The 57,671-nt window shown below is 31.7% G+C and carries 48 protein-coding genes (2 of these 48 cut by a window edge); 25 read left to right on the plus strand and 23 right to left on the minus strand.

Annotated features, from left to right (window positions below; all coding sequences use genetic code 11):
* Positions 1–395 carry the end of a 1,4-alpha-glucan branching protein GlgB gene (gene glgB, locus ACY2IJ_RS07815; protein WP_476723801.1) on the plus strand. It extends 1,516 nt beyond the left edge of the window, so 395 of the gene's 1,911 nt are visible here — the last part of the coding sequence; its start codon lies beyond the left edge, outside the window; it ends in the stop codon at positions 393–395.
* A 203-nt stretch (positions 396–598) separates the two neighbouring features.
* Positions 599–2,995 (plus strand): glycoside hydrolase family 31 protein, encoded by a 2,397-nt coding sequence (locus ACY2IJ_RS07820; protein WP_476723802.1) that lies wholly within the window; start codon positions 599–601, stop codon positions 2,993–2,995.
* Positions 2,996–3,062: 67 nt separating this feature from the next.
* Here the strand turns inward: ACY2IJ_RS07820 and ACY2IJ_RS07825 are convergent, their stop codons facing one another.
* Genes ACY2IJ_RS07825 through ACY2IJ_RS07835 form a run of 3 tightly spaced genes read right to left on the minus strand, consistent with a single transcriptional unit; the run spans position 3,063 to position 8,108 of the window.
* The gene (locus ACY2IJ_RS07825; protein ID WP_476723803.1) at positions 3,063–3,617 is read right to left on the minus strand and encodes a thioredoxin family protein; all 555 of its coding nucleotides are present in this window, start codon (positions 3,615–3,617) and stop codon (positions 3,063–3,065) included.
* 36 nt (positions 3,618–3,653) lie between these two features.
* Positions 3,654–5,549, minus strand: coding sequence for a DUF5689 domain-containing protein (locus ACY2IJ_RS07830; protein ID WP_476723804.1), 1,896 nt, complete (start codon positions 5,547–5,549; stop codon positions 3,654–3,656).
* A 9-nt stretch (positions 5,550–5,558) separates the two neighbouring features.
* Positions 5,559–8,108, minus strand: coding sequence for a TonB-dependent receptor (locus ACY2IJ_RS07835; RefSeq protein WP_476723805.1), 2,550 nt, complete (start codon positions 8,106–8,108; stop codon positions 5,559–5,561).
* A gap of 57 nt (positions 8,109–8,165) precedes the next feature.
* On the opposite strand from ACY2IJ_RS07835, the gene ACY2IJ_RS07840 reads away from it, so the two are divergent.
* The 3 genes from ACY2IJ_RS07840 (at position 8,166) to ACY2IJ_RS07850 (ending at position 12,301) form a co-directional block, all read left to right on the plus strand.
* On the plus strand, positions 8,166–9,212 hold the full coding sequence (locus ACY2IJ_RS07840) for an endonuclease/exonuclease/phosphatase family protein (protein WP_476723806.1): 1,047 nt from the start codon (positions 8,166–8,168) through the stop codon (positions 9,210–9,212).
* A 47-nt stretch (positions 9,213–9,259) separates the two neighbouring features.
* On the plus strand, positions 9,260–9,934 hold the full coding sequence (gene tsaB / locus ACY2IJ_RS07845; protein WP_476723807.1) for a tRNA (adenosine(37)-N6)-threonylcarbamoyltransferase complex dimerization subunit type 1 TsaB: 675 nt from the start codon (positions 9,260–9,262) through the stop codon (positions 9,932–9,934).
* A 117-nt stretch (positions 9,935–10,051) separates the two neighbouring features.
* Positions 10,052–12,301: an inorganic phosphate transporter gene (locus ACY2IJ_RS07850; RefSeq protein WP_476723808.1), complete on the plus strand. Its 2,250-nt coding sequence runs from the start codon at positions 10,052–10,054 to the stop codon at positions 12,299–12,301.
* A 77-nt stretch (positions 12,302–12,378) separates the two neighbouring features.
* Here the strand turns inward: ACY2IJ_RS07850 and ACY2IJ_RS07855 are convergent, their stop codons facing one another.
* Together ACY2IJ_RS07855 and ACY2IJ_RS07860 are read right to left on the minus strand one after the other, a co-directional pair.
* Positions 12,379–13,566 carry a pyridoxal phosphate-dependent aminotransferase gene (locus tag ACY2IJ_RS07855; protein ID WP_476723809.1) on the minus strand — a complete coding sequence of 396 codons (1,188 nt, stop codon included), beginning with the start codon at positions 13,564–13,566 and terminating at the stop codon, positions 12,379–12,381.
* Between the two features lie 23 nt (positions 13,567–13,589).
* A complete protein-coding gene (locus ACY2IJ_RS07860; protein WP_476723810.1) occupies positions 13,590–14,681 on the minus strand; it encodes a fatty acid desaturase family protein in 1,092 nt (363 codons plus the stop codon).
* A gap of 171 nt (positions 14,682–14,852) precedes the next feature.
* Between ACY2IJ_RS07860 and rsmG the strand changes: the two genes are divergently transcribed.
* Entirely contained in the window at positions 14,853–15,497 is a 645-nt protein-coding gene (gene rsmG / locus ACY2IJ_RS07865; protein WP_476723811.1) for a 16S rRNA (guanine(527)-N(7))-methyltransferase RsmG, read from the plus strand.
* Positions 15,498–15,499: 2 nt separating this feature from the next.
* Positions 15,500–16,174 (plus strand): porin family protein, encoded by a 675-nt coding sequence (locus ACY2IJ_RS07870; protein WP_476723812.1) that lies wholly within the window; start codon positions 15,500–15,502, stop codon positions 16,172–16,174.
* On the opposite strand, the gene ACY2IJ_RS07875 is transcribed toward ACY2IJ_RS07870, so the two are convergent.
* Positions 16,169–16,765: a hypothetical protein gene (locus tag ACY2IJ_RS07875; protein ID WP_476723813.1), complete on the minus strand. Its 597-nt coding sequence runs from the start codon at positions 16,763–16,765 to the stop codon at positions 16,169–16,171. The genes ACY2IJ_RS07870 and ACY2IJ_RS07875 overlap by 6 nt on opposite strands.
* Before the next feature lie 4 nt (positions 16,766–16,769).
* Positions 16,770–18,224 carry an RNA polymerase factor sigma-54 gene (gene rpoN / locus ACY2IJ_RS07880; protein ID WP_476723814.1) on the minus strand — a complete coding sequence of 485 codons (1,455 nt, stop codon included), beginning with the start codon at positions 18,222–18,224 and terminating at the stop codon, positions 16,770–16,772.
* Positions 18,225–18,443: 219 nt separating this feature from the next.
* Here rpoN and ACY2IJ_RS07885 point away from each other — a divergent pair, with 219 nt between their 5' ends.
* On the plus strand, positions 18,444–19,970 hold the full coding sequence (locus ACY2IJ_RS07885; RefSeq protein ID WP_476723815.1) for a carbon-nitrogen hydrolase family protein: 1,527 nt from the start codon (positions 18,444–18,446) through the stop codon (positions 19,968–19,970).
* Positions 19,971–20,035: 65 nt separating this feature from the next.
* Here ACY2IJ_RS07885 and ACY2IJ_RS07890 read toward each other — a convergent pair whose 3' ends face one another.
* From ACY2IJ_RS07890 to ACY2IJ_RS07900, 3 genes are all read right to left on the minus strand, one after another.
* Positions 20,036–20,404, minus strand: a complete 369-nt coding sequence (locus tag ACY2IJ_RS07890; protein WP_476723816.1) for a hypothetical protein — start codon at positions 20,402–20,404, stop codon at positions 20,036–20,038.
* A gap of 108 nt (positions 20,405–20,512) precedes the next feature.
* Entirely contained in the window at positions 20,513–21,061 is a 549-nt protein-coding gene (locus ACY2IJ_RS07895) for a carboxymuconolactone decarboxylase family protein (protein WP_476723817.1), read from the minus strand.
* 238 nt (positions 21,062–21,299) lie between these two features.
* A complete protein-coding gene (locus ACY2IJ_RS07900) occupies positions 21,300–22,139 on the minus strand; it encodes a helix-turn-helix domain-containing protein (protein ID WP_476723818.1) in 840 nt (279 codons plus the stop codon).
* Between the two features lie 207 nt (positions 22,140–22,346).
* Between ACY2IJ_RS07900 and ACY2IJ_RS07905 the strand changes: the two genes are divergently transcribed.
* The gene (locus ACY2IJ_RS07905; protein ID WP_476723819.1) at positions 22,347–23,225 is read left to right on the plus strand and encodes a bile acid:sodium symporter family protein; all 879 of its coding nucleotides are present in this window, start codon (positions 22,347–22,349) and stop codon (positions 23,223–23,225) included.
* On the opposite strand, the gene ACY2IJ_RS07910 is transcribed toward ACY2IJ_RS07905, so the two are convergent.
* A complete protein-coding gene (locus ACY2IJ_RS07910; RefSeq protein ID WP_476723820.1) occupies positions 23,222–24,736 on the minus strand; it encodes a tetratricopeptide repeat protein in 1,515 nt (504 codons plus the stop codon). The two genes, ACY2IJ_RS07905 and ACY2IJ_RS07910, sit on opposite strands and share 4 nt — an antisense overlap.
* Positions 24,737–25,017: 281 nt before the next feature.
* On the opposite strand from ACY2IJ_RS07910, the gene ACY2IJ_RS07915 reads away from it, so the two are divergent.
* The 3 genes from ACY2IJ_RS07915 (at position 25,018) to ACY2IJ_RS07925 (ending at position 29,344) form a co-directional block, all read left to right on the plus strand.
* Positions 25,018–25,752, plus strand: coding sequence for a hypothetical protein (locus ACY2IJ_RS07915; protein ID WP_476723821.1), 735 nt, complete (start codon positions 25,018–25,020; stop codon positions 25,750–25,752).
* A 23-nt stretch (positions 25,753–25,775) separates the two neighbouring features.
* A complete protein-coding gene (locus ACY2IJ_RS07920; RefSeq protein WP_476723822.1) occupies positions 25,776–26,636 on the plus strand; it encodes a hypothetical protein in 861 nt (286 codons plus the stop codon).
* Between the two features lie 122 nt (positions 26,637–26,758).
* Positions 26,759–29,344: a right-handed parallel beta-helix repeat-containing protein gene (locus ACY2IJ_RS07925; RefSeq protein ID WP_476723823.1), complete on the plus strand. Its 2,586-nt coding sequence runs from the start codon at positions 26,759–26,761 to the stop codon at positions 29,342–29,344.
* Between the two features lie 50 nt (positions 29,345–29,394).
* Here the strand turns inward: ACY2IJ_RS07925 and ACY2IJ_RS07930 are convergent, their stop codons facing one another.
* A complete protein-coding gene (locus tag ACY2IJ_RS07930; RefSeq protein ID WP_476723824.1) occupies positions 29,395–30,342 on the minus strand; it encodes a phosphoribosylaminoimidazolesuccinocarboxamide synthase in 948 nt (315 codons plus the stop codon).
* 120 nt (positions 30,343–30,462) lie between these two features.
* Entirely contained in the window at positions 30,463–31,410 is a 948-nt protein-coding gene (locus ACY2IJ_RS07935) for a PhoH family protein (protein WP_476723825.1), read from the minus strand.
* Between the two features lie 105 nt (positions 31,411–31,515).
* Here ACY2IJ_RS07935 and ACY2IJ_RS07940 point away from each other — a divergent pair, with 105 nt between their 5' ends.
* The 7 genes from ACY2IJ_RS07940 to ACY2IJ_RS07970 all read left to right on the plus strand — a co-directional run bounded on the left by ACY2IJ_RS07940 (position 31,516) and on the right by ACY2IJ_RS07970 (position 38,854).
* A complete protein-coding gene (locus ACY2IJ_RS07940; protein ID WP_476723826.1) occupies positions 31,516–32,340 on the plus strand; it encodes an SAM hydrolase/SAM-dependent halogenase family protein in 825 nt (274 codons plus the stop codon).
* A 19-nt stretch (positions 32,341–32,359) separates the two neighbouring features.
* The gene (locus tag ACY2IJ_RS07945) at positions 32,360–33,079 is read left to right on the plus strand and encodes an ABC transporter permease subunit (protein ID WP_476723827.1); all 720 of its coding nucleotides are present in this window, start codon (positions 32,360–32,362) and stop codon (positions 33,077–33,079) included.
* Positions 33,072–34,700 carry a gliding motility-associated ABC transporter substrate-binding protein GldG gene (gene gldG, locus ACY2IJ_RS07950; protein ID WP_476723828.1) on the plus strand — a complete coding sequence of 543 codons (1,629 nt, stop codon included), beginning with the start codon at positions 33,072–33,074 and terminating at the stop codon, positions 34,698–34,700. Before ACY2IJ_RS07945 ends, gldG begins: the two co-directional genes overlap by 8 nt.
* Positions 34,701–34,813: 113 nt before the next feature.
* Positions 34,814–35,932: a DNA polymerase III subunit beta gene (dnaN, locus tag ACY2IJ_RS07955; protein WP_476723829.1), complete on the plus strand. Its 1,119-nt coding sequence runs from the start codon at positions 34,814–34,816 to the stop codon at positions 35,930–35,932.
* 85 nt (positions 35,933–36,017) lie between these two features.
* Positions 36,018–36,620, plus strand: a complete 603-nt coding sequence (locus tag ACY2IJ_RS07960) for an acyl carrier protein phosphodiesterase (RefSeq protein WP_476723830.1) — start codon at positions 36,018–36,020, stop codon at positions 36,618–36,620.
* Entirely contained in the window at positions 36,598–37,680 is a 1,083-nt protein-coding gene (locus ACY2IJ_RS07965) for an AI-2E family transporter (RefSeq protein WP_476723831.1), read from the plus strand. The genes ACY2IJ_RS07960 and ACY2IJ_RS07965 overlap by 23 nt, the downstream gene beginning before the upstream one ends.
* Position 37,681: 1 nt before the next feature.
* Positions 37,682–38,854, plus strand: coding sequence for a class I SAM-dependent methyltransferase (locus ACY2IJ_RS07970; protein WP_476723832.1), 1,173 nt, complete (start codon positions 37,682–37,684; stop codon positions 38,852–38,854).
* Positions 38,855–38,861: 7 nt separating this feature from the next.
* Here ACY2IJ_RS07970 and ACY2IJ_RS07975 read toward each other — a convergent pair whose 3' ends face one another.
* The 8 genes from ACY2IJ_RS07975 to ACY2IJ_RS08010 form a co-directional block, all read right to left on the minus strand.
* Complete coding sequence (locus tag ACY2IJ_RS07975; RefSeq protein WP_476723833.1) at positions 38,862–39,059, minus strand: hypothetical protein; 198 nt, start codon at positions 39,057–39,059, stop codon at positions 38,862–38,864.
* A 93-nt stretch (positions 39,060–39,152) separates the two neighbouring features.
* The gene (gene bioA / locus ACY2IJ_RS07980) at positions 39,153–40,418 is read right to left on the minus strand and encodes an adenosylmethionine--8-amino-7-oxononanoate transaminase (RefSeq protein ID WP_476723834.1); all 1,266 of its coding nucleotides are present in this window, start codon (positions 40,416–40,418) and stop codon (positions 39,153–39,155) included.
* A 97-nt stretch (positions 40,419–40,515) separates the two neighbouring features.
* Positions 40,516–42,117, minus strand: coding sequence for an OmpA family protein (locus ACY2IJ_RS07985; protein ID WP_476723835.1), 1,602 nt, complete (start codon positions 42,115–42,117; stop codon positions 40,516–40,518).
* An 83-nt stretch (positions 42,118–42,200) separates the two neighbouring features.
* The gene (gene bioD / locus ACY2IJ_RS07990) at positions 42,201–42,830 is read right to left on the minus strand and encodes a dethiobiotin synthase (protein WP_476723836.1); all 630 of its coding nucleotides are present in this window, start codon (positions 42,828–42,830) and stop codon (positions 42,201–42,203) included.
* Between the two features lie 5 nt (positions 42,831–42,835).
* Positions 42,836–43,978: an aminotransferase class I/II-fold pyridoxal phosphate-dependent enzyme gene (locus ACY2IJ_RS07995; RefSeq protein WP_476723837.1), complete on the minus strand. Its 1,143-nt coding sequence runs from the start codon at positions 43,976–43,978 to the stop codon at positions 42,836–42,838.
* Between the two features lie 68 nt (positions 43,979–44,046).
* Entirely contained in the window at positions 44,047–44,340 is a 294-nt protein-coding gene (locus ACY2IJ_RS08000) for a FoF1 ATP synthase subunit delta/epsilon (RefSeq protein WP_476723838.1), read from the minus strand.
* A 96-nt stretch (positions 44,341–44,436) separates the two neighbouring features.
* Positions 44,437–45,945, minus strand: coding sequence for a F0F1 ATP synthase subunit beta (gene atpD, locus ACY2IJ_RS08005; RefSeq protein WP_476723839.1), 1,509 nt, complete (start codon positions 45,943–45,945; stop codon positions 44,437–44,439).
* Between the two features lie 175 nt (positions 45,946–46,120).
* Positions 46,121–49,066, minus strand: a complete 2,946-nt coding sequence (locus ACY2IJ_RS08010) for a TonB-dependent receptor plug domain-containing protein (RefSeq protein WP_476723840.1) — start codon at positions 49,064–49,066, stop codon at positions 46,121–46,123.
* A gap of 157 nt (positions 49,067–49,223) precedes the next feature.
* Here ACY2IJ_RS08010 and ACY2IJ_RS08015 point away from each other — a divergent pair, with 157 nt between their 5' ends.
* From ACY2IJ_RS08015 to ACY2IJ_RS08040, 6 genes are all read left to right on the plus strand, one after another.
* A complete protein-coding gene (locus ACY2IJ_RS08015; RefSeq protein WP_476723841.1) occupies positions 49,224–50,171 on the plus strand; it encodes a bifunctional riboflavin kinase/FAD synthetase in 948 nt (315 codons plus the stop codon).
* Between the two features lie 63 nt (positions 50,172–50,234).
* A complete protein-coding gene (gene serS / locus ACY2IJ_RS08020) occupies positions 50,235–51,509 on the plus strand; it encodes a serine--tRNA ligase (protein ID WP_476723842.1) in 1,275 nt (424 codons plus the stop codon).
* Positions 51,510–51,535: 26 nt separating this feature from the next.
* On the plus strand, positions 51,536–51,859 hold the full coding sequence (locus ACY2IJ_RS08025; protein WP_476723843.1) for a hypothetical protein: 324 nt from the start codon (positions 51,536–51,538) through the stop codon (positions 51,857–51,859).
* Positions 51,860–51,949: 90 nt separating this feature from the next.
* Positions 51,950–53,461 carry a SulP family inorganic anion transporter gene (locus ACY2IJ_RS08030; RefSeq protein ID WP_476723844.1) on the plus strand — a complete coding sequence of 504 codons (1,512 nt, stop codon included), beginning with the start codon at positions 51,950–51,952 and terminating at the stop codon, positions 53,459–53,461.
* A 49-nt stretch (positions 53,462–53,510) separates the two neighbouring features.
* Positions 53,511–54,140, plus strand: a complete 630-nt coding sequence (locus tag ACY2IJ_RS08035; protein WP_476723845.1) for a carbonic anhydrase family protein — start codon at positions 53,511–53,513, stop codon at positions 54,138–54,140.
* A 133-nt stretch (positions 54,141–54,273) separates the two neighbouring features.
* The gene (locus tag ACY2IJ_RS08040) at positions 54,274–54,900 is read left to right on the plus strand and encodes a carbonic anhydrase (protein ID WP_476723846.1); all 627 of its coding nucleotides are present in this window, start codon (positions 54,274–54,276) and stop codon (positions 54,898–54,900) included.
* A gap of 239 nt (positions 54,901–55,139) precedes the next feature.
* Here ACY2IJ_RS08040 and ACY2IJ_RS08045 read toward each other — a convergent pair whose 3' ends face one another.
* Both ACY2IJ_RS08045 and ACY2IJ_RS08050 read right to left on the minus strand, forming a co-directional pair.
* The gene (locus ACY2IJ_RS08045) at positions 55,140–56,570 is read right to left on the minus strand and encodes a glycoside hydrolase family protein (RefSeq protein WP_476723847.1); all 1,431 of its coding nucleotides are present in this window, start codon (positions 56,568–56,570) and stop codon (positions 55,140–55,142) included.
* A gap of 161 nt (positions 56,571–56,731) precedes the next feature.
* Positions 56,732–57,671, minus strand: partial view of a glycoside hydrolase family protein gene (locus ACY2IJ_RS08050; protein WP_476723848.1) — the 3' portion only. 497 nt of this gene lie beyond the right edge of the window; 940 of the gene's 1,437 nt are visible here — the last part of the coding sequence; its start codon lies off the right edge, out of view — the gene reads right to left on this strand; it ends in the stop codon at positions 56,732–56,734.

Consider the following 57,671-nt stretch of genomic DNA (forward strand, 5'->3'; position numbering starts at 1 on the left):
AAGCAGTACAAACTTATATGAAGGATTTGAACACCTTTTTAAAAGACACTCCTGCTCTGTATGAAAAAAGCTTTTCTCAAGAAGGTTTCGAATGGATCAATCATGAAGATGGAGAAAAATCGATACTTAGTTACATTAGAAAAGGACACGAACCTAAAAATGACCTTATCGTAATATGCAACAACACACCTACTCCACAAGAAAATTATTTAATCGGTGTACATAGATCAGGAAAACTAAAAGAAGTTTTTAATTCTGACTTAAAAAAATACGGAGGTAGTGGTATTAAAAATAGCAAAAAAATAGCTATATCAGACAAACCATGGAATTGGAAAGATTATTCTGCAACTATTACAGTGCCACCATTATCTATTCTAATTTTTAAAATTGAATAAGCTACAATACAAAGCCCTTAATATCAAAAATTAAGGGCTCGTTTATTTTATAAAAAACTCATCAATCACCTATGTTTACTGAGATATAAATAAAAAAAAAGAAATCCAAAAGGAGAATCCACAAAAAAAATAGAAGACAAAGGTTATCCAAAGTATTTTTTATATTTTCGGTTAATCAAACGACCAATAAACTACTGATATTTATGATTTTAAACGAACAAATAGAATATAAAGGAAATGCTTTTCCTGCTAAAATAATAGATTTCAAAAAAGATGTAGATACACTATATTTTAGTTGTGAAAACGGAGTCATTTTACAAATGACCATTCTAAGAGACAGTATGTTTCGTTTTAGATATGCAACAGGTGCTAAATTTGAAAACGATTTTTCATACGCAATCTCTAAAGATGCGGTAAGAGGATATAACAAATTAGAAATTACAGAAGATTTAGAAAAATACATAATTACCACTTCTAAACTTATCTGTTATATTTCTAAAGAAAACCTAAAAACACGTATTTACGATGCCCTTGACCAAACCTTAATAAGTGAAGATGAATTAGGTTTTCATTGGGAAGAAAGTTATGAACTAGGAGGTAACATTGTAAAAATGACCAAAAGCTCCCCAAACGGAGAAAGCTTTTACGGTTTAGGAGACAAACCCGAACACACCAACTTAAAAGGACGTAGATTCCAAAACTGGGCTACAGATTCGTATGCCTTTGGACGTTACACTGACCCTATTTACAAAGCCATTCCTTTTTACACAGCTATTCAAAACAAAAAAGCGTATGGTATCTTTTTTGACAATTCTTTTAGATCTCATTTTGATTTTTGTTCTGAAAGAAGAAACGTAACTAGTTTTTGGGCAGAAGGTGGTGAAATGAATTACTATTTTATCTATGGTCCTAAAATGCAAGATGTAGTAGCATCTTATACGAACCTAACAGGAACACCCGAATTACCTCCTTTATGGGCTTTAGGATATCATCAGTGTAAATGGAGTTACTATCCAGAATCTAACGTAAAAGAAATTACTCAAAAATTTAGGGATTTAAAAATACCTTGTGATGCTATCTACCTAGATATAGATTACATGGAAGGGTTTAGATGTTTTACTTGGAGCAAAGAATATTTTCCAGAACCTAAAAGGATGGTGAAAGAACTTGCAGATGATGGTTTTAAAACCGTTGTTATTATTGATCCAGGAATTAAGATTGATCTAGAATACGATGTATTTAAAGAAGGTTTGGAAAACGATTACTTTTGTAGAAGAGCCGATGGACCTTATATGAAAGGTAAAGTTTGGCCAGGAGAATGTTATTTTCCAGACTTTACAAGAGAAGAAGTAAGAGAATGGTGGGCTGGTTTGTTCCAAGGTCTAATTGAAGATATTGGAGTTAAAGGTGTTTGGAACGACATGAACGAACCTGCTGTAATGGATGTGCCTGGAAAATCTTTCCCAAATGATGTACGTCACGATTACGATGGAAATCCATGTTCTCATAGAAAAGCACATAACATTTATGGAATGCAAATGGCTAAAGCCACTTACATGGGATTAAAAAAATACAACTATCCTTTAAGACCATTTGTTATTACTCGTTCTGCTTATTCTGGAACACAACGCTATACCTCAACATGGCTAGGAGACAATGTTGCTACCTGGGAACACTTATGGATAGCCAACGTACAAGCACAAAGAATGGCCATGTCTGGATTCTCTTTTGTAGGATCTGATATTGGAGGATTTGCAGAACAACCTAACGGAGAGCTATATGCTCGTTGGATTCAGTTAGGTATTTTTCACCCATTCTGTAGAACACACTCTTCTGGAGATCATGGAGACCAAGAACCATGGACTTTTGGTAAAGAAATTACAGATGTTGTTCGTAAATTTATAGAATTACGTTACCAATTGTTACCCTATCTATATACTACTTTTTACAAGTACATAGAAGAAGGAATACCAATGTTAAAATCATTAGTGTTATATGATCAAGAAGACTCGCAAACACACCATAGAACTGATGAATTTATATGTGGTGAACATATTTTAGCCTGCCCAATTGGAGAACCAAACTCTAAAGGTCGTAGAATGTACGTACCTAAAGGAAATTGGTTTAACTATTGGACAAACGAATTGGTACAAGGGGGAGATGAAAGATGGGTAGATGCCGACTTAGACAGTATGCCTATTTTTGTTAAAGAAGGAGCTATTATTCCTATTTACCCTGTACAACAATATGTAGGAGAAAAAGAAATTGATCAGTTAACTTTAGACGTATATTACAAAAACGGAAAAGAAATTTCTGACGTTTTTGAGGATGCCAATGATGGTTACGATTACACAAAAGGTAGATATTGTTTAAGACACTTTACGCTTACAGGAAAAGAAGATAGACTAACTATTAAACAACATAAATCTGGAACTTTTATTACAGGTTATGAAACTTTTAAAATGAATTTGATTGGTTTACCTTTTGAAATAAAAACCATTAAAATTGATAGCGAAGAGGTTAGTTTAGAAGAATTAAAATTAAACCACAGAACTTTTGAAGTTACTAAAGAGTTTAACCAAATTCAGATTATAGGTTAATCGCACACTTTTTATAAAAACAAAAAAATCCGAGCAATATGCTTGGATTTTTTTGTTTCAAATTGTTTTACTTCCATTTAATACCGCAACCTACACTAGGTTTTTCTATTTCTTTATAAGCTTTTCCTTCCAACATTAAATCCAACGCTTTTATAATATCTTTCCCTGTAGGCAAAACTCCATTCCCTGGCCTAGAATCGTCTAACTGTCCATGATAAAACGATGTCAAATATTTATCAAACACATAAATATCTGGAGTACAAGCCGCATTGTATGCTTTGGCTACTTGTTGGGTTTCATCATATAAATATGGAAAAGGATATTCATTTTTCAAGGCATTTTCCTTCATCAACTCAGGTGCATCTTGTGGATAATTATTTACATCGTTACTACTAATAGCTATAAAATTAACTCCTTTTGCTTGGTACTTATTTGCCAAACGAACCAACAATGAATTTACATGAATTACATACGGACAATGGTTACAAATAAACATAATTACCGTTCCATTTACTCCTTTTAAATTTTTTAAGCTTAATTTTTTACCTGTTACAGTATCTAGTAATGTAAATTCTGGAGCTTTTGCTCCTTTTTTCATTTCATTAGAAGGTGTTAAAGCCATATTCTTATCGTTTTTATTCATTCAAAAATAAAAAACTTATCGCACTCTTGGACTATAATTTACAGCTGCTTGTTGATCTTCTTTTATGTTCCAATCTACAGTTTCAAAAGTTGTTTTAGGGATGTTTATGTTATTAGATCTTTTTGCAAAACCATCCGTATATTCCCAGTTTGTACCAGTACCATCTACTATAGGGTTTCCATACACATCAACAACTACATTAAAAGGATCTATAAGTTCATAAGCATCATCTCCATTTCCATCTATGTTAGATGCTGCCAAATCTGCTGTTACACCAAAATAATCACCAAATACGGTTTTGTCTCTAGCTACAATTACAAAACCTTTAGCGGGTATTGTTAAATCATCTAAAGCAACAGGCAATGCAGCCAACTCTTTTGTGTTTTTGGTGTTTGTGTAATTGTATCTAACCAATGTCCAATCTTTTAAACTCACCTCATTATTTGTTGGATTGTATATTTCTACAAATCTAGCTTTTGTTGCTTCTTTAGGATCTGCTACTTCCGTTATCAACAAAGGTGCTGTTTCTACAATTACCTCATCGGGAACATAGACTGTTTCAGTATCTTTTCTTTGTTTAGGACTAAAACTATTGGGTGCCTTTTGGTCTCCTTTAAATACAGACCATTCCTCAATGTTAAATATAGCATTTGGTGTGTTGATATCTATATTTCTATACGCTCTACCATCTTCGTAATTCCAGTTTGTATCTGTTCCATCTTGTGTGGGAATTCCAAAAACATCTATTACTACTCCTGTTTCATTAGTTAATGTGTATGCATCATCTCCATTTCCATCTAATTTATTATTCATCAAATCGGCTTTGAACCCAAATGAATCTTCAAAATTTAAATTGGTGGTTGTACTTTCTTTATCATTTGCTATAACTACAAATCCTTTAGAAGGAATTGACAACCCGTTTAAAAGTATGCTAGATGCCGTACCTCCGTTTACAAATCTATTTAAAGCACAACCTTCTAAAACCACAGCCACATTTTCTGCATTGTACAATTCTACGTATCTGGAAAAAGAAGCATTTTGAGGGTCTGCAATTTCGGTTATTAATATATTTGGGGTAGTTGTATTACAGTTTACACGATTTCCTATTTGTTCTATATCTTGATGCTTGTTTAAAATCAAAACAGGTTCTTTATCAAAATTAACCGTGTAGACTCCTGTAGCCGATACTTGATTGTTCGGGATTAATTCTGATGCAAAATTTGCAAAATTGCTTGTTTCTAATATTATTTCATCACTTCTAAATGGTTCGCAATACTGTAGGGTTCTTTTACCGTCATAATCATCGGTAGCGAGACCGGCATAGGGTAGTCCAACATCCGATTGTTTAAAATGTACATCTTTAATGCTAATTAGGGTGTTTAAATCTTGGGGGGTTAAATTTTTTATCAAAACTGTTTTAGGTTCAACTGTTACCAACTCATTTGTTTTGTATATATATGTATCTAATTCAAATTCAATAATATCTTTTATGTAAGTATTACTAGGTTTTCCAAGTGTAAGTACACCTCCACTTGTTGTTTTTTTTAACCCTTGTAAATTGATAATGATTTTTCTTCCTTTTGCATATTTAACACTTGTATTCGTTAATCCTACACGAACTCTCATTCCCATTCTCGGGTTATCCGCTCCTAAGCCTGATACACCTGGAGTATTTTGCACATAAATTTCTTTGTAAAAATTCCCTTCTGTATCTGATGAAATTACATATGCTGTAACAAGAGTGTCTTTACCTATTGTATTGTTATGTAAATTAAACAACTGTTGAAATGTAATTTCTGTTTTATTGCTTATATCTGGAACCTGAATAGAAATGTCTATTTTATCATGATCCATATCATCAATACAAGAAACTAAAGTTATTCCTATTAAAAAGTATATATATTTTATCATAACATTGATTTAAAAAGAATAATAAATTCCGGTAAAGAAAGTTCTCCCATTCCCTGCAAAATATCTATTCCCAAAAAGGGGTTCCTCTCTGTTATATTCCTTTAACTGTTCACTATAATTAGCTGCTCTGCTACTAGCAAAACCACCTGTTTGATATTTGATGTCTAATGCATTTTGTACCGTCCAAAAAACACTTAAATACCCTGTTTGTAATCGCCAAGATTTCCCTCCCGATAAATTAACTAGCGTAAAGTTTTTAAGTTGTTCTTGTTCTCTAAACAAAGTCACTAAATTCTGATCTAAATTTTCTATAGGAGTTCCATTTATTTCATTTACAAAATTACTAGTGTACCTAATAGGAGCAATATCTACATAATTGTTCCTAAAATGATTAACACTTACTTTTATTCTCCAATAATTAGGATCTGTATAAGCTAATTTTAAAGAAAATGCTTGTTGTGGCCCCGATGATAATTTTTTTCCTTTGATATTTGCAGCTCCTAGGTTTTTTTCTCCATTTACAAACCCCAAATTTTGTGCTGTTGAATTGTCTTCTGTAAAAAACAAAACATTCGGATTGTTAGCATAAGTATAATTTCCTACCCCAACTACTCCTGTTAATTTTATAGAAGAATTTACATCGTAAGAAGTTCCTAATTCCAACCCCATATACTTCTTTTTAGCTCCGTTTAATACTTCTTGCACAAACAGGCTGTTTTCATCTAACAACTCTCCTGAATTGCTTTCTACATCGTTAGCATCTGTACCAAAACCCTCGGCAAAATAAAAGCCTGTTTCGGTTACATTATTTTGCAAATTGTAATACCCTGTAAGTTTGATATTGTAATTTAAACCTCTGCGGATATAACTTAGGGAGTTGGTCAATAAATTTTCGGTTTCTAAATTATTTAATGTAGCATTGCTAACTCTTGCATTGGGAAATACTTGTTTTACATTGGGCGATTTTTGAATATATGCAGATTTAACATCTATCAAATTTCTACCAGACATTTTATACAATGCATTTACTTTTCCTTGGAATGCTAACAAATCAACCTTTTTACTAGCCCCTTCTGCATTTGCATAGTTTTCATATTTGTACAATCCTTCTCTTTGGTGTGTTGAATAAGAAAGTCCCAAAGCTTGTAACAGCTCTAACTTTTTTCCTTTCCATTTAGCCTGTACAAAACCGTTTATATTACTACTGTTTACTTTGTAATTGTATTTAAAACGATCTCCTTCTATAACCACCCTATTAGGATTATTTAAATCACTTTGTGCCAACGTAAAACTAGCCACATCTAAATAACCATTTCCTCCTAACAAATCTACCACCTGAGCATAGTTTTCTGAAAGGGTGTTTCTATAATCCACACTTGCATTTAATTGCCAAGCTTTATTTATTTTATGTGTTATATTAGAATTGAACTGAATTCTACTCTCGTCTCTTTTGTCATTGTACAATACATAAGCTGCATTCTCTCCTATTGCTTTTTTTTCGGCATTGGCTTGGTACAAAAAATCCCAATTTAACTGACCTTTATTTACAAAATCTTGTTGATACCTATAAACATTCTCATAATCTACCGTATTTCTAGACAACCAATAACTAGGCAATTTTTGATAATAGACAGGATCTGGATTAGAACCTCCATTATAATCTATTCTAGAATAACCAGTAGTTCCTTTTTGGAGCAACAAAGAGTTTTCCCACCTAAAACGATCTGATTTTTTATAAGTATGTGTAAGCAATACCATGGGTTCTTCTACAGTTCTTACCCTAGCATTTCTTTTTTTTCCGTTCTGATATCCCCAATTTCCGTTGTAACTATTTCCTTTTAAATCATACACCTCTTTTGTATAAGTCCCAGCAACTCCTCTTTTATTTGGAGTATACAACACACTTATATTTAGACTATGCCGTGTGTTTAAATATTTTTCTACACTAAACATTAATGAATTGGCATTGTAAAAGGTTCCTTTTCTATAACCTTCATTTCCCCAACGTCTGCTTGCAGAAACCACATAGTACCAATTGTTTGTAAAAGTTCCTGCATGATTTACAGAGGCTTTGTTTTGATAAGATCTATCGGAGCGAGCATAGGAAATTCTTGTCCCAGACCTATACAAAGATGCTCTTGTAGATAAAGATGTAACCCCTAAAGCTCTACCAAAACTTTTTTCAGAAGCTCCCAAAGGCTCCGTTAATTCCTGGGTTCTATAAATTCCATCTACTCCACCCCAATTATTCCACGCAGGCCTATCATCAAACAATCTATTTTGATGAACTCCATTTAATAAAAAAGTAACCTGATCGGCCCCTAAACCTCTTGCGTTGTAAAACACACCTTGAAATTCAAACCCAATAGTATTTAAATATATATCATCCGAAGCTGAAAAAATTCCAGAGATATTGGTTACTTCACCACTTTCATCATTCAAATCATCATCGGACAAATTCACAATACTAAACACATCTTTTCCCGTTTTAATAGTATCTTGAGCAAAAACCGTTGAGGTTAAAAAACAGCTTAATAAAATTTTGTGAATTGATAACATTTCTTTTTGACTTGTAAAATAAATATTAGTTTTGAATCACTCCTTTAAACAAAAGATATGACTCTAAAAACCAAACTATTGCTTACAATTAGCATTCTATTTGTAATAAATATTTGCTTTGGACAAAAATCATACATTGTTCAAACGGTTGCTTTTTACAACCTAGAAAACTTATTCGATTCTATAAATGATCCTACTAAAATGGACGAACTAAGTCCGATGATGGAAATAAAATCTAACAGAACCTATGTTTATAAAGATAAATTATCTAAACTATCAAAAGTACTGTGTGAAATCGGAAAAGAACAAAACAACTTACCTGCTTCTTTAATAGGTGTGGTAGAAGTAGAAAACAGAACTGTGTTAGAAGATTTAATTGGCACACCTCCGTTAAGCACTTATAATTATGGCATAATTCACTACGATTCTCCTGACAAAAGAGGAATTGACACAGCCCTGTTATATAATAAAGATGTATACAAACCCTTGTATAGCGAAGCTGTACCTGCCAATTTATACAAAGATGGCCAAAAAGTTTATACCCGAGATATTTTATGGGCAACCGGCTATTTATTAGATGATAAAGTACATATTTTAGTAAACCATTGGCCCTCTAGAAGAGGAGGTGCTAAAAAAAGTAGCATTCTAAGAGAACGTGTAGCCAAAAGGGTTAAAGACCTGGTAAGCCAAATATACAGCACCGAACCCGATGCTAAAATTATGATTATGGGAGACTTTAATGACAGCCCTACTGATAAGAGTTTTAAAAAAGTTTTAGATACTAAAATTTCCAAAGAAACGCTAAAAAAACAAGAACTCTACAATCCTTTTGAAAAAATGTTTAGAAATGGTTTTAACACATTAGTATATGGAGGAGATTTGTTTTTGTTTGATCAAATTATTTTTAGCGAAAACTTTATAACTCACCACAAAGATTACAGTAGTTTTAAATTTTACAAAGCCGGTATTTACAACCCCACTTACTTAACACTGCAAACCGGAAAATACAAAGGAAGCCCTAAGCGAAGTTTTGCAGGTGGTACCTATTTAGGAGGTTACAGTGACCACTACCCTGTGTATAGTTATCTTTTAAAAGAAAACTAATCAAACTATTAAGTTTCTAAAGTATATTTGCCCTAAAATTTACTTACATGGCATTGATTCTAAATATAGAAACATCAACTAAAAACTGTTCTGTAGCACTTTCTAAAGATGGCATTTGTATAGCCTTAAAAGAAGAAAACAACGGCGATTATTCCCACGCAGAAAAACTACATATTTTTATTGAACATGTTTTAAAAGAACAAAACTTAACCACATTTGACCTAGATGCCATTGCTGTAGGAAAAGGTCCAGGTTCTTACACTGGATTAAGAATAGGTGTTTCTGCAGCCAAAGGATTAGCCTATGCTGCAAATATTCCGCTAATTGCTACAGACACTTTAAAATGTTTAGCACAAACTATTCAAATAGAACAAGGAGTTATTGTCCCAATGATAGATGCTAGAAGACTAGAAGTATACAGTGCTATTTACAACAATTTGTACACTCAAATTAGAACCACCGAAGCACAAATAATAGACCAAGACTCTTTTGCAGACCTATTAAACAAACAACCTATTTACTTTTTAGGTGATGGGGCTGAGAAATGCAAAAACATTATTAGGCACAAAAATGCAAATTTTATAGATCACAAATTTCCTTCGGCCCAACAAATGGCCATCCTTTCCGAAGAACAATTCCAAAAAAAACAATTTGAAGACACTGCTTATTTTGAACCTTTTTATTTAAAAGATTTTATAGTAACTCCTCAAAAAAAGAAATAATCAAATCTCTTAAAACAAGTAAGCTAGACTTAGTTTAAAGTTATTTAGTAACATTTTATTAACGTTTGTTCGGTGGTTTTTTCACTAATTTCGAGCAAAATTTTTTTTAGTCTCAAAATGGAAAATATTTATTTTTTAATGATTATTGCTTTGGCTGTTCTTGCGGCCATAGATTTGGTAGTTGGAGTAAGTAACGATGCCGTTAACTTTTTAAACTCTGCTATTGGTTCTAAAGCAATTAGCCCTAAAAACATTATGATTATTGCTAGTGTAGGGGTGTTACTAGGTGCAGTTACATCTAGTGGAATGATGGAGGTTGCAAGAAAAGGAATTTTTGTCCCTAGTCAATTTTACTTTAATGAAATTATGTACATTTTTATGGCTGTAATGATTACAGACATATTGCTGTTAGATATTTTTAATACATTAGGACTTCCAACATCTACCACAGTATCTATTGTTTTTGAACTACTTGGGGCTGCTGTAACCATGTCTTTGGTTAAAATATCGGCAAATGATACGCAAACTATTTCAGATATTTGGAACTACATCAACCACGAAAAAGCTGTGCTAATTATTTTTGGAATTTTGCTCTCCGTAGTTATTGCCTTTACCGTAGGTGCTATTGTTCAGTTTTTCTCTAGAATTGTTTACACTTTTAGATTAGAACAAAAAAAACCGCACGTAAATGCTATTTTTGGAGGTTTAGCAATTACTGCTATTACTTATTTTATTTTTGTAAAAGGACTAAAAGGAACTCCATATTACGGAGATGTTGAGCATTTAATTGAGGGAAATACACTTAAAATTGTTGTTTTAGGTAGTATTGCTTGGTCTTTAATTTCTCTATTCCTTATTCGTGTTTTTAAAACAAATATTTTAAAACTTATTATTGGAATTGGTACTTTTTCTTTAGCAATGGCCTTTTCTGGAAATGATTTGGTAAACTTTGTTGGAGTACCTATTGCTGCGTGGAACTCTTTTGAAGCATGGTCTATTTCTGGAATTCCAGACACTGAATTTTCTATGGGAATATTAGCTAAAAAAGTTCCATCTAACCCTATGTTGTTAATTTTTGCTGGGGCCATTATGGTGGTTACTTTGTGGTTTTCTAAAAAAGCTAAAAAAGTAATAGAAACAGGTGTAAATTTATCTAGACAAGGAGAAGGACATGAAAAATTTCAACCCAACCCAGTTTCTAGAAGTGTTGTTAGAGCTGGAATTTTAGTTAACAATGCTTTTAACTTTTTAATTCCTCAAACAACTCAACAATACATTAACTCTAGATTTGAAAGACCCGTTTTGAATATATCTAAAGACAAGAGTATTGAAATGCCAGCTTTTGATATGATTCGTGCTTCTATAAACTTAGTAGTTGCGGGTATTCTTATTTCTGTAGGTACATCTTTAAAACTTCCACTATCTACCACCTATGTTACTTTTATGGTGGCCATGGGTACTTCTTTGGCAGATAGAGCTTGGGGTAGAGAAAGTGCTGTTTATAGAATAGCTGGAGTTTTAAGTGTAATTGGTGGATGGTTTTTAACAGCCTTGGTTGCATTTACGTTTGCTGCCATTGTTGCTTTTTTAATTAATTTAGGAGGTCCTTTAATGGTAGCCGTATTACTTTTATTGGTTTTATTATTAATGACCAGAAACTACATAAACCACTCTAAAAAAGAAAAAGAAATAGAGGCTAAAAAAATAATTAGAAAAGAAAACATAAACTCTATTAATGGTGTTATTAACGAAAGTACAGGACACATTATTCAAGTATTAAAAAGAGTAGATAAACTATATAACAATGTAGTAGTTAATTTAGCTGATCAGAATTTAGATAAGTTAAAAAAGAACGACAAGCACGTAACCAAACTCAACGAAGAAATAGAACACTTACGAAATGATGTATTCTATTTTATAAAATCTTTAGAAAAAAGCTCTGTAGAAGCAAGTCAATTCTACATTATGGTTTTAGGTTATTTAGAAGATATTTCTCAGTCTATTTCTTACATTTCTAAAGTAAGTTACAAACACGTAAACAACAACCACAAATCTTTAAACAAAGAACAGGTAAAAGATTTAAAATCTATTATGAAAGGGTTGGAAGATGTTTTACTAGAAATTATTGAAATCTTAGAAAACCATCAGTTTGAGAACATTTCTGCTACTATAGAAAAGAAGCAAATATTGTTAGATAGTGTGTCTGACTCTATAGAAAAACAAATCAATAGAATTAGAACCGTAGAAACAAGTGCTAAAAACACGACACTACATTTAAGTATTATTATGGAATCTAAAGATTTAGTAAATGCTTTAATTAATCTTTCTGAATTGTATAATGATATTACAGTGAATATTGAAAAATAAAGATTAATGTTTACTCATAAAAAAAGCGATTTTGTATTTACAAAATCGCTTTTTTTATATCGTTAAAACTGTTGTTATTATGACAATACAGCTTTTATTCTAGCCACAGCTTCTCTTAATTGAGCTTCTGATGCTGCATAAGAAATACGAATGCATGATGGAGCTCCAAAAGCCTCTCCTGTAACTGTTGCTACATTGGCTTCTTCTAACAACAACAAAGAAAAATCAGATGCGTTTTCTATCAACTTTCCTTTAATTGTTTTTCCAAAGAATGCAGAAACATCTGGAAAAATATAAAAAGCACCTTTAGGTACATTTAATTTTACACCTTCAATTTCTCCTAACAATTCCAACATCATATCTCTACGCTTCTTAAACTCATCTACCATGTATTGAATTTTAGAAACAGGCTCTGTTAAAGCAGTAATAGCAGCTCTTTGTGCAATACAGTTGGTTCCCGATGTAATTTGCCCTTGCATTTTAGTACACGCTTTTGCAATCCACTCTGGAGCACCAATAAATCCAATTCTCCAACCTGTCATTGCAAAACCTTTAGCCAATCCGTTTACGGTAATAGTTCTATCGTACATAGATGGAATTGCAGCAATACTAAAGTTTGGAGTTCCATAGTTAATGTGTTCGTAAATTTCATCAGAAACAATAAAAATATTTGGATACTTTTCTAACACTGCAGCCAAACCTCTGTAATCTTCTTCTGTATAAACAGTTCCACTTGGATTGTTTGGAGAGTTAAAGAAAATTAATTTTGTTTTAGGTGTTATAGCAGCCTCTAATTGTTCTGGAGTTATTTTAAAATCCGTTTCAATGGTAGAAGGAATTTCTTTATAAGTAGCTCCTCCTAAAATAGCTTGTGCTGAGTATGAAACCCAGTATGGTGCAGGCAAAATAACCTCATCTCCTGGATTTAACAACACTTGTGTAATGTTTGCTAAAGATTGTTTAGCTCCAGTAGAAACAACTATTTGACTTGGTTTGTAATCTATATTGTTATCTCTTTTAAATTTTAAAGAAATAGCTTCTTTTAAATCTGCATAACCATCTACAGGGCTGTATGAGTTGTAATTGTCATTAATAGCTTGTATAGCTGCATCTTTAATGTATTCAGGAGTATTAAAATCTGGTTCTCCTAAACTTAAACTAATAATATCTTTTCCAGCTGCTTTTAACTCTCTTGCTTTTGCAGCCATTACCAATGTTGCAGATGCTGGTAAACCGGTAATTCTTTCTGATAAATGTTGTTCCATTTTTAATTGTAAGTATATAGTTGTTATCCCATTTGGGGTTGTTTTCCTAAAATAATTAATTGATTGATATGTGCCGACAAAGCTTCTTTGACCGTATCATATTCGTAATAAGGCAACTGAAATTCTTTAGCGGTTTTCTTTACTATTTTTGCCAAATCTTTATAATGAACATGAGATATTGTTGGAAAAATATGATGTTCTATTTGAAAATTTAATCCACCTAAAAAAAACGACACCAACTTGTTTTTAGTTGCAAAATTTGCTGTTTCTAACAATTGATGCACTGCCCAACTTCTATCTTCTTTTTCTAGCTCTTCTGGTGAAATTACCTCTACAGAATCTGTAATGTGTGCCAACTGAAACACAACACTTAAAATAAACCCAGCAACATAGTGCATAATAAAAAAGCCTATTAACCAAGCATAGCAACTTATAGGTAAAACCAGTAAAGGCAAAACTAACCAAAACAAGTAATACACTATTTTGGTCATTATTAACAAAGCCCATTCTTTTTTAGGGTTTAATTCTCCTTCTGCACTAAGGCCATACTTAAGGTATCTTGGTGTTTGCTTAAAATCTACCACCAATGCCCATTGAATGGTTAACAAACCATATAAAAAAAAGGCATATATTTTTTGATATTTATGAAATGGTTTCCATTTGGAATGTTTAGACAATCTAATCACTCCTTGTATATCAATATCTTCATCTACCCCTTCTATATTTGTATACGTATGGTGTAATAAATTATGTTGTACTTTCCAATTGTATACGTTTCCTGCCAAAATATAAATACTGTTCCCTAACAACTGATTCACCCACCATTTGCTAGAAAAAGAACCGTGATTGCTATCATGCATCACATTCATTCCAACACCTGCCATTCCCAATCCCATAATTACACACATAAATATTTGTAAGCTAGTAGCCATAGGAATAAGTAGCAACAAAAAATAAGGTACAAACAACAATACAAACATAAAAATGGCTTTGCTATACAGCAACCAATTTCCTGTTCGTTTTAAATTATTGTCCCTAAAGTATTTATTAACTCTTTGATTTAGAGTTTTAAAAAACAATTTGTTTTGTTCTTTAGAAAAACTTACTTGTCGCATTTACTCATTTGTATTCAGTCTACAAAAATAACCATTTTTTATTCACATTAATTTAATATTACATCAAGAAATTTAAGTTTTAAACGCTTTTCTAATATATGTAAAGAACATTTAATCAAATCACTAAGATATGTATTCCGTTTTCATTGAAATAAATTACTTTTGCGTTGTATGATTACAGTAGACATTATTTTAAAATATTTTCCTGATTTATCGGAAAAACAGATTGAACAATTCACAAAACTAGAAAGCTTATACAAAGAGTGGAACGCTCAAATAAATGTAATTTCTAGAAAAGACATTGATGAGTTGTATATTAGACACATATTACATTCTTTAGGAATTGCTAAAGTACAACCATTTAAGCCCGGTTCAAGAATTTTAGACGTGGGTACAGGTGGTGGTTTTCCGGGTATTCCATTGGCCATTTTATTTCCTGAAACAGAATTTTTATTGGTAGATTCTATTGGTAAAAAAATTAAAGTGGTAAATGGTGTTGCAGAAGGAATTGGTTTAACCAACCTAACTGCAGAACATATGCGTGCCGAAAAAGTAAAAGGTGAATTTGATTTTGTGGTTAGTAGAGCTGTTACAGCTATGCCCGATTTTGTAAAATGGGTAAAAAAGAAATGTGCTAAAAAACAAAATCATGCACTTAAAAATGGTATCCTATATTTAAAAGGTGGAGATTTGACAGAAGAGTTAAAAGATTTTCCAAGTGTAACTTTATTTGATTTGCCTACTTTTTTTGAGGAAACTTTTTTTGAAACCAAAAAAGTTGTACACCTTCCTTTAAAGTACAAACCCAACAATTAACCATGAAATTTTTTCTTTATTTTATATTCATCACTTTTCCGTTTGCTTTGGTTGCTCAAGACAAACTCTATACCGATGAAAAATATTATGAAGATCAATTTTACATAGGTGTGCAATACAATACCTTTATTTCGTATCAAAAGGGAATTAACAACAATGGTGTTCCTTATAGTTTTGAAGCTGGTTTTATAAAAGACATGCCCTTAAACAAACGACGAAATATAGGCTTAGGATTAGGAATAGGTTATAGTTACGACATTCTTAGACCTAACATAACGATTACTCAAAATGGAGATGTTTTGGAATATGCTATTAGCAACAACTTTAGTAGTTACAAGTATCAATCTCACCATATAGAAATACCTTTTGAATTTAGATGGAGAACATCAACCCCAACAAATAGTAGTTTTTGGAGAATTTATACCGGAGGCTCTTTTGTTTATAACCTGAGTAATAAAGCAGAATTTAATACCGGATCTGAATTAACAAGTTATAGCAATCTTAGTAGTTTGACTAAAATAAATTATAGTATATATACTTCTATTGGTTTTGGAACCTGGAACTTCTACATTAAATACTATTTAAAATCTCCTTTTAAAGACTCTATAAGAACTATAGATGATAAAAAACTTAGTTTTAACCAACTAAAAATGGGAGTACTTTTTTATATTTTATAAAAAATAACTCAACACCATTGGGGTAAACAACCCCAAAGAAAGCCCCCAAATTATTTCTTTGTAGTTATGAGCCTTTAATTGAAGTCTGGCTGTAGCTAAACAACCTAACAGAGCTACTATTAAGGCTATTGTTTTATTGGCATACTCATAATTTTCTCCATAAATTAAAGCAAAACCTAGCAAACCAGCCATACCCAACATATGCAAACTAATTTTTACTTGGTTGTAAAACATAAAACTTGTTATAACTAAACCTATAGCAGTAGAGTAAGCTAAAATGGTTAATTCTCTTAATTGTAAATACTGTAACACTCCTGCTAAAAATAAGTAATTTACAATCATTATAATTACTGGAATTTTTCTTTCTTGTATAGTTTCTGCCTGATTTGTTTTTACAATCCCTACCAATCTAAACAAAAACAAAGTAACTACGGGTACCACAAAAGTACTTCCTAAAACAATAAAAAAGATAAGGTATTTTTGAGCAGAAGACAAAGGCAATGGCAACACCATTAAATATATTACTGTAGTTATTGACGGTAAAAACACTGGGTGAAGAATGAGTGATAATGCTTTGTAAAACTTATCCATCTGTTTATATTTCTTTTCTTAATCTAGCAACCGGAATATCCAATTGCTCTCTATATTTAGCTACTGTTCTACGTGCTATTAAATATCCTTTTTCTTTTAAGTGAGCCGATAATTTATCGTCCGTTAATGGTTTTTTCTTATCTTCTTCTGCCACCACTGTTTTTAAAATACTCTTTATTTCTCTTGTAGAAACATCTTCTCCCTGATCGTTTTTCATAGATTCAGAGAAAAATTCTTTCACCAATTTAGTTCCATAAGGTGTGGCTGCATATTTGCTATTGGCAACTCTAGAAACTGTAGAAATATCCATATTTATTTTCTCGGCAACATCCTTTAAAATCATTGGTTTTAACTTGCTTTCATCACCTGTAAGCAAATATTCTCTTTGTATATCTATAATACAACTCATAGTTACCATTAAAGTTTGTTGTCTTTGCTTGATCGCATCAATAAACCATTTGGCAGAATCTAGCTTTTGTTTGATAAACAAAACAGCATCTTTCTGAGATTTTGTTTTGGTTTTAGCCTCTTGATATCCCTTTAGCATGTTATGATACTCTCTTGAAACGTGCAATTCGGGTGCATTTCTAGAGTTTAACAACAACTCAACTTCTCCATCGGCAACTCTAATGGTAAAATCAGGAACAATTTGCTCTACAATTTTAGAGTTTCCTACAATAGAACTTCCCGGTTTAGGATTTAATTTTTCTATTTCTTTTACGGCATCTTTAAGTTCTTCTTGCGTAATTTCAAACTTAGTTAATAACTTTGCGTAATGCTTTTTTACAAACGCATCAAAAGCCTGATCTAATATTTGAATGGCCAATTCTACAGCTCTTGTAGGTCTTTTTCCTTCTAACTGAATAATTAAACATTCTTTTAAATCTCTTGCTCCTACTCCTAAAGGTTCTAATTTTTGAACTACATCATACAATATATCTTCTACCTTACTTTCTTCTGTAAAAATGTTTTGAGTAAATGCCAAATCATCAACAATATCAATAGTTTCTCTTCTTAAATAACCATTGTCATTAATACTTCCTACTAAAAATTCGGCAATAGCATATTCTTCATCAGAAAGTGTAAATGTATTTAATTGATTGATTAATGATTGATGAAAACTAAGTCCCCCTGCATAAGGAATTTCTTTATCTTCATCGTCCGAAGAATAGTTATTGGCTTGTAATTTATAACTCGGAATATCATCATCGCTTAAATACTCATCTATATTAATATCATCTGCAGCAATAGATTCATTTCCTTCATCAGCATATTCGTCATAAGAATCTTCAAAAGAATCTTCTTGCTCTTTTCCAGATTCTAATGCTGGATTTTCTTCAATCTCTTGTTTTAATCTTTGTTCAAAAGCCTGTGTAGGCAACTGAATCATTTTCATCAACTGAATTTGTTGAGGAGATAATTTTTGAGATAATTTTAAATTTAAGCTTTGTTTTAGCATTTAGTTTGGAGTTCTTATAAACCTATATAACTAAGGTAAGTAAAGTATTTGTTAGAAACAAGCATTCCACCAATCAAATTTTATGCCGAATTATTTTTTATTTTTTAAACCAAGCAACATATTTGTTTTTTTATTGATTTAATCATCAAAAAATTAATTACATTTAATTAAGAAATTCTGATTAGCACCTTAAAAACTACAGAATTATAATTTACACAAATGGACATTAAAGAAATAGATACAATTGAATTAAAATATCTTGATATTAATGATTATCAAGAATTAAAACAAGCCATGATAGAAGTGTATCATGATTTGGAAAACTCTTATTGGGATGAGCATCATATAAAAACGTTGATTCACAAATTTAAAGAAGGGCAAGTTGTTATTAAAGTTAATGGACATATAGCAGGTTGTGCTTTGTCTATTATTGTTGACTACGAAACTTTTTCTGACGACCACACTTATAGCGAAATAACCGAAGACTACACATTTAACTCGCACACAAACAGTGGAGATATGCTGTATGGTATTGAGGTGTTTATTAGACCTGAATTTAGAGGTTTGCGCTTAGGAAGAAGACTCTATGATTATAGAAAAGAACTGTGTGAAAACTTAAACTTAAAAGGAATTGCCTTTGGAGGTAGAATTCCAAACTACCACAAATATGCCGATAAATTAAGCCCAAAAGCTTATATAGAAAAAGTAAAACTGAAAGAAATTCACGACCCTGTGTTAAATTTTCAGATGTCTAATGATTTTCATCCATCTAAAATCATCAAAGGATATTTAGAGGGAGATACAGGTTCTAATGATTTTGCTGTGCTATTGGAATGGGATAATATTTATTATCAAAAACCTAAAAAAATTGCCACACAAAATAAAGAGGTTGTAAGAATAGGACTGATTCAATGGCAAATGAGACCGTACAACAGTCTAGATGACATGATGAAACAAGCCGAGTATTTTGTTGATGCCGTTTCTGGTTATCGTTCTGATTTTGCTTTGTTTCCAGAATTTTTTAACGCTCCTTTAATGGCAGGCAATAACCATTTACCAGTTGCCCAAGCTATTAGAGAACTGGCCAAACACACTAAAGAAATTGTTCAGAAATTTTCTGAGTTATCTATATCCTATAATATTAACATCATTACGGGAAGTATGCCCGAAATTAGAGATGAAAAATTGTACAATGTGGGGTACTTATGCAAACGTGATGGTTCTATAGAACGTTATGAAAAAATACACGTTACTCCAGATGAAGAAAAAGTATGGGGAATGCAAGGAGGAAACAAACTGCAAACCTTTGACACCGATTGTGGTAAAATTGGAATTTTAATTTGTTACGATTCTGAGTTTCCAGAACTAAGTAGAATTTTAGCAGATGATGGCATGGATATTTTATTTGTCCCTTTCTTAACCGATACCCAAAACGGCTATTCTAGAGTAAGACATTGTGCCCAAGCTAGAGCTATAGAAAACGAATGTTATGTGGCTATTGCAGGAAGTGTAGGAAACTTACCTAATGTAGAGAACATGGACATTCAATACGCGCAATCTATGGTATTTACACCTTGTGATTTTGCTTTTCCTAGCAATGGTATTAAAGCAGAAGCCACTCCAAACACCGAAATGATTTTAATTGCCGATGTAGATTTAAGCTTGCTAAAAGAACTAAACCAACACGGTAGCGTTCGAAACCTAAAAGACAGACGTACTGATGTGTACGAATTAAAAAGAAAATAATTACACACACCTAAAAAAAGGGTCACAAAACTAATTGTGACCCTTTTACTTTTTTACTTACTAAATTATTTAACTACCAATGTATATTGCGGAGTTGGATTTAAAGGACAGAAATACACATATTCTCCTTTTTCTAATTTTACTTCTTTAGAATGTCCTGTGGTATTGTTTTTTACTAAAGAGGTTACATACGCATTTTTAATGTGATGAGCTTCATCTGTTTTTCCTTTAGGAGCCAATACAAAACCAACATCTTTTCCTACTTCGTGATTTGCAATTTGAAACACATAAGTTCCTTCTGATAAAGTAATAGCTTTTTGAGTAAACTCTCCTTTGGTTTGCTCTAAAGCTACTGTTTTTATGGCTTTAGTTTGTGCGTTTACTGTAAACAAAGACCCCACTGCAATTATCAACCCTAATACTAAATTTTTCATGTTTTATTTATTTAAATTATTTATTGTTTTAATTCTCTGACAAAGATGCAACCAATACTTTCGTTTAAAAATGGACAAAAGTTCCTAGTAGTTGGACTCTTTGTTTTATTAAACGAAATCTCCTGCTTTTACTACTGGAAAATCAATTTCTGTTTCTGCAATATGATTGACATAGTTTGTTAACGTGTTTGATACTACGTTTAACACCAGTTCTAAAATATCTTCATCTGTATAACCTGCATCTTTTACTGCTTGCAAAGATTCTGCAGAAACCAATCCTCTTTTGGCAGTTATTTCTTGTGCAAATTTTAATCCTGCTTGTTGTTTTGCATCTGCTGCCTCTCCTTTTCGGCTTGCTATAATTTGATTTTCATTCAAACCATTTAATTTTCCAATTGCAGTATGTGCAGACAAACAATAATTACAGGTATTTTCTTCTGCAATTGCCAATGCCAATTGTTCTCTAAATTTATTGGTAAAGTTTCCACTAGCAGTTAGTTCTCCCAAAGACAAATAACTTTTTAAAGTTGCAGGAGAGTTCCCAAACACTTTAATTAAATTAGGTACAAATCCTAATTTGTTTTGTACTGCTGTAAATAATTCTTTTGCTTCTCCTGTTGCTGTTGCCGGATTTAATGTTTTAATTTTTGTACTCATAATTTCTGTATTTTATAATTGTTCTTTTGTTATGTCTTATTGACACTACAAAGATGCAACCCATACAAGCCTTTAAAAATGGACAAAAGTTCCTAGTAGTTGGATGTTAGCTATTTTTGGTTTTTAATGCTTGAGCACTACACATACATTGCATGTACAAATACTAGCCTTTCTACAAACTAGAAATACATACGTTTTTATAATGCTTTTAAAAAATGAGTGGTAATGGAATTAGAAATTAGTATTCTTTTCTAAACTGTAAAGGTGATTTGTTTTCTGCCTTGGTAAAGAATCTTGTAAAATAAGCTGCATCATGAAATCCTAAATCGTATGCAATTTCTTTAACCGGTACACTAGTATATATTAATTGACGTTTGGCTTCTAATAAAATTCTGTTTTTAATAAAATCACTAGGAGATTCTGCTCCAACTCTCTGAAAGTTTTTAGTTAATGACTTTGGAGACAAAGCCAATCTTTTTGCATATTCAGACACTGCGTGTATACTTTTAAAATTCTGCTCTACAAGCAAACTAAAATCTTTAAATAATTTTGTCTCTACATCCGTTTTAACAGGAGCTAACTCTTTTTGTATTCTTACCGACAAAATGATAAACTGCTTTAAATACGCTTGTAGCATATCGTACTGAGCCACCTCATTCTTTTGAAATTCTTCTTCTAAATTTTCTAAAATAAAACTTAGTTTTTTAGTATCGTTTTCACAGGGTTTTACATAAGGAGTTTCGTATACATTGTTAAACAGCACTCCGTTACAAGCTACAGCTTGATCATGAGTTTGTATGCAATAAAAATCTTTGGTAAATGTAATTTTATAAGCCTCTTTAATACTTTCTGTTTCTACACTAAACACCTGACTTGGCGACAGGAAAAACAACACATTGTTCTTAAATAGATACTTTTTAAAATCTATATAATAAGTTCCTGTTCCCTGTTTTATCCAATAAATACTATAGTTTTTTACCTGTTCTGGCTCATTAAAAACACAAGCTTTTTCAAAATTTACTGTTTCTAAAAAAAATTGATCTTTATAATGGTAAGTCTCTATATGTTGGATGGCCATAAATATGTTTTTTTCGTGCATTTGGTCGGTAACAATTAAAAAAGCTAACAACAAATGCTATTTTACAAATCCCATACATATTCTTTTCTATAGCACCAACACTCTAAAAAAACTTAATATTAATAGTTTTATCTTATTTATACCATTCCCTTTATTAAGCTTATAAAAAAGCTATTTTTGTAAATAGCTAAATATTTTCTTTTAAACATGGCAGACCTTTTACTAAAACTATTTTTACCCTTATCTCTTTCTATCATCATGTTAGGAATGGGAATGTCTTTAACTTTAAATGATTTCACAAGAATTTTTAGACAACCTAAAGCTGTATTTATTGGGTTGTTCAATCAAATTATAATACTACCTCTACTAGCTTTTGGCTTAGCAATATCTTTTAATTTAAACGATGAATTGGCCATAGGTCTTATCATTCTATCTGCATGCCCTGGAGGTGCTACAAGTAATATTATTACTCAAGTATGCAATGGAAACTTAGCTTTATCTGTAACCTTAACTGCTGTTACTAGTTTTACAGGTATCTTGTCCATTCATTTTATAACCTCTTTTGCTTTAAATTATTTTAATACACAAACAGACACTCCTATACAATTACCTATTGCAGATACCATTTCACAAATTATGATGATTACCGTATTTCCTATTTCTTTAGGAATGATGATTTTAAAATACAAAAGAAAATTTGCCTTAAAAATGATAAAACCTATGAAAATAGCTTCTACCATTATATTTGCTTTAATTCTTATAGGACTTATTACTTCTAACTTTTCTCAAGTTAAAGTTGCCCTAAAAGAAGTAGGTATTGTAACCCTAATTTTAAACCTAAGCATAATAGGATTTGGTTTTTTAATTCCCAAACTGTTTCATTTAAATGATGAGGATTCTATTTCTGTAGGTGTAGATGGTGGCATACAAAACGCTACTTTAGGAATTGTGGTAGCAACTACAGTTTTAAACAACATTCAAATGGCAGTACCCACAGCTGCTTATTCCATTTGGATGTATATTACAGGAGGGCTTTTAATGTGGCTTATTAATTATAGAAACAAAAAAAAGCTCTTAAACAACTAAATACCACCTATATAATTACTCAAATCTTCATCTCTTTGAAGACCTATTTTTTTGCGTATTCTATGCCTAGAAATATGTACACTATTCACAGAAATATTTAACAATCTAGCCATTTCTTTACTATCAAACTTTAACTTTATAAGCGCACAATGTTTTTGTTCTGTTGGAGATAAGTTGCTATGCTTTTCTTTTAATCTTTTGTAAAAACCTGTATTTACCTCTGTAAAACGCAAATTAAAACTTTCCCATAAATCTTTATTTCCTCTTACAACTTCTTTTTGAATTTTTCTGTAAGATTCAGGATTACTATCCTTTAACAAACTCAATAATTTGTCAATATTTTTATCCTTCTCTATCAGTTGCAGAGCAGACACTGTAAGTTCTTTACTCTTTGTTTCTAGAACAACATTTAATTTTTCTTGATCGTGTTTAATTTTAATTTCATTTTTTTCTTGCTCTACCTCTAGCTTTCTAACCTTAGATTTGTAATACACCAAAAACACAAACCCAATTACCAAAAACAAAATAAAAGCAATTGCAAAAATCAATTGTGTTTGTACTCTTTTCTTTTTTTCTATCAAATGATTTTGATGAATAATTTGCTGATCTTTTTTCAACAAATGTTCTTCATATTCATTTTTTATTTCAAATAACTGACTGTTGTTTTGATTTCGCATACTAAACAAACTATCTGCTATTTTAGTAGATTTTTGAAGATAATAATACGCAGTATCTAATTTTTGCTTTTGTTGATATATAAGTGCTATTTTTTTTAGAACATCAGATTTTATATCGGTGTGAGCATTAAAAACTTCTAATTTATCCAAACTCTTTTCATAAAACTCAAGCGCTTTGTTATAATCTGATTTTTGAGCATATAAATCACCCAAAAAGGAATAAACAATTACTAAATAATGTCTGTCTTTCTCTTCTAAAAGATTTTCAGCCCTAAGCAACAAAGGCTCTGCTACTTCAATTTTTTGTTGTAAAAGAAACACCTTTCCTCTTTCTGCCAAAACATACGGATTCTCTTTAGTTTTAAATCTTTCTTTAAACAAAAAAACGCAAGAATCTAAATATTGTAAACTCTTCTCGTAGTCTCCAAATCTTCTATGTTGCACAGCCAAGTTGTAATAAGCCTTTCTTAAAAGAATTTTGTTTTTGTTGTTATTCTTAAACTGTTTCTTTACATGTTGCAAAGCTAATAGCTTATGTTCAATTGCCTTTTGATGTTTTCCATAAATTCCATACAATCCTCCTAACTCACTATGAATCGTTATCAATTGTTCCATTTCTCCATATGAATCTGCTAACGATAAAGCTTTCCACAAATCTCCATATGCCAACGTATACAATCCTTTATTTTTATTTACATCAGCTTGTTTGATATATTTCTCTATCAAAACAATAGTATCAAAACTATATGTTGGTAATTTTTCTTGATGTTTTTTTAGCAAAAAACCACTTTCTATATTAGAAACTTTAAGCAGTTTGTTTTTATTATTTCCCAAAACTTTAAAGACAAACAATATTAAAATCGTAAAAAAAAACAGATATCTTTTCATAATAGGCAATTTAGGTAATTTTATCGATTGATAAGGTGATTGACAAGTAAATACAGTACATAAGGAGGTATTTGTAAAGTTATTGTAAAGTTAAAAACAACTTGTTTTTTTATTTCATTATCTATTTTTGAAAAGATCAAACCCTTGCTATAAAAGCTTTTGAATACTACAGGCTTAGAAAAAGAGTCAAGGGTACAAAATTCTAACCTAATTTTTACTGAACAATTATGAAAAAACTTCTTTTAGTACCAATTTTATTCTTTGCATTATTAACCTCTTGTAACAAAGACGAAGAAGATACTTTTATACCTCCTACCGAAAAAGAAACACCAGAAGAAGAAACTCCAGAAGAAGAAACTCCAAACGAAGAAGAAACTCCAACAGCCTGCAACATTACCACCAAAGATGGATTGTTAATTATAGAAGGAGAAAGTTTTAATTTAAAAGGACAATGGAGAGTTGTAGCAGACGAAAGAGCATCTGGAGGAAAATACATAGAATACACAGGTGCTAATAGTTACAACAGCCCTAATCTGACACATGAAATTAGTGTAAAATTTTATGTACCTGCCAAAGCAGGTTATAGAGTAAAATGGTTTATGAGACAACCCGAAGAAGAAGCTTCTGGAGATTTAGCGAATGATGTATGGATTTATTTTCCAGGAGACCTAGGTCGTGCATATGTAAACAAACAATCTGTTACGTTAGAACATTACGAAAAATTTGTAAGTAGAAGTGCTAAGGATGGTGAATTTGCTTTTGGAGGTGCCTTAGATTTACACAACCCAAAATCTAGCTCATGGATGACTGTTGATTTTCCAGAAGCAGGAGAATATACTTTAAAAATTTGTGCTAGATCTAAACATTTTCAATTAGACAAAATCATCTTATCTACAGGTTTAGACAACGATACCGTAGCTGAAATATCTAAAGATTTAACCGAAGCCAATACTTGCGATTAATTTACTCTTAAATAAAATACATAATGAAATCATTATTTTTACTCACTACCCTTTTGTGTTTCTCTTTTGGCTCATCTGCACAATTTTTAACTTACAATCAAAATAGAATTGCTTGTAGTGCAGATGGTAACGCTCAACCAGATTTAGAGTATACAGGAAAGTATAACTATGCAGACCCCGATGATTGGGGAGCTACTCCTGCTGCCTTGGCCATGTTGGCTAAAAAGAAACTACAAAACAAACTGGTTCATTTTTCTTATAACAACTTTATACCATCACCTCCGCATACCACAGTAAGAAATTACATGAAAGAAGGAGTTGATGGGGCTATTGAACGTTGGAATTTTAATTCTTCTGTTTTTTTTGATGTGGGTACTCACAAAGAAAAAGCCATTAAGCATTTACAACAAGAACTAGAAAAATCTACCAAAAACAATCCTCTGTTTTTTATCAACATGGGACCTTCTGAATTTTTATATCAAGCAGTGCAAAAAACAGTTAGCAACGGAAACATAGACTGTTTATCTCATGTATATATTTTATCACATAGTAACTATAACGACCATCATTTAAGAAGACCCAATCATCACACTATAAAACAAGTAATAGAGTTGAGCAAAAATAGATTACATTTTAAAAGAATTAAAGATCAAAACAACAAAAACAACCCTAACGAAGGTTGGAGCTCTTACCACGATTGGTCTGTTTGGGATTGGTTAAAAAATCATCCAAATCCAGACATTGCTTGGCTGTGGAAATGCATGAAGAAACACAAAGAAAAAAGGGCAGATATTTCTGATGCTGGTTTGATATGGTATTTATTAACAGGTGATGAAGACGGAAATCCATCTAAATTTCAAAAATTCTTAGGAAACAAAATTTAGACATCAAAAAAAATCAAATCATTTGTAAAATAGCATATATGTTCTACTGAATTACGAATAAGCAACATCAAAAACAAATAGTAATCTATAAATTAGTCCAATACACATTACTCTGTTTTTAAATGAAAATACAATTACATTTTATTCTAATTGCCTTTATTTTTAGCGCTACTGTTTTTGGAAAAACTATTTATATTTCTACCAATGGTAACGACAGTAATAACGGTTCTATCACCAATCCCTATAAAACTTTTAGCAAAGCCATTTCTGTAATGTCTGCTGGAGATGTATGTATTATTAGAGCTGGTGTTTACGAAGATGAATTTAACATCACTAAAAACGGAACTGCCAATAACTACCTAACGTTTAAAGCTGCTGATGGTGAAAAAGTAGAGGTTAACGTTACCAAAAGTTTAAACAATTGGCAACCACACAACGGCTCTATTTACAAAACCTCTGTAAACATGAATATAGAGAAAAGATTTAGAGCTGTTTATCACCATAATGAATTTATGGATTTGGCCAGATGGCCAAACAACATAGACAATAACCGTTGGACAGTAAATTGTACTCCTGTTACCGGAGGTGATGGCACCCACTTTACAGCCAATAACATTCCTAATATAAATTGGACAGGCGGATTGGTTTATTATTTAGGTGCCCATTCTGGTGCCAGCTGGACCAGAACCATTACAGCCAGCACTACTTCTAGAATTGATTTTACCGAAGTAGACATTAACAAATGGCCCTTTAGCCCCCACAATCCTACCACCTGGAGAAATTACCCAGGCAACCAAAGAGGACAAATGTATTTGTTTGATAAGTTAGAGGCCTTAGATTATGCTAGAGAATGGTATTACGATTCTACCAATCAAACCTTGTACTTTCAGCCTGCTGACGGAAACACCCCTACGAATGGTACCGTAAAATACGCTACTCGAAAATATGCTGCTGAATTAAACGGTGATTATATAAAATTAGAAGGCATTCATTTTTTTGGAGGAGCTATTAAAATTCACAACCGAGCTGATTACAACCAAATTATCAACTGTACCGTAACCCATGGTAGCGAAGGTCACGATTCACTTACCAATACTGGAGCTCAAGTTGGAGAAGCATCTATAGAAGTCTTGGGAGACTTTACCTTAATAAAAGGATGTACCATTAACCACAGTTCTGTAAGTGGTATTGTAATTTCTGGATGGGCAGCTGATGATTGTACCATAGAAGGAAATACTATTAGCAATACAGATTATGTTGGTATACACGCATCTCCTATAAGAACGAGTGGAGACAGAATGAAAATACTTAAAAACACCATTTATAACACTGGTAGAGATGGTATGTATGTAGCAGGTACGGATTCCGAAGTAGCTTATAACGATGTATCTCACTCTCAAATAATAAATAGTGATTCTGGCATTTTTTACACTGTGGGAAATAGCAGCCTTAAAAACAATGAAATTCACCACAACTGGTTTCATGATGCAACTGCTCCTTCTTACTCACACAACCCAAGCGATCCTGCCAAAGCAGCTGGTATTTATTTAGACAACAATAGCAAAGGATATGTTGTGCATCACAATGTAATTTGGAATGTATCTTGGTCTGGTTACCAAGTAAACTGGAACAATACTCATTTAGATTTTTATCACAATACCATATGGAATGCTCAAACCGCAATGGATTCTTGGGTAAATGGTTATAGCCAACCTAATAATAAAATTTACAACAATTACGCAAACACGGGGAGTTGGCACACAGGTACAGGAGCCAGTGAGTTTGACATTCAGAACAGTCCTATTTTTACAGATTCTCCTTTTGAAAATACAGAAAATTTAAATTTCATGCCATCCGCAGGTAGCTCTTTAATTGATGCAGCTCCTATTATTAGTGGCTTTACCAAACCTTACAAAGGTTCTAGTCCTGATATTGGTGCTTATGAACGTGGTGGAACAAGGTGGACAGCAGGTATTAATGCTATTGAAGATACAGGTGAAGGAGAAGCATGGACAGTTTTTGATTCTCAATTCACTATTACTTCATACTCAGAAACCTGTCCAAACGAAAACAATGGAAAAATAACTATTTCTGCTGATATTACTGAGAATTACAGCGTAACTTTTAATGGACAAACTAACGCTTTTACCAAAGAAATTACACTAACAAACTTAGAACCTAACAATTATGATTTGTGTATTTCTTTACAAGGAAAAACAGAACAACAATGTTTTAATGTTCAAATAGAAGAAAGTTCAAGCATTAATGTTGAATCTTCTTTAAAAAGCAATGGGACTTACGCTATTGAAATTAACAATGGTACACCTCCGTATAAAATTTCTGTAAATGATGAATTGGTTCTTGAAACTTCATCTACCTCTATAGAAATCCCGGTAAACCAAGGAGATGTCGTAAAAATAGCTTCTGAACCAAATTGCGAAGGTCTGTCTGTAAATTCTATAGATTACTACAGCAATGCAAAAGTTAGCCCTAACCCAACACTTGGGGAGTTTTATATAACGGTTCCTGTTAGCAATGGAGAGGTTCCTGTAGAAATTTACAATGTACAGTCTCAATTAATTCAATCTAAAACCTGCACCATTACAAATGGTCAAATTCCGTTAACCATAAAAAATCAACCTCCGGGAGTCTATTTTGTAAAAGTTGTGAGCAACAAACCTACCGTACTAAAAGTGATTAAAAACTAGAAAAAAAGCCTCAAACGATTAGTTTGAGGCTTTTTTATAATTTGTAAAAGTTACGCTTTTAAAAAGTCAGTAACATTTTTCTCTATTCTTTCTAACACATTAGAAATGTCTGCTTTTACAAAATCTTCTCCTGTAATTTGCTCGTACAATTCAATATATCTATTAGAAATTTCTTCTATTTTTTCATCTGTTAATTCAGGAATTTGTTGTCCTTCTTTTCCTTGAAATCCATTTTCTATCAGCCACTGACGAACAAACTCTTTAGACAATTGTTTTTGAGCCTCTCCGTTGTTTTGTCTTTCTTGATATCCTTCTGCATAAAAATAACGAGAAGAATCTGGTGTATGAATTTCATCAATTACCACAATTTTACCATCGGCAGTTTTACCAAATTCATATTTCGTATCTACTAAAATCAATCCTCTTTCCGCTGCCAACTCTGTTCCTTTTTTAAACAAAGCCAACGTATACGCTTCTAATTGTTTGTAATCTTCTTCAGACACAATTCCATTAGACAAAATAGCTTCTCTAGAAATATCTTCATCATGATCACCTAAATCTGCCTTAGTTGTTGGTGTAATAATTGGTGTTGGAAATTTATCATTTTCTTTTAATCCTTCTGGCATGGTAATTCCACACAGCACTCTTTCTCCACTTTTGTAGGTTCTCCAAGCATGACCCGTACAATAACCACGTACCACCATTTCTACTTTAAAAGGCTCACAAGCATAACCAACAGTTACGTTAGGATCTGGAGTTCCCAATACCCAGTTTGGACAAATATCTTTGGTAGCTTCTAACATTTTAGCAGCTATTTGATTTAAAATTTGTCCTTTATAAGGAATTTGTTTTGGCATAATCACATCAAAGGCAGAAAGTCTGTCTGAAGCAATCATGACTAATTTTTCGTTTACCGTATAAACCTCACGAACTTTTCCTTTATAAATAGCTGTTTGCCCTGGAAAATTAAAGTTGGTATCGTTAATTGTGTTACTCATCTCGGAATTTAATTTGTTGCAAAAATAGGTATTTAGAATCAAGTATCTAAAATCTAGAATCAAGACTTTTATTCTAATTTACTTTCTAAAACTTAGCTCTTAAACTATTATCTCTTTATTTTACTCCGTTTCTATACTTTTATAAGCTGTAATAATTTCTTTTACCAAACGGTGACGAATGACATCTTTTCCATCTAAATAGACCTGAGCAATTCCTTTTACTTCTTTTAAAGCCAACAAGGCTTCTTTTAACCCAGACACTTGTTTTCTTGGCAAGTCTATTTGTCCTGGATCTCCGGTAATTATAAATTTGGCTCTTTTTCCCATACGGGTTAAAAACATTTTCATTTGCTGATGCGTTGTGTTTTGTGCCTCATCTAAAATTACAAAAGCATTATCTAAGGTTCTACCACGCATAAAAGCTAAAGGAGCTATTTGTATCACTCCTTTTTCCATATAAGATGCCAAGCGTTCTGCAGGAATCATATCTCTTAAAGCATCGTACAAAGGTTGCATGTAAGGATCTAGTTTTTCCTTCATATCGCCAGGTAAGAAACCTAAATTTTCTCCAGATTCTACCGCAGGTCTTGTTAAAATAATTTTTTTAACCTCTTTTTCTTTTAAAGCTCTAACAGCCATGGCAACAGCCGTGTAGGTTTTTCCTGTCCCGGCAGGTCCTACAGCAAACAACATATCATTAGTGGTCATGGCTTTTACCATATTGCGCTGGTTGTCTGTTTGAGGTTTTATTAAATTCCCTCCTACACCATGCACCAATACATCATCTTTAGCACGTTGCTTTTGCAATTCTATTTGAGAAGACAACAACAATTGCTCTATACTAGTTTCATCTAACTTGTTGTATTTTGCCAAATAATTAACTAATACTTCAATTCTTTTTTCAAATTCATCTAATAAAATTGCTTCTCCATAAGCTTTTATTTGATTTCCTCTTACCACCAATTTTAATTTAGGATAATAAGATTTGATCAAATTGATATGAGAGTTATTAGGCCCAAAAAAGTCTATTGGGTTGATTTCCTCTAGGGTAATTAAACGTTCGTTCAAGCTTTTAATCTGTTTATAAATTGCTTTACAAAGTACATAATTATCATTTACAATTCTGTAAATTTGCTTAGAATAATTCACAAAACGTTAATATAGTTTCCATATATGGCATTCATTACTCTAACTACTGATTTTGGAAGAAAAGATCATTTTGTATCTGCAGTAAAAGGAGCCATATACAATTTGTTTCCAGAAACTACTATTGTAGACATTTCTCATGAAATATCTCCGTTTAACATTACAGAAACAGCTTATATTTTAAAAAACGCATATAAAAGTTTTCCTAAAGGAAGCATACATATTGTAGGAGTAGATTCTGAAATGACTCCAGAAAACAAACACATTGCCCTTTTGTTAGATGGTCATTATTTTGTGTGTCCAGACAATGGAATTATGTCTTTAATTGCTTCTGAAATCAACCCTACAAAAATTGTAGAAATTAACATACACGACCGAGTTGAAACCAGTTTTTCTGTATTAGATGTGTTTGTGAACGTGGCATGCCATATTGCCAGAGGCGGAACGCTAGAGGTGGTAGGTAGACCTTTGTCTGAAATTAAAAAAATGGTAGAACTACAGCCCCAAACCATTTCTGAAAGTAAAATTTTAGGTTCTGTTATTTATATTGACAACTATGGAAATGTAATCACAAACATTACCAAAGAATTGTTTTACTCTGTTGGAAAAGGTAGAGATTGTATGATTTCTGCTGGTAGATATACTTTTAAAAAAGTATATAGTAAATATAGCGATATTGTAAATTTTGATTTGCCTGTAAACCAAAGAAATGCACCTGGAACAAAAATGGCATTGTTTAACTCTGGAAATTATTTAGAAATTGCTATTTACAAAAGTAATTTACAAACCGTTGGAGGAGCTTCTACCTTATTAGGTTTAGATTATAGAAGTAGTATTAGCATAGAATTTTAAACCCCTAACGCACTTGCAAATGATTGCCATTTTTAACAAAGAAATTCAGTCCTTTTTTAGCAATGCTGTAGGTTTTCTTATGATTGCTTGTTTTTTAATTTTAAACACACTACTCCTTTGGATTTTTAAAGGTTACAGCAACGTAATTTATACTGGGTTTGCTAGTATTTCTACATTTTTTAACAATTGCTCTTGGATTTTTGCCTTTTTAATTCCTGCAATTACTATGAAAAGCTTTGCAGATGAATACAACAACGGAACCATAGAAATTTTAAAAACACTCCCCATTACCAATCATCAAATTGTTCTTGGAAAGTTTTTTGCCCAGCTAACCATAATTGCTATTGCCTTATTTCCTACACTTGTCTATGTATACAGTGTTTACAAACTCGGAAACCCTGTTGGAAACATAGATTTAGGAAGCACATTTACTTCATATATTGGATTGTTTTTACTAGCTGCTAGCTATATTGCCATTGGATTATTTTGCTCTATTTACACCAAAAACAACATAGCCTCTTTTATTCTTAGTGTTTTCATCAACTTAATTCTATACTTTGGATTTTCTGCCATAGAAAACCTGAACGAAACCACAAATTATGGTTGGAATTATATAGGAATCCCCTATCATTTTGATAATTTAACAAGAGGAGTTATTAGCGTTTCTGACATCCTTTACTTTGCAAGTATCTCATTTTTGTTTTTAGGACTTACTAAATTACAGCTAGATCATGATTAGAAAAAAACACGTTTTCTTGTTCGTAATTTTTGGGTTGATTCAGTTTTTTGCATATCAACTAAATTATAGATGGGATTTTACCAAAGACCAAAGATATTCACTATCTAACCCAACAAAAAACCTTTTAAAAACAATTGAACAAGATGTGTATATTAATGTTTATTTAACGGGAGATTTACCTTTTGATTTTGAGAAACTAAACCATGAAACTCAATATTTTTTAAAAGAAATACAAACATATAATTCGCACATACATTATCGTTTTATCAATCCTAAAAAAAATCAAGCACAACTAATTAAGCAAGGTTTAACTCCTAGCAAATTAACGGTTCAAGAAGATGGTAAAATTTCTGAAAGTATTATTTTTCCATGGGCAATTGTAAAATCTGGATCTAAAACAGCTACTGTTAGTTTGTTAAAAAACTCCTCTTTTAACGATCAGAACACACAAATAGAAAACTCTATTCAAAATTTAGAATTTACGTTTGCCAACAACATTCAAAAAGTTATTGCACAAAAACAGCAAAAAATTGCTATTCTAAAAGGAAATGGCCAATTAGAAGATATTTATCAATATGATTTTTTAAAAACCTTAGGTCAACATTATTATTTAGCTCCTTTTACTTTAGATTCTGTTACCAAACAACCTTTAAAAACACTATTACAATTACAAAAGTTTGATTTGGCTATTATTAGCAAACCCACAGAAGCTTTTACCGAAGAAGAAAAATTTACTTTAGACCAATACACTCTTAACGGAGGAAAATGTCTTTGGTTGCTAGATCTAGTACACACTCCTAAAGATAGTTTAATGCAAAACGGAAAAGTGTTGGCATATCAACGAGATTTAAATCTAACAGATTACCTATTTAATTATGGGGTTAGAATTCAAAAACACTTAGTACGAGATTTGTATGCAGCTAAAATACCATTGGCTGTTGGAAACATAGGTAACAAAACTCAGTTTGATGAATTTTTGTGGGACTATTATCCTGTATTAAAAACCAACAACCAACATGTAATCAATCAAAACGTTGGAGACATTAAACTAGAATTTGTTAATAGTATTGATACTTTAAAATCCTCTGTTCACAAAACTGTACTTCTACAAAGTTCCAACTTTAGTAAAATAACTTCGGTTCCTAATTATATAGAACTATCGAGTATTACTCAAAGCTCTAACATTAAAACCTACAATGCTGGATCTAAAATTATAGGTGTGTTGTTAGAAAATAATTTTACATCAGCCTACAAAAACAGAATCAAACCCTACAAAAACAACTTTATAACCCAAACAAATAAAGGAAAAATGGTTGTTATTGCAGATGGAGATATTAGTACCAATCAAATTAGCAAAGGCAAACCCTTAGAACTAGGACTAGACAAATGGACCAATATGTACTATGCAAATAAGGAGTTTTTAATGAATACAATCTATTATTTATTAAACGATTCTGGTCTTATTCAGTTAAAAGCCAAACAAATTACTTTAGATAAAATTAATCAACCCAAAGCTTTTGAAGAAAAAACAAAATGGCAATTCATAAACACTAGCCTTCCGTTAACAATACTTGCCATTTTTGGAGGATGTATTTATTATTACAGAAAACACAAATATTAAGCAAAGGTTATTAACACTTTGCTTAATTATGTTTAAAAGATTTATTGGATACATTCTGTTTTCATACTATATTAGCTATTACTAATAATGTATAATTACATACAACATAACCTATGAAATTTATAGTATCTAGCTCTCAATTGTTAAAGCAATTGCAAGTTTTAAGTGGTGTTATTAGCACAAGTAACACCTTACCTATTTTAGATAATTTCTTATTTGAACTAAGCGAAAACGAACTAAAAATATCTGCTTCAGATTTAGAGACTACAATGTCTACTACAATTGAAGTACAATCTGATAATGAAGGGGCTATTGCTGTACCATCAAGAATATTATTAGACACTTTAAAAACTTTGCCAAACCAACCTTTGACATTTAAAATTGAGGGGGCTAGCGAGGTAGAAATTACATCAGAACAAGGAAACTACGGAATGCCTTATTTTGATGGTAGTGAATTTCCTAAAGCAGTAGCATTAGAAAACCCAAGCACCACCATAGTTCCAGCAGATGTGTTGGCAAACGCTATTTCTAAAACTATTTTTGCCACAGGTAACGATGATTTAAGACCAGTAATGAGTGGAGTTTTCTTCCAATTTGGAACAGACAACTTAACTTTTGTAGCTACCGATGCTCATAAATTGGTAAAATATACACGTACAGATGTTAAAGCAGAAGAAGCTGCTGAGTTTATTATGCCTAAAAAACCTTTGAACATTTTAAAAGGAATTTTAGCAACATCAGACACAGAAGTTTCTATATCATATAACGAATCTAACGCTAAGTTTACGTTTGACAACGTAGCTTTAATTTGTAGATTAATTGATGGAAAATACCCTAACTACAATGCGGTAATTCCTAAAGAAAACCCTAATAAATTAAACATTTCTAGAGGGTCTTTTTTAAACTCTACCAAACGTGTATCTATTTTTTCTAGCAAAACAACACACCAAATTCGTTTAAAAATGGCAGGTACAGAATTAAATATATCTGCAGAAGATATTGATTTTTCTAACAAAGCCAACGAACGTTTAAACTGTGATTATCAAGGAGACGATTTAGAAATTGGATTTAATTCACGTTTTTTAACAGAAATGTTAAACAACCTATCATCGGACAACGTACAATTAGAAATGTCTTTACCAAACAGAGCAGGAATTTTAACCCCTGCCGATGGTACCGAAGAAGGAGAAGAAATTACCATGTTAGTAATGCCTGTTATGTTAAGCAACTAATTCTATTTCTTTAAACATATTAAAAAAGCGTTTCACATTTTTGTGAAACGCTTTTTATTTACCTTTACTGCAAAACTTACAGATTATGAACTTTCTTGCGCATTTATTTTTAGCGGGTGCTAATAAAGAAATCATTATAGGTAATTTTATTGCAGATAGTATTAAAGGAAATAAACTCAGTCATTTCTCCAAAGACATACAATTTGGTATTCAAATGCACAGAGCTATAGATACGTTTACAGATACTCATCCTATTTTTAGGCAAAGCAAAAGAAGATTGGATCCTAAATACAGATTGTATAAAGGGGTGATTATAGATTTGATATACGATCATTTTTTAGCCAAAAACTGGCATCAATACTCCAAAATACCTTTACAAAAATTTAGTCAAGGAGTGTATAAAACACTACAAGACAATTTTGATATTTTACCCGAAAAAACACAATATTTACTTCCGTACATGACCCAACAAAATTGGTTATATATGTACCATAGCATACCTGGTATTACAAGTATTCTACACGATATGAATGTAAGAACCAAAGGACATTCTAAAATGAATGAAGCTATTGTGGATTTACAAGAAAATTACATCACTTTAGAACAAGATTTTATTTCTTTTTTTAAGGAACTTAAAATTTTTAGTTTGCAATATTTACAAAATTATGAATGCAAAAACATTAAGTAACGGACTTTTAAGAACCATTGCTATTTTAACAGGAATCGTATTCTTAGTGTGGTTTTTTATTCAAATACAAACCATTATTGTTTACATTATCATATCGGCAGTACTTGCTTTAATCTCTAGACCAGCGGTTCAATTTTTAACGCAAAAACTAAAACTAAACAATACTTTGGCTGTTGTTATTTCTATTCTAATATACAGTGTATTTACATTGCTTATTTTAAATGCTTTTACTCCGTTAATCAGCAAACAAAGTCAGAACTTAGCATTGCTAAACTCTAATGCATTTAAAAACAATATAGAACAATTAAGTAACGAAGTAAATGATTACTTATTAATCCATGATATTGATATTTTAGAAAAAACTAAAAACATAGATTTTCTTCCTAGTTTAAAAAACATTCCCAATATTTTAAATATTATTCTAAGTAAAATAGGTTCTTTTAGCATGGGCTTATTTTCTGTTTTGTTTATTACTTTTTTCTTTATGTTAGATTCTAAAATATTATCTAGAGGAACATATGCTTTTATTCCCAAAGCACATATTATTCATGCGGCTAGGTCTATAGAAACTATTAAAGATTTATTGTCTAGATATTTTATTGGCTTGGTTATTCAAATTTCTGTACTGTTTGCTATTTACAGTATTATTTTAAGTGTTTTTAACATAGAAAATGCCATTATTATTGCTTTTTTATGTGCGTTGTTCAATTTAATTCCCTACATAGGACCTTTAATTGGTGGATTAATTATGTTTGTTTTGGCAACTACAAGCAACTTAAATTTAGATTTTCAGACTGAAATTTTACCCAATTCGCTATACATTATGGGAGGATATTTAGCAGCTCAATTAATTGACAATTTTATCAGTCAGCCTTTAATTTTTTCAAAAAGCGTAAAATCTCATCCTTTAGAAATTTTCTTAGTAATTATGATTTTTGGAAGTTTGTTTGGTATTATAGGAATGGTTGTTTCTATTCCTGCATACACCGCTATTAAAGTTGTAGCTAAGGAGTTTTTTAACAAATACAAAGCTGTAAAATTATTAACCAAAGATTTTTAATTTGAATCCTTCTATTCTTTTACCCAAAGCGCAAAAATTCATCAATCAGAACTTAAAAACAGACATTACTCAACTGGTTTTAAAAGGGAGTCCGTTTTCTGATATTTCTACTTTAGAGCTTATAGAACAAATAGAGGCCAAAAAAAAGTGCGAAAAAAAACTGCCCACTTGGTTTCAAACTTCAAACATTTATTATCCTAACAAATTAAATATAGAACAAACCTCATCAGAAGCTACTGCAGCCTATAAAAACAATTTGGTAAATGGCAATACTATTATAGATATTACAGGAGGTTATGGAGTAGACTGCAAAGCGTTTTCTATGCATTTTAAAGAAGTAACTCATTGTGAACTAAACTCAGAACTTTCTGATATTGTACAGCACAACCTACAGCAATTTGGAACTAAAAATATAAAATGCTTTCAGGGTGATGGTATTCAATACATATTAGATCATCACAAAACCTACGATTGGATTTATGTAGACCCTTCTAGAAGAAACGATATAAAAGGTAAAGTATTTTTACTAAAAGATTGCTTGCCCAACATTCCGAAACATTTAGATGCTTTGTTAGAAAAGACTAACAATATCCTTATCAAAAACTCTCCTTTACTTGATATTACTAACTGTATAAACGAATTGAACTTTGTAAAAGAAATTTTTGTAATTGCGTTACAGAATGAAGTTAAAGAAGTTTTGGTACATGTAGAAAAAGAATACCTAGGAACTGTTAAAATTAATGCGATTAACATTCACACAACCACAGATTGTTTTCAATTTCAATATCAACAGGAATATAAAGCAACGCTATCAGAACCTTTAAATTATTTGTACGAGCCCAACAGTGCTATTTTAAAATCGGGTGGTTTTGATGCCGTTTCTGAAATTTATATTTTAAAAAAACTACACAAACATTCCCACTTATATACTTCTGATATTGAAATTGAATTTCCGGGAAGAAAATTTAAGGTTTTAGAAACACTACCTTATAACAAAAAGCAACTTTTAAAAAAATTACCTCATAAAAAAGCGAACATTACTACTAGAAATTTTAAAGAAAGCGTAGCTAACATTCGTAAAAAAACAGGTATTAAAGAAGGAGGAAATATTTATTTATTTTTTACCACCAACAAAAAAGAAGAACAAATTGTTCTTCTTTGTGATAAAATTTAATATTCTGTTATTTAGATTTTAACAAAACATTATGTTGATTAAATGTTGTTTTGTAATTCGTTTCTGTTAGTTTACTTTTTACAAAACTTCTATTAACTCTAGAACCCTCTTGTTGCTTTATTAAAAAAACCAATAAAATCATAGTAGCTGTTAACATAGCTGCAAACACGCTTTCATTTGCTATTATTGATATATATTTTCTCATTATCTATTTTTTTGCGTAAATATACATCTTTTTAGATAAACATATGTTAACTAATAGTTAACCCGAGTAGTTTTATGATAATTTCAACAAAACCTAGCATTTGTTAAAATATTCGGACAATAAATCATAAATCGTAGTTAATTCCTGATTCTTAATAATATAAGGAGGAACTACATATAGTGTATTTCCCAAAGGCCTTAAGAACACACCCTTATTCATAAAAAATTTAAAAATAGCATTTCTATCTTTTCCATATCTGTCCATCTCTATATCTAAATCTATTGCTAAAATTACCCCTATCGTTCTAATATCTTTAACCTTAGAATGATTTTTATAAGTTTCTACAAACTGTTGGTGTCTTTCTTCTATAAATTTAATTCCCTCCTGTATTTCTTTAGATTGTAACAACTCCACACTAGCAATTACTGTACTACAAGCTATCGGATTTGCAGAATATGTATGTCCATGAAAAAAACCTTTCGAAATTTCATCGGCATAAAAAGCATCATAAATTTTTTGAGTACAAGTTGTTAACCCCATAGGAATCATTCCTCCTGTTAAGGCTTTAGACAAACACAATATATCTGGTTTGTACTTTAACCTATCCGATGCAAAATAAGTTCCCGTTTTTCCAAAACCAGTCATTACCTCATCGGCAACGCACACTACATTGTGTTGCTGTGCATATGCTATTAATTCATCTAAATATTTGGCTTTATGCATTTGCATACAATTTGCTCCCTGCACCAAAGGTTCAAAAACAAAACAGGCCACTTCTTCTGAGGCTATTATTTTTTTAAATGCCGTAAAAACAGCTTTAAAATTAGCATCATTAGGAACCTCAACTCTATCTACCTTGAGTACTACATCTGCAAAAGGACCATTATAAACATCTAAACCAGAAACAGACATAGCTCCAAAAGTGTCTCCATGAAATGCATTTTCAAATGCTATTATTTTTGTTTTTTTCTTGTTTTGATTAAAATGGTATTGCAAGCTCATTTTAATGGCAATATCTACGGTAGTAGAACCATTGTCTGAAAAAAATATTTTTTGCTGATTGTTCGGAAGAATTTCTATCAGTTTTTCTGACATTTCTACAGCTGCAGGATGTGTAAAACCAGCAAATACAATTTGATCCATTGTAGCCACTTGCTCTGTTACTTTTTGTACCATATGTGGATGACAATGTCCGTACACACATGTGTACCAAGAAGAAATCGCATCTATATATTTATTTCCATACTCATCATACAAATAAACCCCATTGGCTTTTACAATTGCCAAATGATCTGGAGTCATTTTATGCTGTGTTAACGGATGCCACAAATGTTTCTGATCTCTTTTAGTTAAGCTCATTTTTAAAAAATTTATGCTAAAATAATCAATGAAATGGTAGCAAATAAAAAAAGGAGCTTTTAATTAAAAGCTCCCTTATATTTTAAAATTTTGTTATTTATTCTTGTTCTTCTAACACAATACTAAATTCTGTTCTTCGGTTTTGTTCGTGTTCTTTTTCACTACAAATTACTCCTTCTCCACATTTATTTACCAAATTGGTTTCTCCATATCCTTTGGCTTTTAATCTGTCTGTAGCTATTCCTTTAGATACCAAATAATCAACCACAGCCTTGGCTCTTTTGTCAGATAACATTTGGTTCCATATTTCTCCACCTCTAACATCTGTGTAAGAACTAATCTTTATAATTACATTAGAATGTTGTTTTAACACATTTACCAAATTATTTAATACCAACTCAGCCTTATCCTCTACTTTCCATGCATCAAAACTATAATATATCGGTTCTATGTCTAAACTTGTAAGTTTTAAAACAGCTTCTTTTGTTACTTTATTTTCTACTTTTTCTGATTCTTTCTTTTTAATAATTTCCGTTAAATTAAAAGATACTTTATTTGAAAAGTATCGAATGTTAGGTGTTGTTATTTGAGTAGAATCTGCTAAATAATTTTCTTTAACAGCTTTTATTTTAAACTCATCATTGCACTCAACCTTTAAATCAGATGTAAAAACTCCATGGTTATTGGTTCGTAATGAATCTACTAAAACTCCTTTTTTATAAATATTTATAATTGTATTGGGCAATCCTTTTTTTGTTTCTTTATTTTTTACAATACCTGTAATATTCTGAAGACCGTTTAGTTTTAATGAATAGATATCATCATCTCCTTTTCCTCCATCTCTATTAGATGATAAAAATCCATAATTTGAGGAAGACAACACAAAACCAAAATCATCTTTAGATGAATTTATGGGTGATGGCAATTGATAAACACTGTCTAAAGAATTAGTTAACGACACTCCATATACGTCTAAACCTCCTTTGGTTCCTTGTCTATTAGATGAAAAATAAAGCGTTCCGTCTATATCTACAAAAGGATACACATCATCTTCTGATGAATTAATTTTATCTCCTAAATTAATGGCATCTCCGTAAGAATTGTAATTAAAAATAGCTACTTTATATATATCCATTTTTCCGTATCCACCAGGTCTATCAGAAATAAAATACAATGTTTTGTCGTTATCTGCTAAGCAAGGATGTCCGTTGAAAGATTTTCTGTCATTGAATTGTAATAATTGGATGTTTTTAATGGTTCCGTTTACAACATTAGCTCCATACAATTCAATTTTTTGATAGTTTCTGATTCCTTTGTCACTATTCTTATTTCCACTCGTAAAATAAACATATTTACCATCTTTAGTAAATGCAAAATTGGCTTCTTGAAATCTAGAATTTAAATCCATAGAAAACTTTTCTATATCTAACACATTCCCTTCGTTTGTAACCAAACCTTGTGTTAATTCTATAGTTGCATTTTTTTTAGAGCGAATCACACTTTGTTCATCTGGACCAGAGTACATAATTGTTTTGTTATTGATATAGTTTACACCATACTCACAAAATTTTGTATTCAACTCTAAAGTTCTTAATCTGTATTGCTGATCTTTAAAAGTAACCTTAGTCTCTTTATATTGAGCAAAGCTTGCAATTCTTACAATTAAACAAGCTAATATCAATAACATTCTTTTATGCATTTGTATATTTTTTGCGCAAAAATACACATTTGCCCTTTTAAATAATGATAAATGTTATTTTTTATTTTATAAAAAACAATAAATTAAGCTTTTAGCTCTTGCAACAAAGCCTTTTCTAACTGATGAGCCAGTTTTTTTATTGTGGTTTTATTAATTTGTGATTGTTCTTCTATTCTACCTATACTACGAACACCACTCATTTTCTCTATAATTTCTTCTGTAGATTTGTGCTCATTTCCACTAAAAATTAGTCCTATTTTATAGCCTTTTTGTTTTAACAACTCCAATGTCATTAATGTGTGATTGATACTCCCTAAATAATGTCTAGACACCACTACAACAAACGCATTATTAGGAATAAGATCTGCTATTGTTTCTGTATTGTTTATAGGTACTAAAATTCCTCCAGCTCCTTCAATCACCAAAGTATTTGTAGTCTGTGGAATTTTAATTTTGTTGGATTCTATGGTAATATTTTCTATTTCTGCAGCAGCATGTGGACTCATAGGTGTTTGCAACGCATAACTATTAGGAAAAAATGTTGATATTTTATTAGATATCAAATTTTTCACCTTATCCATATCAGAATATTCTAACTCTCCTGACTGTATCGGTTTCCAATAATCTGCTTTTAAAGCTTCTACTATAACTGCAGACACAAGTGTTTTACCTACATCTGTAGATATTCCTGTTACAAATATATTTTTTAACATGTTTTTTATTTTAAATGTTTTGACAAAAGGTTTAACACCAAATCTACTTCCTTGGTATTATTAAAAGCATGCAAACAAAAACGAAGTCTTTCTTTACCTTTAGGAACCGTTGGAGATAATACAGCTTTTACATTGATATTCAATTCTTGAATTTGGGAAGCTATTGTTTTTACCTGATGGTTTCCAGGAATAACACAACAATGAATTGTACTATTGCTTATAATAAAGAATTCTTTAAGTTTTAACAATTCTATTTGCGTTGTAAAATAATCAATTAAGCTTCTTAAATCATCAATAGCTGTGGTTTGTCCTAGCTCTAAATAAGAGGCCTTAATAGTCGCTACTGCATGCAATGGAATAGCTGTTGTGTAAATAAAAGATCGAGAAAAATTAATTAAATAATCTTTTAATGCTTGAGTACCTAAAACAACAGCTCCATGGCAACCCAATGCTTTTCCAAACGTATGCACTCTTGCAAACACATATGATTCCAAACCTAATTCACAAACCAATCCTCTTCCATTTTTTCCATATACTCCACCAGAGTGTGCTTCATCAACAATTAAGTAAGCATTGTGTTTTGTACATATATCTACAATATCTTGTAACGGAGCATTATCTCCATCCATAGAATAAATAGTTTCTATAGCTATGTATATATTATTTGCATTGTTTTTTTTACAACGTATAATTTTAGCTTCTAAGTCAGGTACATGATTGTGTTTAAACTTATAACTATTTGCCAATCCCATTCTAATACCATCTCTAACAGAAGCATGAATCAATTCATCATATAGCAAAACATCTCCTTTTTGTAGAATAGATGAAAACAATCCTACGTTTGCATCGTAACCAGAATTAAACAACAACCCTGCTTTGGCATTATGGAATTTAGCCAAATATTCTTCTACATCAATATGTAATTTATGGGTACCTGAGATTAACCTAGACCCTGTACTACCGTTCCAACCTTTATTATTTCTTAATAAATCTATAGCCCTTTGAGCTATTGTTTCTGATCTAGAAAAACCCAAATAATCATTTGAATAAAAATCAATACCCTCTTGAAATAAATGCAAAGTTCTAAAAGAATTTTCTTTATTTCTTAGGTCTAATTTTTGTTGTAATTTTTGAGGTAGTTTGTACATGGTCTCGCAAAAATAAAAAACGCTATCTAAAAATTAGATAGCGTTTTTATTATTTTAATTAGATTGTTTTAGTCTGCTAAAATCATAACTTTATTGTCTTTCATTTCAACAGTTCCACTCTTAATTTTTAAGGTTAGAATTTTATCATCATCTATATGAGGATTTACATCTCCAGACAATTCATCAAACTCTAAATGTTCTTGAGTGTGTACGTGAATTTTCACGATACCTTTCCCTAAAACAGATACAATAGAAGCATGGTTATTTAACATTTGAAACTCTCCTTGTACTCCTGGTACTGATACAGAATCTACTTCTGAAGAGAACAAAACGGCTTCTGGTGATACTATTTCTAAATACATTTTTTATCAATTAACAATTAATAATTAACAATGTTCAATACTTACAAATGGTCAATTAAAACTTTTGTTAATTGCTCATTGCAAATTGTTCATTGATTATGCTTCTGCTAACATTTTCTCTCCAGCATCAATTGCTTCTTGAATTGATCCCTTTAAGTTAAAAGCAGCTTCTGGATATTTATCTAATTCACCATTCATAATCATGTTGAATCCTTTGATGGTGTCTTTAATATCTACCAACACACCTGGTATTCCTGTAAACTGTTCTGCTACGTGGAATGGCTGAGATAAGAAACGTTGTGCACGACGAGCTCTGTGTACAACCAATTTATCTTCCTCAGACAATTCTTCCATACCTAGAATTGCAATAATATCTTGTAATTCTTTGTAACGCTGTAACAACTCTTTTACGTTTTGAGCACAGTCATAGTGATCTTTTCCTAAAATTTCAGCTGTTAAAATTCTTGAAGTAGAATCTAATGGATCTACCGCTGGGTAAATACCTAATTCAGCAATTTTACGAGACAATACAGTTGTTGCATCTAAGTGAGCAAACGTTGTTGCTGGTGCAGGGTCAGTTAAATCATCTGCAGGTACATATACTGCTTGTACAGATGTAATAGATCCTGTTTTAGTAGAAGTAATACGCTCCTGCATAGCTCCCATTTCAGTTGCTAGTGTTGGTTGGTATCCTACTGCTGATGGCATACGTCCTAACAAAGCTGATACTTCAGATCCTGCTTGTGTAAAACGGAAAATATTATCTACGAAAAACAATACATCTTTACCTTGTCCATCTCCAGCTCCGTCACGGAAATACTCAGCAATTGTTAAACCAGACAAAGCTACACGAGCACGTGCACCAGGTGGTTCGTTCATTTGTCCGAATACAAACGTTACTTTAGATTCTTTCATTTTTTCATGGTCAATCTTTTCAAGATCCCATCCTCCTTGTTCCATTGAATGCTCAAAAGCTTCTCCGTAAGAAATAATTCCTGCTTCAATCATTTCACGCATCAAGTCATTTCCTTCACGAGTTCTTTCTCCAACTCCTGCAAATACAGATAAACCTCCGTGTCCTTTTGCAATGTTGTTAATCAATTCCTGAATTAATACTGTTTTACCTACTCCGGCTCCACCAAACAAACCAATTTTACCTCCTTTTGCATAAGGCTCAATTAAGTCAATTACTTTAATTCCTGTAAATAAAACTTCTGTAGATACAGATAAGTCTTCAAATCTTGGAGCATCTCTGTGAATTGGCAATCCATTTGCACCATCTTTTGGCAAATCTTGTAATCCATCAATAGGGTCTCCAGACACGTTAAATAATCTTCCGTAAATGTTATCTCCAACAGGAACTTTAATAGGTTCCCCAGTAACAACTACTTCTTGACCTCTTGACAATCCATCAGAAGAATCCATCGCAATACATCTTACTGTATTTTCACCAATGTGTTGTTCAACCTCTAACACTAATACATTACCGTTCTTGCGGTTAATTATTAAAGAATCGTAAATTTTTGGAAGCTTAGTCCCAGTTTCGAAAGCAACATCAATTACTGGTCCAATAATTTGAGCGATTTTACCTGTTGTTTTAGACATTTTTATACTATTAAAAGAATTTAATTTCTAGTTTTTTCTTAAATGATTTCACGTATTTAAGTGTGTGCAAAGATAATTTTTTTATCATTGCGTACAACTCATTTTGTAAAAAAATAGCCTTGTTTTTAATTATCTTATAATTTAATTCAATCTACTGACTATTAGTTTGAAAATTTTAAAAATTATAGGTCCATGATCCATAAAACTGAGACCCCACGGTTCCTGCTCCTGGTGCTGATTCATATTCATTCCCTAATATGTTTGCTCCTCCTAATTTTATTTTAGAATTCCAATCATCTATATTATACATCAGCTGTAAATCTACTAAGGTTCTTGCGTTTATTTGTGCATCTACAAAACTAGATTGCCAATAAAACTTGTCTTGCCAACGTACATTTACTCCAAAACCAAGTCCTTTATATATATCTGTATTTCCTAAAGACATTTTTACTTTATGTTCTGGGGTGTTAAATCCTGTTTCAAAATCAGGATCGTCTGCCTGGTCAAAAACTTGCTTTGCGTATGCGTAATTTATTCCAAAATCATAATTTCCAATTATTTTAGTTTCAACACCAACATTTACTCCATATGATGCTACGTCTGCATTGGTATTGGTATACAATGTAGTAGGGGTAAATTCTCCTTCTGCTATTGCATTTAACAATAATTTAGAATTGTTAATAGGTGCTGGACTCTGCAATTCTGCTAAACTTATCCCTGCAGAAACATCTCCATACAATGGAGCTACAGTGGTTACTAGTGCAATGAAATCTTTGTATTGATTGTAATATGCACTAAAATCTAACACCGTGTGTTTAGACAATCTACCTCTATATCCAAATTCATAAGATTTTACTTGCTCTGGTTTTATATAATCAACATTAGACTGTTTTAACAAGCCTGAATTTTCTGCTGCTGCTTGTTTCTTTGCATCACTTTCAGAAACTGCTCCCCCAGAACTCACAACAATTTCTGTAGCTCTATCTGTTACGGCTTTACCAAAAGCTTCTACTGATGATTTTGTAAAAGAATTTGTATACCCTTGCAACCCATTAAAATTAATACTTGTTCCATTTGCTACATATTGTCCTGCTTGAGAACTTACCTCAAACTCTCTATTATACCTTTGAGGATTGTCATTGGCAGATCCTATTAATATTGTATTTCCTAAATACAATCCTATATATTGATCTTGTGTGGTTGGATTCCTAAACCCTGTTTGAAACGAAGCCCTTATATTGTGATTTCGTTCTGAATCTACATTGTAAGAAACGGATGCTCTTGGCGAAAAATTTCCATCAAAATTTTGAGCTTTGTCATAACGTAAAGACCCTGTTAATTTTAATTTATTTTCTAAAAATGTTTTTTGCAATTGAGTATAAATCCCAAACTCATCATAATTTATGTTGTCATTTTTGGTATCTGTAAATATGGTTCCCTCAGAGTTTAAAACATATCTACGTGCAGAAGCTCCTATTTGTACTTCGGCAAATTCAATCAAATCATGAAAATTATAATTCAAATCCGAATGATACAACCTAGAACTATCTACAAATTTAGCTCCTTGTGTTAAATCTGCATTGTTAATAACATTGTTAAAGTCTGTTCTAAATTCTGCTGAGTTTGGATTCAACCTTAATTTATCTGCTTTTACTCTTGCAGTAGCATGAGCCTCTGTAGAGTTTACTCCTGGCGTATTTATAGCCTTTGCATAGGCTCTGGCATAAGTTCCAAACCATTGTTTATTTCCTCCGTTAGAAGTTCCCAAAGTATTTACTCCTGCAAAGCGAATATCATAAGAATCTCCCGCATTTTCTAAAGTTACATAACTTCTAAACATTAAATGTTTAGATTGAATTTCTAATTTATGCTGATGCATGATAAAATTTCTTAAAGCATATCTACTTGCACCTTGATAAATCGTATTTCCTGTTCCAAATTTACTACTCAAAATAATTTCTGTTTCATCATCTTCTTTTATTGGTTTGAAATGTGCCGAAAAAGAAGCTCTAAAACTATCTGTACCAGAGTTAATCAAATCTTGTTCCGAATACCCTGTTCTAGAAACAACATCTTTTGGATCAAAATCATTTGGATCTATAGGTATTCCTGCATCGGCTAAAGTTTGCGCAACATCTTTTAAATTTGTTTTGATTAAATCTCCATATATATTTATTCCATTATAATCAATTGTACTTTTATCTCCTGCCACAACTCTACCATCATTATCTATATTTCTTGTGTCTGATGCAAACCAATCGGTACCTTTCAATAAAGAAGAAGTAAATTTAAACGCAAGCCTATCGTTAACTTTTTTAGCAACTCTTACTCCTACATCTACAAATTCATTAACCCCTGTGCTTTCAGAATTGGTAACTCCTGCTTTACCATATACGCTTGTACCTTGGTGTGTAAATGGACTTTTACTACGCATAAACATAATTCCGTTAAAGGCATTGGCTCCATACAATGCAGATGAAGCACCGGGTAACAACTCTACAGACAACACATCTAATTCATTCAACCCAATTAGGTTACCTAACGGAAAGTTTAATCCAGGCGATGAGTTATCCATTCCATCAACCAATTGTACAAAACGTGTATTTCCTATAGCAGCAAATCCTCTTGTGTTTATAGATTTAAATGTCAACCCTCCAGTATTCACATCTACCCCCTTCATATTTTCTAATCCATCGTAAAAGCTAGGAGATGTAGTGTTTTCTATAGCTGTAATTCCCATTCTTTCTACAGAAACTGGAGATTCAAAAACTCGTTCTGGAGTTCTAGATGCCGACAATACAATTGCATCAAGGCTTGTAATATCTTCCTCTAACAAAACGGTAACTTCTTCTTCTTTTGATGTTACCAAATAATTATAGTCTTTATAACCTATAGCTTGAATGGTAATTTTTATAGGCGGATGCTGTTTTAGCTCTAAAATAAATTCTCCATTAGCATTAACAATTGCATTCTTAGAAGTTCCTAAAACATTTACAATTGCGGTATTTACTGCAGTATTATTCTTTTTATCTAACACCTTACCTTTAATAATTACCGTGTGCTGTGCATAAATTCCAATGCTAAATAGCACAAAAAAAATAGTTGAAAGTTTGATTTTCATATAGTTTAGGGATATAGTTGTTCAACTACAAAATACAAAAAATAAACAAATGCTAATAATTTGTTTTGTTTTTTATACAATTCGTTGTTTTTTTTCTTCATTATCATCAATTTATTTAAAAATACTATTGCTAAATTTGTATTTAAATTTTTTGCATTTGGAAGTCATTCACAACTATCATAATTTTCCTGAAAACATAGCTACGGTAGTTACTATTGGAACTTTTGACGGAGTACATGTTGGGCACAGAAAAATTCTGGATCAGCTTTTTAAAGAAGCTAAAGAAAGAGGTCTAAAATCTGTATTACTTACTTTTTTTCCCCATCCAAGAATGGTGGTGCAATCTGACAATTCTATCCGATTAATCAACACAATTGATGAACGTATTGATATTTTATCAAATACCGATTTAGATTATTTAGTCATTCAGCCTTTTGATAGAGATTTTTCTAACTTAACAGCTTTTGATTTTGTTAGAGATGTTTTGGTAACCAAACTAAACGTAAAAGAATTGGTTATAGGATATGACCATCGATTTGGAAAAAATAGAGAAGGAGATTTTGATCAACTTACAGAGTACAGTCATACTTTTGATTTTAAGCTTAAAGAAATAAAAGCTCAAGACATTAATAACACTGCCGTAAGCTCTACCAAAATTAGAACAGCTCTACAAACCGGACAAATAGAAACCGCCAACGAGTATTTAACCAAACCTTTTTTTATAAATGGAATTGTTGTTAAAGGTCAACAATTAGGAAACACCATTGGCTACCCTACAGCCAATATAGAAATTCCCGAAGTTTACAAGCTAACTCCCAAAAATGGGGTTTATGTAGTAAAAGCTATTTATAAAGACAATTTATATTACGGTATGTTAAACATAGGGAACAGACCTACCGTTAGCGGAAAAAACAAAACTATAGAAGCTCATCTTTTTAATTTTGATTTTAACATTTACGGAGAAGACATTAGAATAGAGTTTTTACATTTTTTAAGAGATGAAGAAAAATTTTATTCTTTAGATGCCCTTAAAAAACAACTTGCTATTGATAAGGAAAACAGTCTAAATTACATACAAACTACCCAAAAAAACAAAACACCTTAAATTCACAGATTGTTTCTGTGTTTCAATGGAAAGATTAACTTTGCTACAAATAATTATACAGGCATGTTACAAGTCCCTTTTATTAGAGAAAATAAAGAAAGCGTATTGGTCGGATTAGCCAAACGTAACTTTAAAAACGCAGAAGCTATAATTGATGAAGTTTTAGCTACAGATGAATTAAAAAGAAGTACACAAGCAAAATTAGATGCTGTTCTTGCAACATCTAACACGTTAAATAAAGAAATTGGTATGCTTTTCAAATCTGGAGAAGCACAAAAAGCCAATTTATTAAAAGAAAAATCTGGAAAATTAAAAGCAGAATCTAAAGAATTACAAGAACTTTATAATACTGCAGAAGCAAAACTACTAGATTTACTATACAGCATTCCAAACGTTCCTAACGCTATTGTTCCTGCAGGAAGCTCAGAAGACGATAACGAAACCATTTTTGAAGAAGGAAACGTACCTACATTAAACGACAACAAATTACCTCATTGGGAACTAGCCAAAAAATACAATTTGATTGATTTTGAACTAGGGAACAAAATAACAGGTGCTGGTTTTCCTGTATACCGTGGAAAAGGTGCTCGTTTACAACGTGCATTGATTAACTATTTTTTAGATAAAAATACAGCCGCAGGATACGAAGAAACACAAGTACCTCATTTGGTAAATGAAGCTTCTGGAATGGGAACCGGTCAATTGCCAGATAAAGAAGGTCAAATGTACCACTCTACAATTGATGATTTGTACTTAATCCCTACAGGAGAAGTACCTATGACCAACATTTTTAGAGACGAATTATTAAAAGAAGAAGATTTTCCTATTTGCTTAACAGGATACACACCTTGTTTTAGAAGAGAAGCAGGTTCTTACGGAGCACATGTACGTGGTCTAAATAGATTGCATCAATTTGACAAAGTAGAAATTGTAAGAATAGAACATCCAGATAAATCTGCTGAAGCTCTAAACGGAATGGTAAATCATGTAAAAGAAATTCTACGTGAATTAAAATTACCTTATCGAATATTAAACTTATGTGGTGGCGATTTAGGATTTACCTCTACATTAACTTATGACTTTGAAGTTTTTTCTGCAGGTCAAGACCGATGGTTGGAAATTAGTTCTGTTTCTAACTTTGAAACTTTTCAAGCCAACAGATTAAAATTAAGATACAAAAACGCAGAAGGAAAAAGCACTTTAGCACATACTTTAAACGGTAGTTCTTTAGCATTACCTAGAGTATTAGCTGCTATTTTAGAAAACTATCAAACTGAAGAGGGCATTAAAATACCCGAAGTATTAGTTCCTTACACTGGATTTGATTATATTAAGTAAGAAATTTACAGATTATAAAAAAAATCATGCAAACACAATACAAAGTTAAGCCCGTAACACTACTATTAATGCTTACAATGGTATTTTGTATTGTGTTTGCCTCTTCTTTAAAAGTAGCTACTGATATAGCTAATACTGTTAAAAAAGTAACCTCTCAACAATTATTAGAAGAAGAACCAAATGAAAAAGAAAGTAAAATAGGTAAGGAAGTTTACAACAAATACAATCATTTTAACGATGATGATCGTGAAAATTACACCAACGCTTCTTTACTCACCGTTTTCCATTCTTTATTAAAAATCACGTTACCGTATTTAAAGGTACACACTCCTCCGCCAGATATTTTTTAAAATAAAAATTACGTCTATTTTATTCAACACCTAGTTTTTAAATTAGAGTGTTTTACTACAACATGTTAAAGAATTTAAGCAATGAACGATATGAATAATTTCAAAAAAAATCTATCTAAAGATTTTCCTGCAAGTATTGTAGTTTTTTTAGTGGCACTTCCCCTATGTTTAGGGATTGCTCTAGCATCTGGAGCTCCATTATACTCTGGTATTATTAGTGGAATTATTGGAGGTGTAGTTGTAGGGTCTCTTAGTAACTCTGCACTAGGTGTTAGTGGACCTGCTGCCGGATTGGCTGTAATTGTTTTAAACGCTATTACAGACTTAGGTAGCTTTGAAATATTTTTGGTAAGTGTAATTCTTGCCGGATTGCTACAGTTAATAATGGGAATTTTAAAAGCAGGTATTGTGGCTTATTATTTTCCATCTTCTGTAATTAAGGGAATGTTAGCTGGTATTGGTATTTTAATTTTTTACAAACAAATTCCCAATGCACTTGGAGCCCAAAACTTTGAAGCAATTAAAACAGGAATCACTTTTAACGTAGCTATTATTACTGCAATTTCTTTAGGTATTTTATTACTATGGCAAACTAAGTTTATTCAAAAAATTAGTTTCCTAGCTATTATTCCCGGTGCATTATTAGCCGTTACAGTTGGTATTTTACTACAAATATTTGTATTTCCCATCAATACAAATTTTCTAGTTAAAATTCCCGTAGCTACATCGCCTACAGAATTTTTAAACAATTTTACTTTTCCCAATTTTTCTAAAGGTCTATTAAACCCTGCTGTTTATTCTACAGCTATTGTAATTGCAGTTGTAGCTAGTCTAGAAACTCTTCTTTGTGTAGAAGCCTCAGACAAACAAGATCCTCAAAAAAGAACCACTTCTACCAACAAAGAATTAATAGCACAAGGTATTGGTAACATGTGCGCTGGACTTATAGGAGGTTTGCCTGTTACTCAGGTTATTGTTCGTAGTTCTGCCAACGTACAAGCAGGAGGACAAACCAAAACCTCAACTATTTTTCACGGATTGTTATTGTTCATCAGTATTTTATTAATCCCTACTTTATTAAATCAAATTCCATTAGCAACTTTAGCCGCTATTCTATTAATTGTAGGTTATAAATTGGCAAATCCAGCTACATTTAAAAAAATGTACAAAGAAGGATGGGATCAATTTATTCCGTTTGTTGTTACTGTAGTAGGTATTGTTGCTACAGATTTATTGATGGGAATTGGATTAGGAATAGCCGTAGCTATTTTTATTATATTAAGAAACAACTACAAAATTCCTTATTTTTTAGAACACAGTAAAAATGGAGACATTGGAACTTATACCCTTGAACTATCAGAAGATGTTACGTTTTTAAACAAAGCCTCTGTTTTAAAAATATTGGATAAAATTCCAGAAAAAAGTATTGTAACTATTATTGCTACTAAAACACAATTTATACATTTGGATATTGTAGAAATTATTCAAGATTTTGCGATTAAAGCTGCTAACAAAGAAATTAAATTGACATTGGTTGATTTGGATATAAATCTACACAAACACAACAAACCAATGCCTCATATAAAAGTAGTAAAATCGTAATTTTAACACCGTATTTAGTTCGCTATACAAACCATAAAAGTATTAAAAAATGAAAGCACACACTAAAGAAACGCAAGCTACAATGACTCCAGAAAAGTCATTACAATTTTTAAAAGAAGGTAATCAAAGGTTTCAAGACAACTTAAAAGCACATAGAAACTTATTAGAACAAGTAAATGATACTAGCGAAGGACAATTTCCTTTTGCAACTATTTTAAGCTGTATAGATTCTAGAGTATCTGCAGAGCTTGTATTTGACCAAGGATTAGGAGATATTTTTAGTATTAGAATTGCAGGTAACTTTGTGAATCAAGACATTTTAGGTTCTATGGAATTTGCCTGTAAATTAGCAGGAACAAAATTAATAGTAGTTTTAGGACACACTAGTTGTGGAGCTATAAAAGGTGCTTGTGACAATGCTAAACTAGGAAACCTTACAGCCATGCTTAACAATATTAAACCTGCTGTAAACTCTATTAAAGAACCTAAAGAAGAAAGTTTAAGAACCTCTGCTAACTTAGAGTTTGTAGACAACGTTTCGGAAAAAAACGTAAAACTTACCATAGAGAGAATTAGAAACGAAAGTGATGTTTTGTCAGACATGGAACAAAAAGGAGAAATTATGATTGTTGGAGCCATGTACAATGTTAGCGATGGTTCTGTAACGTTTTTAAGTTAAAAACAATATTGCACAATAGTTTAAAAGAGGTCATAAGGCCTCTTTTTTAGTTTCTATAAACTATCTTAGAACTTTAAAACAACTGTACTACTACCTATAAAACAAATCCTAAAAAACTCTAAAAATCTTACTTATGGAGGTTCAAAAAATATTTGAAAACAACAAGAAATGGGTACAACATCAATTAGCTATTGATACAGACTATTTTAAAGACATGTCTAAAGGACAAAATCCAGAAATACTTTATATTGGATGTTCTGATAGTAGAGTAACTGCCGAAGAAATGATGGGAGTTGGACCTGGTGAAGCTTTTGTGCACAGAAACATAGCTAATATGGTTCCTAACACAGATTTAAGCGCAATGTCTGTTATTGATTATTCGTTAATGCACTTAAAAGTAAATCACGTTGTGGTTTGTGGTCACTATTACTGTGGAGGTGTTAAAGCAGCTATGCAACCTAAAGACTTAGGAATTTTAAACCCTTGGTTACGTAATATTAGAGATGTATACAGGATTCACAAAGATGAATTAAACACGATTAAAGACGAAGACAAAAAATACAAACGTTTGGTAGAATTAAACGTTCAAGAGCAATGTGTAAATGTTATTAAAACTTCGGAGTTTCAACAAGCTTACAACGACAGAAAAGTAACTGTTCACGGATGGGTTTTTGATATTCACTCTGGTAAATTGATAGATTTAAAAATTGATTTTGAAAAAATTCTAGATCAAATTAGAGAAATTTATAGATTACACTAATCATCAAAAAAGCCTTGTGAATTTCCAAAATGTTTATATTTATTTCTTAATTCATATACATTAATAAAAATAATCATATTTCCCTAATTATCCTTCAAACCTTGAACTAGATTGGAATAATTTGCTCGTTTTTAACTCTTTCTATTTTTTAGTGATTATTTATAAACAAACAGAGTATAAAAAAGATATCATCAGGATCACATGACTTTAAGTAGACTCTCCCTATATCTCTATTCTCGTTAATTATAAGCTCCAATGCCACATTGCTTACTAAGATCATTTCCTCTATGAGCATCAGATTTTCCAACTAAAATTTTAGACCTTGACTCTACTGTATTTGCAACATCTCTATTCTCAGGCACCATAGCTCTTACAGTTTCTTCAAAAACTTTAATCCTATTGGGTTCTCTAGTTATAAAGTCTCCAACAACACTTACAGAAGGCCCTACTCTTGACCCAGTGTCTTCGGCATCAGGGTTCTCTCCTTTTTTAAAAAAACCTAACAGACAATTAGGAATTGCCGACAAATGCGCATAATGGTTAGTTGCAGTAAGTCCGTATTCATGACTCACATTCTTAATATAAGAATCTGATCCAAACCTACCTTGACCTGCCGTATCCATATACCCGTCTTGAGTTTCTACCGCAAAATTACAATTTACAGCATGTATGCCATCTACAAAAACATTTCCGTTAACAACATTCCAAGGCTGTAAAAGCACAGAAGTATTCCCATTTTTAGTTAATATATTTCGCACATGTGCGTTCTCAATACCAATATCTTGACTTCCAAAAGTCCTATTATCCGACTCAATTCTTGCAGTAACTCCCCCTTCACCTGTTAAATTAGAAAGTAAAATATTTAAACCGCAATTTAATTGAACCAATCCATAACCATATGCTGCGTTTTTAATCTCACAATTATCTATTGTTACATTGGTAGGTCTACCTGCTCTACTGATGTCACTAAAGTTAAAGTTAAAATCAATACCTGAAAATCTTGTTTGATTATCTTCTATAAGTATATTTTGAATAAAACAATTAGTCACTCCATTTACCGAAAAAGCCCTTGCTCCTCCAACACGTCGCTCTTCTGATTCTCTAAAATATTTGAATCGAACTCTAGCATCTCCTGTACCCTCTCCTACAATAGACACGTTTTTAATGTTTTGTCTTCTTCCAAGCAAGAAAATTTCTTTTGTTTTTTTGGTAGCACTAGGACTCGTATCTCTTTGATCTGCTTCTATAACGACATTGGGTTTCAATCGAATATGCACATTTGATTTTAAATTAATCTCTTTCAAAATGTATCTACCAGCTTCAATAACAACTCTACCTCCCCCTACATTACTTGCCTCGTCTATGACATTTTGGATTCTTTGCGTAGCATTATCCATGGGAAGTTCAGAAATAATAAATCTGGGTAAGTTATTAATTTCACTTTGTGATGGACCTTGATAGCCTATACCTTTAACAATAAACACATTAGGAATGATCTCTAGTTTAGCCCCCGTAGCAGCAACAGTAATTTCTTCATCATTTGTTTTTCCTACGTTTTCTATTTCTTCTATAACTTCAGGTGATGATAGATTCTTACTACAAGAACTTAAAAAAAAGACAAAACTTAAAAAAAAAGCAATATTTCTTTTACTTAACAATTTAGTATTCATAACTATTCTTTTAAACAGCAAAATATTAATTTTACTTTTATGGTATTAAAATAAAGGACAAACTTATTAAAGATTTAAAAAAGCACTATGGAATATTTTTTAGTTGTTTGTAATAATCTAAACAATATGAAATATTTAAAAATTTAGTCCTCCATAAGTAATTAATTATACGCTCTCCAACCACACTGTTTGTTAGGATCTGTACCTCTATGTGCAATGGCTATTCCTGTTAAAATATCTACTCTTGAAGTTACTGTATTTGCAGGGTTTGTATTTATTGGTACCGATGCACTAACAGTATTTTGCAATATATTAATTCTATTGGTGTCTCTCGTAATAAAATCTCCTACAACACATACGGAAGGCCCAACTCTTGCTCCACTATCCTCCGCATCTGGATTATTATTTCTTAAAAAGAAACTCAGTAGACAATTTGGAATAGCCTCTAAATGAGCAAAATGATTAGTTGCAGTAAGTCCATATTCATGACTAACATTCCTAATAGAAGAATTAGGACCAAATCTACCTCTTCCTGTTGTATCCATATAACCATCTTGAGTTTCTACCGCAAAATTACAATTTATAGCATGTACACCATCTATAAAAACATTTCCGTTAATAACATTCCAAGGCTGTAAAAGTACAGAAGTGTTACCATTTCGAGTTAATATATTTCGTACGTGTGCGTTCTCTATACCGATATCTTGACTTCCAAAAGTCCTATTATCCGACTCAATTCTTGCAGTAACTCCCCCTTCACCAGTTAAATTAGAAAGTAAAATATTTAAACCACAATTTAATTGAACCAATCCATAACCATATGCTGCGTTTTTAATCTCACAATTATCTATTGTTACATTGGTAGGTCTACCTGCTCTACTGATATCACTAAAGTTAAAGTTAAAATCAATACCTGAGAATCTTGTTTGGTTATCTTCTATAAGTATATTTTGAATGAAACAATTTTTAACACCATTTACTGAAAAAGCTCTAATACCTCCTACACCTCTTTCTGTACCTTCTCTAAAATATCTAAACTTAGGCCTAGAATCACCACTACCCTCCCCTACAATAGTTACATTTCTAATATTTTGCCTTCTT

It is taken from the genome of Wenyingzhuangia gracilariae, assembly GCF_056387575.1.

Excerpts from the sequence above, each read along its gene's own strand:
- ACY2IJ_RS07820 (WP_476723802.1), top strand. The coding sequence starts at position 599 with ATGATTTTAAACGAACAAATAGAATATAAAGGAAATGCTTTTCCTGCT.
- ACY2IJ_RS07825 (WP_476723803.1), bottom strand. The coding sequence starts at position 3,617 with ATGGCTTTAACACCTTCTAATGAAATGAAAAAAGGAGCAAAAGCTCCA.
- ACY2IJ_RS07830 (WP_476723804.1), bottom strand. The coding sequence starts at position 5,549 with ATGATAAAATATATATACTTTTTAATAGGAATAACTTTAGTTTCTTGT.
- ACY2IJ_RS07835 (WP_476723805.1), bottom strand. The coding sequence starts at position 8,108 with ATGTTATCAATTCACAAAATTTTATTAAGCTGTTTTTTAACCTCAACG.
- ACY2IJ_RS07840 (WP_476723806.1), top strand. The coding sequence starts at position 8,166 with ATGACTCTAAAAACCAAACTATTGCTTACAATTAGCATTCTATTTGTA.
- tsaB (WP_476723807.1), top strand. The coding sequence starts at position 9,260 with ATGGCATTGATTCTAAATATAGAAACATCAACTAAAAACTGTTCTGTA.
- ACY2IJ_RS07850 (WP_476723808.1), top strand. The coding sequence starts at position 10,052 with ATGGAAAATATTTATTTTTTAATGATTATTGCTTTGGCTGTTCTTGCG.
- ACY2IJ_RS07855 (WP_476723809.1), bottom strand. The coding sequence starts at position 13,566 with ATGGAACAACATTTATCAGAAAGAATTACCGGTTTACCAGCATCTGCA.
- ACY2IJ_RS07860 (WP_476723810.1), bottom strand. The coding sequence starts at position 14,681 with ATGCGACAAGTAAGTTTTTCTAAAGAACAAAACAAATTGTTTTTTAAA.
- rsmG (WP_476723811.1), top strand. The coding sequence starts at position 14,853 with ATGATTACAGTAGACATTATTTTAAAATATTTTCCTGATTTATCGGAA.
- ACY2IJ_RS07870 (WP_476723812.1), top strand. The coding sequence starts at position 15,500 with ATGAAATTTTTTCTTTATTTTATATTCATCACTTTTCCGTTTGCTTTG.
- ACY2IJ_RS07875 (WP_476723813.1), bottom strand. The coding sequence starts at position 16,765 with ATGGATAAGTTTTACAAAGCATTATCACTCATTCTTCACCCAGTGTTT.
- rpoN (WP_476723814.1), bottom strand. The coding sequence starts at position 18,224 with ATGCTAAAACAAAGCTTAAATTTAAAATTATCTCAAAAATTATCTCCT.
- ACY2IJ_RS07885 (WP_476723815.1), top strand. The coding sequence starts at position 18,444 with ATGGACATTAAAGAAATAGATACAATTGAATTAAAATATCTTGATATT.
- ACY2IJ_RS07890 (WP_476723816.1), bottom strand. The coding sequence starts at position 20,404 with ATGAAAAATTTAGTATTAGGGTTGATAATTGCAGTGGGGTCTTTGTTT.
- ACY2IJ_RS07895 (WP_476723817.1), bottom strand. The coding sequence starts at position 21,061 with ATGAGTACAAAAATTAAAACATTAAATCCGGCAACAGCAACAGGAGAA.
- ACY2IJ_RS07900 (WP_476723818.1), bottom strand. The coding sequence starts at position 22,139 with ATGGCCATCCAACATATAGAGACTTACCATTATAAAGATCAATTTTTT.
- ACY2IJ_RS07905 (WP_476723819.1), top strand. The coding sequence starts at position 22,347 with ATGGCAGACCTTTTACTAAAACTATTTTTACCCTTATCTCTTTCTATC.
- ACY2IJ_RS07915 (WP_476723821.1), top strand. The coding sequence starts at position 25,018 with ATGAAAAAACTTCTTTTAGTACCAATTTTATTCTTTGCATTATTAACC.
- ACY2IJ_RS07920 (WP_476723822.1), top strand. The coding sequence starts at position 25,776 with ATGAAATCATTATTTTTACTCACTACCCTTTTGTGTTTCTCTTTTGGC.
- ACY2IJ_RS07925 (WP_476723823.1), top strand. The coding sequence starts at position 26,759 with ATGAAAATACAATTACATTTTATTCTAATTGCCTTTATTTTTAGCGCT.
- ACY2IJ_RS07930 (WP_476723824.1), bottom strand. The coding sequence starts at position 30,342 with ATGAGTAACACAATTAACGATACCAACTTTAATTTTCCAGGGCAAACA.
- ACY2IJ_RS07940 (WP_476723826.1), top strand. The coding sequence starts at position 31,516 with ATGGCATTCATTACTCTAACTACTGATTTTGGAAGAAAAGATCATTTT.
- ACY2IJ_RS07945 (WP_476723827.1), top strand. The coding sequence starts at position 32,360 with ATGATTGCCATTTTTAACAAAGAAATTCAGTCCTTTTTTAGCAATGCT.
- gldG (WP_476723828.1), top strand. The coding sequence starts at position 33,072 with ATGATTAGAAAAAAACACGTTTTCTTGTTCGTAATTTTTGGGTTGATT.
- dnaN (WP_476723829.1), top strand. The coding sequence starts at position 34,814 with ATGAAATTTATAGTATCTAGCTCTCAATTGTTAAAGCAATTGCAAGTT.
- ACY2IJ_RS07960 (WP_476723830.1), top strand. The coding sequence starts at position 36,018 with ATGAACTTTCTTGCGCATTTATTTTTAGCGGGTGCTAATAAAGAAATC.
- ACY2IJ_RS07965 (WP_476723831.1), top strand. The coding sequence starts at position 36,598 with ATGAATGCAAAAACATTAAGTAACGGACTTTTAAGAACCATTGCTATT.
- ACY2IJ_RS07975 (WP_476723833.1), bottom strand. The coding sequence starts at position 39,059 with ATGAGAAAATATATATCAATAATAGCAAATGAAAGCGTGTTTGCAGCT.
- bioA (WP_476723834.1), bottom strand. The coding sequence starts at position 40,418 with ATGAGCTTAACTAAAAGAGATCAGAAACATTTGTGGCATCCGTTAACA.
- ACY2IJ_RS07985 (WP_476723835.1), bottom strand. The coding sequence starts at position 42,117 with ATGCATAAAAGAATGTTATTGATATTAGCTTGTTTAATTGTAAGAATT.
- bioD (WP_476723836.1), bottom strand. The coding sequence starts at position 42,830 with ATGTTAAAAAATATATTTGTAACAGGAATATCTACAGATGTAGGTAAA.
- ACY2IJ_RS07995 (WP_476723837.1), bottom strand. The coding sequence starts at position 43,978 with ATGTACAAACTACCTCAAAAATTACAACAAAAATTAGACCTAAGAAAT.
- ACY2IJ_RS08000 (WP_476723838.1), bottom strand. The coding sequence starts at position 44,340 with ATGTATTTAGAAATAGTATCACCAGAAGCCGTTTTGTTCTCTTCAGAA.
- atpD (WP_476723839.1), bottom strand. The coding sequence starts at position 45,945 with ATGTCTAAAACAACAGGTAAAATCGCTCAAATTATTGGACCAGTAATT.
- ACY2IJ_RS08010 (WP_476723840.1), bottom strand. The coding sequence starts at position 49,066 with ATGAAAATCAAACTTTCAACTATTTTTTTTGTGCTATTTAGCATTGGA.
- serS (WP_476723842.1), top strand. The coding sequence starts at position 50,235 with ATGTTACAAGTCCCTTTTATTAGAGAAAATAAAGAAAGCGTATTGGTC.
- ACY2IJ_RS08025 (WP_476723843.1), top strand. The coding sequence starts at position 51,536 with ATGCAAACACAATACAAAGTTAAGCCCGTAACACTACTATTAATGCTT.
- ACY2IJ_RS08030 (WP_476723844.1), top strand. The coding sequence starts at position 51,950 with ATGAATAATTTCAAAAAAAATCTATCTAAAGATTTTCCTGCAAGTATT.
- ACY2IJ_RS08035 (WP_476723845.1), top strand. The coding sequence starts at position 53,511 with ATGAAAGCACACACTAAAGAAACGCAAGCTACAATGACTCCAGAAAAG.
- ACY2IJ_RS08040 (WP_476723846.1), top strand. The coding sequence starts at position 54,274 with ATGGAGGTTCAAAAAATATTTGAAAACAACAAGAAATGGGTACAACAT.
- ACY2IJ_RS08045 (WP_476723847.1), bottom strand. The coding sequence starts at position 56,570 with ATGAATACTAAATTGTTAAGTAAAAGAAATATTGCTTTTTTTTTAAGT.